This window comes from Billgrantia kenyensis, from assembly GCF_013697085.1.
Lineage (GTDB): Bacteria > Pseudomonadota > Gammaproteobacteria > Pseudomonadales > Halomonadaceae > Halomonas > Halomonas kenyensis.
This window is the reverse complement of record NZ_JACEFT010000013.1, coordinates 55,919-113,589: the sequence shown is the minus strand read 5'-3', so window position 1 is coordinate 113,589 and position 57,671 is coordinate 55,919. Positions and strand designations below refer to the sequence as shown.

The 57,671-nt window shown below is 63.9% G+C and carries 45 protein-coding genes (2 of these 45 running past the window's edge); 32 read left to right on the top strand and 13 right to left on the bottom strand.

The annotated features are described in order from the left end of the window. On the bottom strand, nucleotides 1-169 hold the 5' portion of the coding sequence (locus H1D44_RS12115) for an ROK family protein (RefSeq protein ID WP_181515112.1). 1,034 nt of this gene lie to the left of the window's left edge; the window shows 169 of its 1,203 coding nt (coding positions 1-169); the start codon lies at nucleotides 167-169; its stop codon lies off the left edge, out of view. A 310-nt stretch (nucleotides 170-479) separates the two neighbouring features. On the opposite strand from H1D44_RS12115, the gene H1D44_RS12110 reads away from it, so the two are divergent. From H1D44_RS12110 to H1D44_RS12075, 8 genes are all read left to right on the top strand, one after another. After that, nucleotides 480-1,250, top strand: coding sequence for an SDR family NAD(P)-dependent oxidoreductase (locus tag H1D44_RS12110; protein WP_181515111.1), 771 nt, complete (start codon nucleotides 480-482; stop codon nucleotides 1,248-1,250). Continuing rightward, nucleotides 1,250-2,779, top strand: coding sequence for a sugar ABC transporter ATP-binding protein (locus H1D44_RS12105; protein ID WP_181515110.1), 1,530 nt, complete (start codon nucleotides 1,250-1,252; stop codon nucleotides 2,777-2,779). Before H1D44_RS12110 ends, H1D44_RS12105 begins: the two co-directional genes overlap by 1 nt. Continuing rightward, nucleotides 2,760-3,773 carry an ABC transporter permease gene (locus H1D44_RS12100; protein WP_181515109.1) on the top strand — a complete coding sequence of 338 codons (1,014 nt, stop codon included), beginning with the start codon at nucleotides 2,760-2,762 and terminating at the stop codon, nucleotides 3,771-3,773. The genes H1D44_RS12105 and H1D44_RS12100 overlap by 20 nt, the downstream gene beginning before the upstream one ends. Before the next feature lie 71 nt (nucleotides 3,774-3,844). Further along, nucleotides 3,845-4,795, top strand: coding sequence for an ABC transporter substrate-binding protein (locus H1D44_RS12095; RefSeq protein WP_181515108.1), 951 nt, complete (start codon nucleotides 3,845-3,847; stop codon nucleotides 4,793-4,795). A gap of 64 nt (nucleotides 4,796-4,859) precedes the next feature. Continuing rightward, a complete protein-coding gene (locus H1D44_RS12090) occupies nucleotides 4,860-5,915 on the top strand; it encodes a sugar phosphate isomerase/epimerase family protein (RefSeq protein WP_181515107.1) in 1,056 nt (351 codons plus the stop codon). Nucleotides 5,916-5,926: 11 nt separating this feature from the next. Beyond that, entirely contained in the window at nucleotides 5,927-7,090 is a 1,164-nt protein-coding gene (locus H1D44_RS12085; protein WP_181515106.1) for a Gfo/Idh/MocA family protein, read from the top strand. Then, nucleotides 7,083-7,991 (top strand): aldose 1-epimerase, encoded by a 909-nt coding sequence (locus H1D44_RS12080; protein ID WP_181515105.1) that lies wholly within the window; start codon nucleotides 7,083-7,085, stop codon nucleotides 7,989-7,991. The genes H1D44_RS12085 and H1D44_RS12080 overlap by 8 nt, the downstream gene beginning before the upstream one ends. Before the next feature lie 67 nt (nucleotides 7,992-8,058). Then, nucleotides 8,059-8,946, top strand: a complete 888-nt coding sequence (locus tag H1D44_RS12075; RefSeq protein WP_181515104.1) for an SMP-30/gluconolactonase/LRE family protein — start codon at nucleotides 8,059-8,061, stop codon at nucleotides 8,944-8,946. On the opposite strand, the gene argE is transcribed toward H1D44_RS12075, so the two are convergent. Continuing rightward, entirely contained in the window at nucleotides 8,943-10,097 is a 1,155-nt protein-coding gene (gene argE / locus H1D44_RS12070) for an acetylornithine deacetylase (protein ID WP_181515103.1), read from the bottom strand. The two genes, H1D44_RS12075 and argE, sit on opposite strands and share 4 nt — an antisense overlap. A 320-nt stretch (nucleotides 10,098-10,417) precedes the next feature. Between argE and katG the strand changes: the two genes are divergently transcribed. From katG to H1D44_RS12040, 6 genes are all read left to right on the top strand, one after another. Continuing rightward, entirely contained in the window at nucleotides 10,418-12,643 is a 2,226-nt protein-coding gene (gene katG, locus H1D44_RS12065) for a catalase/peroxidase HPI (protein WP_181515102.1), read from the top strand. A gap of 179 nt (nucleotides 12,644-12,822) precedes the next feature. Then, entirely contained in the window at nucleotides 12,823-16,338 is a 3,516-nt protein-coding gene (gene hsdR / locus H1D44_RS12060; protein WP_181515101.1) for a type I restriction-modification system endonuclease, read from the top strand. A 201-nt stretch (nucleotides 16,339-16,539) separates the two neighbouring features. Beyond that, nucleotides 16,540-17,700, top strand: a complete 1,161-nt coding sequence (locus tag H1D44_RS12055; RefSeq protein WP_181515100.1) for a Fic family protein — start codon at nucleotides 16,540-16,542, stop codon at nucleotides 17,698-17,700. Continuing rightward, nucleotides 17,697-19,340, top strand: coding sequence for a class I SAM-dependent DNA methyltransferase (locus H1D44_RS12050; RefSeq protein ID WP_181515099.1), 1,644 nt, complete (start codon nucleotides 17,697-17,699; stop codon nucleotides 19,338-19,340). The genes H1D44_RS12055 and H1D44_RS12050 overlap by 4 nt, the downstream gene beginning before the upstream one ends. Beyond that, nucleotides 19,337-20,707, top strand: a complete 1,371-nt coding sequence (locus H1D44_RS12045) for a restriction endonuclease subunit S (RefSeq protein ID WP_181515098.1) — start codon at nucleotides 19,337-19,339, stop codon at nucleotides 20,705-20,707. Before H1D44_RS12050 ends, H1D44_RS12045 begins: the two co-directional genes overlap by 4 nt. A gap of 48 nt (nucleotides 20,708-20,755) precedes the next feature. Beyond that, nucleotides 20,756-22,456 carry a UvrD-helicase domain-containing protein gene (locus tag H1D44_RS12040; protein WP_181515097.1) on the top strand — a complete coding sequence of 567 codons (1,701 nt, stop codon included), beginning with the start codon at nucleotides 20,756-20,758 and terminating at the stop codon, nucleotides 22,454-22,456. Between the two features lie 260 nt (nucleotides 22,457-22,716). Here H1D44_RS12040 and H1D44_RS12035 read toward each other — a convergent pair whose 3' ends face one another. The 3 genes from H1D44_RS12035 to H1D44_RS12025 form a co-directional block, all read right to left on the bottom strand. Beyond that, nucleotides 22,717-23,595, bottom strand: coding sequence for an alpha/beta fold hydrolase (locus tag H1D44_RS12035; RefSeq protein ID WP_181515096.1), 879 nt, complete (start codon nucleotides 23,593-23,595; stop codon nucleotides 22,717-22,719). A 91-nt stretch (nucleotides 23,596-23,686) separates the two neighbouring features. Beyond that, nucleotides 23,687-26,983, bottom strand: coding sequence for an AAA family ATPase (locus H1D44_RS12030; protein ID WP_181515095.1), 3,297 nt, complete (start codon nucleotides 26,981-26,983; stop codon nucleotides 23,687-23,689). After that, the gene (locus H1D44_RS12025) at nucleotides 26,980-28,284 is read right to left on the bottom strand and encodes an exonuclease SbcCD subunit D (protein WP_220128066.1); all 1,305 of its coding nucleotides are present in this window, start codon (nucleotides 28,282-28,284) and stop codon (nucleotides 26,980-26,982) included. Before H1D44_RS12025 ends, H1D44_RS12030 begins: the two co-directional genes overlap by 4 nt. Before the next feature lie 136 nt (nucleotides 28,285-28,420). Between H1D44_RS12025 and nfi the strand changes: the two genes are divergently transcribed. The 7 genes from nfi to H1D44_RS11990 all read left to right on the top strand — a co-directional run bounded on the left by nfi (nucleotide 28,421) and on the right by H1D44_RS11990 (nucleotide 35,682). Then, nucleotides 28,421-29,116: a deoxyribonuclease V gene (gene nfi, locus H1D44_RS12020; RefSeq protein WP_181515094.1), complete on the top strand. Its 696-nt coding sequence runs from the start codon at nucleotides 28,421-28,423 to the stop codon at nucleotides 29,114-29,116. A gap of 62 nt (nucleotides 29,117-29,178) precedes the next feature. After that, a complete protein-coding gene (locus tag H1D44_RS12015; RefSeq protein WP_181515093.1) occupies nucleotides 29,179-29,739 on the top strand; it encodes a DUF1415 domain-containing protein in 561 nt (186 codons plus the stop codon). 139 nt (nucleotides 29,740-29,878) lie between these two features. Continuing rightward, nucleotides 29,879-32,011, top strand: coding sequence for a type VI secretion system Vgr family protein (locus H1D44_RS12010; RefSeq protein WP_181515092.1), 2,133 nt, complete (start codon nucleotides 29,879-29,881; stop codon nucleotides 32,009-32,011). Nucleotides 32,012-32,014: 3 nt separating this feature from the next. Continuing rightward, nucleotides 32,015-32,782: a DUF4123 domain-containing protein gene (locus tag H1D44_RS12005; RefSeq protein WP_181515091.1), complete on the top strand. Its 768-nt coding sequence runs from the start codon at nucleotides 32,015-32,017 to the stop codon at nucleotides 32,780-32,782. Beyond that, nucleotides 32,783-33,292, top strand: coding sequence for a DUF3304 domain-containing protein (locus H1D44_RS12000; RefSeq protein WP_181515090.1), 510 nt, complete (start codon nucleotides 32,783-32,785; stop codon nucleotides 33,290-33,292). Beyond that, a complete protein-coding gene (locus H1D44_RS11995; RefSeq protein ID WP_181515089.1) occupies nucleotides 33,293-33,805 on the top strand; it encodes a DUF3304 domain-containing protein in 513 nt (170 codons plus the stop codon). Then, nucleotides 33,802-35,682 (top strand): phospholipase effector Tle1 domain-containing protein, encoded by a 1,881-nt coding sequence (locus tag H1D44_RS11990; protein WP_181515088.1) that lies wholly within the window; start codon nucleotides 33,802-33,804, stop codon nucleotides 35,680-35,682. Before H1D44_RS11995 ends, H1D44_RS11990 begins: the two co-directional genes overlap by 4 nt. A 101-nt stretch (nucleotides 35,683-35,783) precedes the next feature. Here H1D44_RS11990 and H1D44_RS11985 read toward each other — a convergent pair whose 3' ends face one another. Then, on the bottom strand, nucleotides 35,784-36,671 hold the full coding sequence (locus tag H1D44_RS11985; protein ID WP_181515087.1) for an aldo/keto reductase: 888 nt from the start codon (nucleotides 36,669-36,671) through the stop codon (nucleotides 35,784-35,786). 148 nt (nucleotides 36,672-36,819) lie between these two features. Between H1D44_RS11985 and H1D44_RS11980 the strand changes: the two genes are divergently transcribed. Then, a complete protein-coding gene (locus tag H1D44_RS11980) occupies nucleotides 36,820-37,251 on the top strand; it encodes an OsmC family protein (RefSeq protein ID WP_181515086.1) in 432 nt (143 codons plus the stop codon). A 49-nt stretch (nucleotides 37,252-37,300) separates the two neighbouring features. On the opposite strand, the gene H1D44_RS11975 is transcribed toward H1D44_RS11980, so the two are convergent. Together H1D44_RS11975 and H1D44_RS11970 are read right to left on the bottom strand one after the other, a co-directional pair. Further along, complete coding sequence (locus tag H1D44_RS11975; protein ID WP_181515085.1) at nucleotides 37,301-37,972, bottom strand: gamma-glutamyl-gamma-aminobutyrate hydrolase family protein; 672 nt, start codon at nucleotides 37,970-37,972, stop codon at nucleotides 37,301-37,303. Then, entirely contained in the window at nucleotides 37,969-38,988 is a 1,020-nt protein-coding gene (locus tag H1D44_RS11970; protein ID WP_181515084.1) for an amidoligase family protein, read from the bottom strand. Before H1D44_RS11970 ends, H1D44_RS11975 begins: the two co-directional genes overlap by 4 nt. A gap of 129 nt (nucleotides 38,989-39,117) precedes the next feature. Between H1D44_RS11970 and H1D44_RS11965 the strand changes: the two genes are divergently transcribed. From H1D44_RS11965 to H1D44_RS11955, 3 genes are all read left to right on the top strand, one after another. Next, nucleotides 39,118-41,472 (top strand): mechanosensitive ion channel family protein, encoded by a 2,355-nt coding sequence (locus tag H1D44_RS11965; protein WP_238984475.1) that lies wholly within the window; start codon nucleotides 39,118-39,120, stop codon nucleotides 41,470-41,472. A 105-nt stretch (nucleotides 41,473-41,577) separates the two neighbouring features. Then, the gene (locus tag H1D44_RS11960; RefSeq protein WP_181515083.1) at nucleotides 41,578-43,074 is read left to right on the top strand and encodes a hypothetical protein; all 1,497 of its coding nucleotides are present in this window, start codon (nucleotides 41,578-41,580) and stop codon (nucleotides 43,072-43,074) included. A 162-nt stretch (nucleotides 43,075-43,236) separates the two neighbouring features. Then, nucleotides 43,237-43,932 carry a CBS domain-containing protein gene (locus H1D44_RS11955; RefSeq protein ID WP_181515082.1) on the top strand — a complete coding sequence of 232 codons (696 nt, stop codon included), beginning with the start codon at nucleotides 43,237-43,239 and terminating at the stop codon, nucleotides 43,930-43,932. 58 nt (nucleotides 43,933-43,990) lie between these two features. Here H1D44_RS11955 and H1D44_RS11950 read toward each other — a convergent pair whose 3' ends face one another. Next, a complete protein-coding gene (locus tag H1D44_RS11950) occupies nucleotides 43,991-45,127 on the bottom strand; it encodes an aminotransferase class V-fold PLP-dependent enzyme (RefSeq protein WP_181515081.1) in 1,137 nt (378 codons plus the stop codon). Between the two features lie 206 nt (nucleotides 45,128-45,333). Then, complete coding sequence (locus tag H1D44_RS11945; RefSeq protein ID WP_181515080.1) at nucleotides 45,334-45,936, bottom strand: class I SAM-dependent methyltransferase; 603 nt, start codon at nucleotides 45,934-45,936, stop codon at nucleotides 45,334-45,336. A gap of 276 nt (nucleotides 45,937-46,212) precedes the next feature. Here H1D44_RS11945 and H1D44_RS11940 point away from each other — a divergent pair, with 276 nt between their 5' ends. From H1D44_RS11940 to thiO, 5 genes are all read left to right on the top strand, one after another. After that, nucleotides 46,213-47,331 (top strand): ABC transporter ATP-binding protein, encoded by a 1,119-nt coding sequence (locus H1D44_RS11940; RefSeq protein WP_181515079.1) that lies wholly within the window; start codon nucleotides 46,213-46,215, stop codon nucleotides 47,329-47,331. A 61-nt stretch (nucleotides 47,332-47,392) separates the two neighbouring features. Then, nucleotides 47,393-48,454 (top strand): ABC transporter substrate-binding protein, encoded by a 1,062-nt coding sequence (locus tag H1D44_RS11935; RefSeq protein ID WP_181515078.1) that lies wholly within the window; start codon nucleotides 47,393-47,395, stop codon nucleotides 48,452-48,454. Nucleotides 48,455-48,553: 99 nt separating this feature from the next. Then, nucleotides 48,554-49,819, top strand: a complete 1,266-nt coding sequence (locus H1D44_RS11930; protein WP_181515077.1) for an ABC transporter permease — start codon at nucleotides 48,554-48,556, stop codon at nucleotides 49,817-49,819. 3 nt (nucleotides 49,820-49,822) lie between these two features. Then, nucleotides 49,823-50,647 (top strand): ABC transporter permease, encoded by an 825-nt coding sequence (locus H1D44_RS11925; protein WP_181515076.1) that lies wholly within the window; start codon nucleotides 49,823-49,825, stop codon nucleotides 50,645-50,647. Between the two features lie 107 nt (nucleotides 50,648-50,754). Beyond that, the gene (gene thiO / locus H1D44_RS11920) at nucleotides 50,755-51,873 is read left to right on the top strand and encodes a glycine oxidase ThiO (RefSeq protein WP_181515075.1); all 1,119 of its coding nucleotides are present in this window, start codon (nucleotides 50,755-50,757) and stop codon (nucleotides 51,871-51,873) included. Here thiO and pta read toward each other — a convergent pair. Next, complete coding sequence (pta, locus tag H1D44_RS11915; RefSeq protein WP_181515074.1) at nucleotides 51,870-54,044, bottom strand: phosphate acetyltransferase; 2,175 nt, start codon at nucleotides 54,042-54,044, stop codon at nucleotides 51,870-51,872. The two genes, thiO and pta, sit on opposite strands and share 4 nt — an antisense overlap. Then, nucleotides 54,041-55,219 carry an acetate/propionate family kinase gene (locus H1D44_RS11910; protein ID WP_181515073.1) on the bottom strand — a complete coding sequence of 393 codons (1,179 nt, stop codon included), beginning with the start codon at nucleotides 55,217-55,219 and terminating at the stop codon, nucleotides 54,041-54,043. The genes pta and H1D44_RS11910 overlap by 4 nt, the downstream gene beginning before the upstream one ends. Before the next feature lie 172 nt (nucleotides 55,220-55,391). Between H1D44_RS11910 and H1D44_RS11905 the strand changes: the two genes are divergently transcribed. Further along, nucleotides 55,392-56,312 carry an EamA family transporter gene (locus tag H1D44_RS11905; RefSeq protein ID WP_181515072.1) on the top strand — a complete coding sequence of 307 codons (921 nt, stop codon included), beginning with the start codon at nucleotides 55,392-55,394 and terminating at the stop codon, nucleotides 56,310-56,312. A gap of 123 nt (nucleotides 56,313-56,435) precedes the next feature. After that, the gene (locus H1D44_RS11900; protein WP_238984474.1) at nucleotides 56,436-57,095 is read left to right on the top strand and encodes a porin family protein; all 660 of its coding nucleotides are present in this window, start codon (nucleotides 56,436-56,438) and stop codon (nucleotides 57,093-57,095) included. Between the two features lie 70 nt (nucleotides 57,096-57,165). Here the strand turns inward: H1D44_RS11900 and H1D44_RS11895 are convergent, their stop codons facing one another. Continuing rightward, on the bottom strand, nucleotides 57,166-57,671 hold the 3' portion of the coding sequence (locus tag H1D44_RS11895; protein WP_181515071.1) for a PDDEXK family nuclease. 754 nt of this gene lie beyond the right edge of the window; 506 of the gene's 1,260 nt are visible here — the last part of the coding sequence; its start codon lies off the right edge, out of view; it ends in the stop codon at nucleotides 57,166-57,168.

The following is a 57,671-nucleotide window of genomic DNA, read 5'->3' as shown; positions in this document are numbered from 1 at the left end:
GCGATTGCACGCCTGCACCGACAGTGGCCTTGGTCAGCTGCGCCTGGGCGGCAATATCGGCGCGGGTCAGGCCCGGTGTGCGACGCACCATCTCCAGTATGGCGCTGCGGTTGAGCCGCTTGAGGAAGTGCAGGTCGCCCGCCTTGTGCTGCTGATTGCGATGGGACATGGATCTGGCCTTGCAAAACGCCCCGGGGGGCGACGAAAGGAAAGCGCAACTGGCTGTCGGACGCTCATCAGGCCCGTGGAACCGGCCCCTTGGGGCGGCTGAGTCGTGCGAGCCGGGGTGTTGGTTGATTCCAAGTTTAAACGAATGCCGTCGTGACAACCATCGGCAATTTTCCAGCTTATTTTCTGAGTTTATTAAGAACCTCATGAATTTCATGAAAAAACAAGATTGCAACTAAAGTTTTATTGCGTAGCCAGGGAGCGGCGACCACTCTTCAGTTAGTAAAAAGAACAAACAAAGTGGAGAGGGCATGAGCAACCATGCGGCACGTTACCCCAGTCTCGAGCAGCGGGTGGTCTTCATCACCGGTGGTGGCAGCGGCATCGGCGCGGCACTCACCCGGGCCTTCCATCGACAGGGCGCGCGCGTGGCCTTCGTCGACATCGACGACGTCGCTAGCCTGGCACTGGTGGAGGAGCTACAGACGGCGACCGGGCGGGCGCCTCACTACCACCGCTGCGACATCCGCGATGTGGCTGCGCTGCAGGACGTGATTGCGGCAGTGGGCAACACACTGGGACCCATTCATGTTCTGGTCAATAACGCCGCCAACGATGATCGCCACGACTGGAAGGAAGTCGATGTCGCCTACTGGGACGAGCGCATGGCGATCAACCTGCGGCCAATGTTCTTTGCCGCGCAGGCCGCGGCCCACCAGATGATCGAAGCCGGCGGTGGCGTGATCATCAACTTCAGCTCCATCAGCGTGAAAACCGCGATTCCCGACCTGTCGGCCTATGTCACGGCCAAGGCGGCGGTGCACGGGCTGACCCGCAGCCTGGCCCGCGACCTGGGCAGGCAGAACATCCGCGTCAACACGGTGGTGCCCGGCTGCATCATGACCCAGCGCCAGCTCGACCGGTGGATCGGTCCGGAAGACGAGGCGTGGATCCGCGAGCATCAGTGTCTCAAGGTGCGCCTGTCTCCCGACCACGTGGCGCCCATGGTGCTGTTCCTGGCCGCGGACGACAGCGCCCAGCTGACCGGCCACGAGTTCTCCGTCGACGCGGGGTGGGGCTGATGAGCGATCGCAACCCGCCGCTGCTGTCGGCGCGCCGGATCTGCCGTTCGTTCGGCCAGAACCAGGTGCTGTTCGACATCGATCTCGATCTGGTGCCCGGTGAGGTCCATGCGCTGCTGGGCGAGAACGGCGCCGGCAAGTCGACCCTGGTCAAGATCCTCTCGGGCTACCTGAGTGCCACCTCCGGCGACATCTACCTGGACGGCGAGGCGCGCCGCTACCGCAGCAGCGGTGAGGCGGAGGCCGACGGCATCGTGATGATCCACCAGGAGTTGGCCCTGGCCGAACAGCTCTCCGTGGAGGAAAACATCTTCCTGGGCCGCGAGCTGCGCCGTGGGCCCTTCCTCGACCGCCGCGCCATGCGTGAGCGCTGCCGCGCGGCGCTGGCCGAACTCGAAACCCGGGTCGACCCGCGGGCCCGGGTCAAGGACCTCAGCACCTCCGATCAGCAGATGGTAGAGATTGCCAAGGCGATCACCCGCGACGTGCGGGTGCTGATCATGGACGAGCCCACCGCGACCCTCACCGAGCATGAGGTAGAGGTGCTGTTTGAGCTGATCGCGCGGCTGCGCCAGCGCGGCGTGGCGATCCTGTATATCTCCCACAAGCTACGCGAGATCGAGCGCATCGCCGACCGGGTCACGGTGCTGCGCGACGGTCGGTTGATCGACAGCGCGCCGATGGCCGGGCGCAGCAAGGAGGAACTGGCGCGGCTGATGGTGGGGCGCGAGATCAGCGACATGTACCCCGAGCGTACCCGGCTGGCCAGCGATGCGGAGGTGGTGCTGGAGGCGCGCGACATGGTGGTGCCCGGTGCCGTGAAGCAGGCGAGCTTCACCCTGCGACGCGGCGAAGTGCTGGGCTTCGGCGGGGTGGTCGGCGCCGGGCGTACGGCCCTGATCGAAGCGGTGCTTGGGCTGCGCGCCCGCTCTCGCGGCGAGGTGCTGCGCAACGGCAAGCCGGTGGCATTGCGCCACCTGCGCGATGCGGTGCGTCAGCGCATCGCCTATCTCACCGAGGATCGCAAGGGCAAGGGCCTGGTGCTCAACATGGGGCTGCGCCCCAATTTCACGCTGCTCAACCTGCGCGCCTACTGTCGGCCGCTGATCGATCGCCGCCGTGAGGAGCAGGCCTTCCAGGAGGCCATCGAGCGCTTCGACATTCGCCTGCGCACCCAGGCGGCCACTGCCGCCGAACTCTCCGGCGGCAACCAGCAGAAGCTGCTGCTGGCCAAGGTGATGTCCATCGACCCCGAGATCGTGATCATCAACGAGCCGACCCGCGGCATCGACGTGGGCACCAAGCACCAGATCTATCACTTCGTGCGCGAGCTCACCGAGGCCGGCCGCTCGGTGATCCTGATCTCCTCGGAGATGGCCGAGCTGATCGGCCTCTCGCACCGGGTGGCGGTGATGTGTGCCGGGGTGCTGACCGGGGTGCTCGAGGGCGAGCAGATCAATGAACACGAAATCATGCAGTACGCATCCGGGATCAAGGGGGTAGGAGTCGATGAACCGCGTCGTGCCTGACAACAAGCCAGTCGCCCGGAGCCACGCCTCCGTCGACTTCAAGACCTGGGGTCCCTTCGTTGCCCTGCTGGCCCTGGCGCTGCTGGGTGTGTTGATCAACCCTGCTTTCCTGGGGCTGGACAATCTCTCCAACATGCTCACCCGCAGCGCCTTCATCGGCATCATCGCCATCGGTGCCACCTTCGTGATCACGGCAGGCGGGCTGGACCTGTCGGTGGGCTCGATGGCGGCCTTCATCGCCGGGGTGATGATCATCCTCATGAACAGTCTGGTCGAGCAGTTCGGGCCGGGCTTGACCACCATCCTGCTGGGCATCGGGGCCTCGCTGCTGCTGGGGCTGGGCGCCGGCTTCATCAACGGCATGGTGACCACCAAGGGCAAGATCGAGGCGTTCATCGTCACCCTCGGCACCATGGGCATCTACCGCTCGCTGGTGACTTACCTGGCCGACGGCGGGACCCTGTCGCTGGATTGGGGGGTGCGTGACGTCTATCGGCCGGTCTACTACGGCCACCTGATGGGCATTCCGATTCCGGTGCTGGTGTTCCTGCTGGTGGCGGTGGCCGGCTACATCCTGCTCAACCATACGCGCTTCGGTCGCTACTGCTTCGCCATAGGTTCCAACGAGAGGGTGGCCGAGTACAGCGCCATCCACGTCGATCGCATCAAGACCATGACCTACATGCTGCAGGGCGTGTGCGTGGCGCTGGCGACCATCATCTACGTACCGCGGTTGGGCTCGGCGTCGGGCGCCACCGGGGTGCTGTGGGAGCTCGAGGCGATCGCCGCGGTGATCATCGGCGGCACCGTGCTCAAGGGCGGGCACGGCCGCATCTGGGGCACGGTAGTGGGGGCGATCATGCTGACCATGATCGGCAACATCCTCAACCTGACCGATGCCATCTCCAACTATCTCAACGGTACGGTGCAGGGGATCATCATCATCGTCGCGGTGTACCTGCAGCGCGCATCGTGGAGGAAGTCGGCGCCATGAGGCGCTTTTGTCGCAGCACAACAACAAGTCGCAGCACAACAACAAGCACAAACCGCTAAAGGAGCATCAGCATGCCAACCAAGAGGACCCTAGCAGCTTTCGCTGCCGCTGCAGCGCTGGGGCTGCCCAGCTTTGCCGCCGCTCAGGAGTACACCATCGGCGTGTCGATACCCGCCGCCACCCATGGCTGGACCGGCGGGGTCAACTTCCATGCCCAGCAGGCCAAGGAGCGCCTCGAATCACTCTATCCAGAGGTCTCGATCACCATCACCACGGCAAGTGACCCGGGTGGACAGGCCAACGATCTCGAGGATCTCGTCTCGCAGCGCAACATCGATGCGCTGGTGGTGCTGCCCTTCGAGTCCGGGCCCTTGACCGATCCGGTGCGGCGGGTCAAGGATGCCGGGGTGTTCGTCACCGTGGTCGACCGCGGCCTCGAGCAGGAGGGCATCGAGGACCTTTACGTCGCCGGCAATAACCATGAAATGGGCCGGGTCTCCGGCGAGTACATTCGCGAGCAGCTCGACGGGCAGGGCGATATCGTGGTGCTGCGCGGGATTCCCACGGTGATCGACGAGGAGCGCGTACAGGGCTTTCAGGAGGCCATCGAAGGCTCCGACATCAATATCCTCGACATGCAGCACGCCAACTGGAACCGTGACGACGGCTTCGAGGTGATGCAGGACTACCTGGCACGCTTCGACCGCATCGATGCGGTATGGGCCCAGGACGACGATATCGCCATCGGCGTGATCGAAGCGGTACGCCAGGCGGGGCGCGAGGACGAGCTGTTCATTGTCGGCGGTGCCGGCATGAAGGACATCATCAGGCGCGTGATGGAGGGGGACGATCTGGTGCCGGTCGACGTGCTCTATCCGCCGGCGATGATTGCCACGGCCATGGACCTCACCGTGCAGCATTTCGTTTCCAACGGCCCGGTGGTCGGCCAGTACATCCTCGGCTCACCGTTGATCACCCAGGAGAACGCCGAGCAGTACTATTTCCCCGATTCACCGTTCTGATCGAGCCTGGCGGGCGCCCGGCGCCCGCCAGGGTCATCCATCGATCATCATCGGAGAGCCCATCATGAAAACAATCAAAGGGCCGGCGATCTTTCTCGCCCAGTTCGCCGGCGACGAAGCACCTTTCAATAGCCTGGACAGCATCGCGGCCTGGGCGGCGAACCTGGGCTACAAGGGGGTTCAGCTGCCCAGTTGGGACGCGCGTCTGATCGATCTGAAACGTGCTGCCGAAAGCCGCACCTACTGTGACGAGATCAAGGGCACCCTGGCCGAACACGGGCTGGCCCTGACCGAACTCTCCACCCACCTGCAGGGCCAACTGGTTGCCGTGCATCCGGCCTATGACGAGATGTTCGATGGCTTTGCCGTGCCCGAGGTGAGGGGCAATCCGCGGGCGCGCCAGGCCTGGGCGGTGGAGCAGCTGCAGTTTGCCGCACGCGCCTCACGCAATCTGGGCTTGACCGACCACGGCACCTTTTCCGGCGCCCTGGCCTGGCCCTATGTCTATCCGTGGCCGCAGCGTCCGGCCGGCCTGATCGACACCGCCTTCGACGAGCTGGCCAGGCGTTGGCGACCGATCCTCGATGCCTTCGACGAGGTCGGGGTCAACCTCTGCTACGAGATCCACCCCGGCGAGGACCTGCACGACGGCATCACTTTCGAGATGTTCCTCGAGCGGGTCGGCCATCACCCGCGCTGCCATATCCTCTACGATCCCAGCCACCTGATCCTGCAGCAGCTCGACTACCTGGGCTTTCTCGACGTCTACCGCGAGCATATCCAGATGTTTCACGTCAAGGACGCCGAGTTCAACCCCAGTCCCAAGCAGGGCGTCTACTCCGGCTACCAGTCGTGGACCGAACGGGCCGGACGCTTTCGCTCGCTGGGCGACGGCCAGGTCGACTTCAAGCACATCTTTTCGTGGATGGCGGCCAACGACTACCACGGCTGGGCGGTGCTGGAGTGGGAGTGCTGCCTCAAGCATCCCGAGGCGGGCGCGCGGGAAGGCGCCTCCTTCATTCGCGACCATATCATCGAAGTCACCGAGCGGGCCTTCGACGACTTCGCCGATGGCGGCGCCGACGAGGCGGCCAACCGTCGCCTGCTGGGCCTCGACTGAGGGAGAACGACATGAGTCAACATCACGACACGCCACGCCGGCTGCGCCTGGGCATGGTGGGTGGCGGCCAGGGTGCCTTCATCGGCGGTGTGCACCGCATCGCCGCCAGGCTCGACGATCACTATGCGCTGGTGGCCGGTGCCTTCGCCTCTGATCCGGAGCGCAGCCGTGCGGCCGCCGCCGAGCTGCACGTGGACGAAGCGCGCGCCTATCCCGACTACCGCGCCATGGCAGAGGCCGAGCGCCAGCGCGAGGATGGGATCGACGTGGTCGCCATCGTCACCCCCAACCATCTGCACTTCGACGTGGCGCGCACCTTTCTCGAGGCCGGCATCCATGTGATCTGCGACAAGCCGATGACCACCACCCTGGAGGATGCCCAGGCGCTGGCCGCACTGGTCGAGCGCAGCGGGCTGTTCTTCGGCCTGACCCACAACTACTCAGGCTATCCGCTGGTGCGTCAGGCCCGCGAGATGGTCGCCAGTGGTGAGCTGGGCGAGCTCAGGGTGGTGCAGGTGGAGTACCCCCAGGACTGGCTCTCCACCCGCCTGGAGGAGAGCGGCGTGAAGCAGGCCGAGTGGCGCACCGACCCCAGGCGCAGTGGGCCGGCCGGCTGCCTGGGCGACATCGGTACCCACGCCTATCACCTGGCGCGCTACGTCACCGGGCTCGAGCTCGAGTCGCTCGCGGCGGACATGCACACCTTCGTCGAGGGCCGCGCCCTGGACGACAACGTGCACATGATGTTGCGCTTCAAGGGAGGCGCCAGGGGCATGCTGTGGTCGAGCCAGGTGTCGCCGGGCAATGAAAACGGCCTCAAGCTGCGGGTCTACGGCAGCCGCGGTGGCCTGGAGTGGAGCCAGGAGACGCCCAACCGGCTGGTGCATTCGCCGCTCGGCGAGCCGTCACGCATTCTGACGCGCAACGGTCCTGGCCTGGGCGAGACGGCGCTGGCGGCGGCGCGCATACCGCCGGGGCATCCCGAAGGCTATCTCGAGGCCTTCGCCCAGCTCTATCGCGACTACGCCGGGCAGATACGCGCGCTTCAGGCCGGTCGCACGGACCATGGGCTTGGTGTGAACACGCCGGGGGTAATGGATGGCGTCGAGGGCCTCACGTTCATCACCCGTGCCCTGGAGTCTTCCGCGTCAGGGGGTGGCTGGGTGAATGTATGAGACGCTGACCCTCGATAATGGCCAGCTGAGCGTGGTGGTGGCACCCGAGCTCGGGGCCAGCCTGGTGCGCTTCGATGCCCTGACGCCGGCGGGGCCGGTGGCGCTGATGCGTCCCGGTGGCACCGGCGAGCGAGACCCCAATCGGCTCGCCATGTACCCGTTGGTGCCGTGGTCGAATCGAATCGCCGAGGGGGGCTTCGAGTGGCGTGGTCGGCACTATCCGCTGGCGGCCAACCTGCCGGGTGAGCCGCTGCCGATTCACGGTGACGGCTGGCAGCGGCCTTGGCAGGTGGAGGCGCAGCATGAATCCTCGCAGCATGAACCGGAGCTGCGCTTGAGCCTGCGCTCGTGGCAGCAGCCGCCGTTCGATTACCGGGCAGAGCTCACGTATCGGCTGGACAACGCCGCTCTCGAGGTGACGCTGACCGTGACGCACCTGGGTGAAGGGGCGGCGCCCTACGGGCTGGGCTTGCATCCCTGGTTTCCACGTACTGCCGATGTGCGGCTCGAGGCCGAGGCTGAGGGTGTCTGGGAGGTCGATGCCGATCAACTGCCCACCGCCTGGCGTCGCGTCTCACCCGGGGAGCCGTGGGATTTCGCGTGCGAAGCCGCGCTGCCCGAGCGCAGGATCGACAACCTCTTCACCGGCTGGATCGGCGAGGCCAGGCTGTGCTGGCCGCAGCGGGATATTAGCTTGAGCATTACCGCTAACGCTACGCGCTATCTGGTCTTCTCACCCGACGCGCAAGCGGATTTTTTTTGCTTCGAGCCGGTATCTCATGCTGTCAACGCCCACCGTTTCGACGAGTCGTCGGGCCACGGACTGGTCGTGTTGTATACGGGGCAGAGCCACACGCTGCACTGCCGTTTCCAAGGCCTCGTCGGTAACCGGTCAGCGTAGACGCAGAGCCACCCGAGCCCATTGTCGAACCTGTCTTGGCAAGGGAGCCGTAAGCGAGAGGGCAGTCATGCAGTACCATCGTATCGAAGTGGCGGTGAAGCTCGACATGAGCCTGGGCGAGAGCCCGGTGTGGTCGGTGGCGCGCCAGACGCTCTACTGGGCCGACATCAACTACGGCCATGTCTATGCCTGGCGCCCGCAGGAGGGCGGGGCGCCGACGCGTATCGAGCTGGACGAGAAGGTGGGCTGCGTGGCCCTCGACGAGGCTGGGCTGGTGGTGGCCGCCGCCTCGGGCATCCTGCGTCTGCCGGAAAACGGCGAACCCGAGCGGCTGGCCGCCAATCCAGAGTGGGAACGAGCGGGGCAGGGCAATCGCTTCAACGATGGCCGCTGCGACGCCGCTGGGCGCCTGTGGGTGGGCACCATCGACGCCGACGAGACGAGTCCCAGCGCGGCGCTCTACTGTCTCGACAAGGGTGAGCTCACGCAGCGCTTGTCCGGCATCGGCATCTCCAACGGCCTGGCCTTCAGCCCCGACCGGCGCTGGCTCTATCACACCGACTCGTTGACCCGGCGCATCCTGCGCTACCCCTTCGACGTCGTAAGCGGCGCCTTGGGGAAAGCAGAAACCTGGGTCGACCTGGAAATGCAGGGGCTGCCCGGGGTGCCCGACGGTGCCGCGGTGGACAGTGAAGGAGGCTACTGGAGCGCACTCTACGGCGGTGGTCGCATCGTGCGCTTCTCTCCCGCGGGGAAGCTGGTGGCGGAGCATGAGGTGCCTTGCCTGCACCCGACCATGGTGGCCTTCGGTGGTTCCGATCTGAGCACGCTGTATATCACCACGGCCACCCAGCACCTGGACGCCACGGGCAAGGCGCGCTGGCCGTTTGCTGGTAGCCTTTTGCAGCTGAAAACGGGTTTGAGGGGGCTGGCCGAGCCTGGTTTCAGTGCCTAACGGCTTGCCAGTCGTCGCCCCAAGGCCTGCATGAAGCGCGTGCCCGCCGCAAGCTGCTCGATCTCGATGTACTCGTCGGGCTGGTGCGCCTGGCGGATGCTACCCGGGCCGCAGATCACGGTGGGCAGTCCCACGCGCTGGAACTGCCCGGCCTCGGTGGCGTAGGCCACCGCGCCATGGGGCTGCTCGCCGAGCAGTTCGCGGCACAGGTCGAGGACCTCGGCATTGTTGTCATCGGCCAGCGCCGGGACCGTCTCGTTGAGCGGCTCGGTGACGATGCGGGTTTCCGGGGCCTTGCGTTGCATCTCGGCTTCGAGCTCGGCGGCAAAGGCATTCACTCGGCCGATCAGATCCTCGAAACGATCTTGTGGCAGGTGGCGGATCTCCCACTCGAAGGTACACTCCCGGGCCATGATGTTGATCGCGGTGCCGCCGGCGATCTTGCCCACGTGCAGGCTGGAGTGGGCGACGTTGAAGGCCTCGTCGATGCGCCCCTCGGCGCGCAGCTCATGCATCACGTCCTCGATCTTCGTGACCAGCCGTGCGGCCACGTGAATCGCCGAGACGCCCTGGTCGACCTGGCTGGAGTGAGAGGCGCGTCCCGTCACGGTGGTGCGCAGGTTGGTGGCGCCCTTGTGGGCCACCACCGGCTGCATCATCGTTGGCTCACCAACGATCACGGCCGAGGGAAGCGGGTGGTCGGCCATCAGCCGCTCGATCATGCGCGGCGCGCCGATGCAGCCGACTTCCTCGTCGTAGGAAAACGCCAGGTAGATCGGTGCGTGCAGTTCGAGCTTCGTCCATGCGGGAACCTCGGCCAGGGCGCAGGCGATAAAGCCCTTCATGTCACAGGTGCCGCGCCCGTAGAGCTTGCCGTCGCCCTTGTCGATCAGAGTGAACGGGTCGGTCGACCAGGGTTGGCCGGCCACCGGTACCACGTCGGTATGGCCGGACAGTACCACGCCGCCCACCGCTTCGGGGCCGATGCGAGCCAGCAGGTTGGCCTTCTTGCCATCGTCGCTCTCTACCCGCCAGTGCTTCACACCATGCCCGTCGAGATAACTCTCGACGAAGGCGATCAGGTCAAGGTTGGAATCGCGCGAAACGGTGGCAAAGCCCACCAGGCGCTCGAGCATCTCGGCGGCGGTCATGTCGTACTCCTCTTTGGTTCCCTCCAGCCTAACACGCCTGCCGGCAGTCGACAGGCCGCTCCTGCAGGTGCTTCGACAAGCCATTGAGAGAAGCTATGGCATCGGTGCGGAAAAATAAGTCTCCCGCTTCAGATTCTGCTGTTATACCTATTGTTACGCTGATGGCCTGCAGGGAAACACTTCGTATCTCGGTGCCAACATGGCGGCGAGGTGACTGGAACCGAACGACCGGTTCAGGCCGGAATGCCAAGAAGGCGACATCAGAACGACTGTCACTGCACAACGAAGCAACACGTACGTGTCATTGAATGGAGAGCGTCATGGACCAGAAAGTGGACAGCACCGCAGGCAAGTGCCCTGTCATGCATGGATCTCGCACCAAGCGAGGCGACACGGGGAATGCCGTTCAGGACTGGTGGCCCAATCAGTTGAATCTCGGCATTCTTCACCAGCACTCTCCCAGGTCCAACCCGCTGGGAGCGGAATTCAACTACGCCGAGGCGTTCAAGTCTCTCGACCTGGCGGCAGTGAAGAAAGACCTCGAAGCACTCATGACCGATTCCCAGGAGTGGTGGCCGGCCGACTACGGGCACTACGGTCCCTTCTTCATTCGCATGGCGTGGCACAGCGCCGGAACCTACCGCGTGGGAGATGGCCGCGGCGGTGCCGGCACCGGCTCCCAGCGCTTTGCGCCGATCAACAGCTGGCCCGACAACGGCAACCTCGACAAGGCGCGGCGCCTGCTGTGGCCAGTGAAGCAGAAATATGGCAACAAGCTCTCCTGGGCCGACCTCTACATCCTGGCCGGCAACGTTGCGCTGGAGTCCATGGGCTTCAAGACCTTCGGCTTCGCCGGCGGTCGCGAAGACATCTACCAGCCGGAAGAGGACATCTACTGGGGCGCCGAGGACGAGTGGTTGGCCGACAGCGGCCATTCCAACAGCCGCTATTCCGGCGAGCGCGAGCTGGAGAACCCGCTGGCCGCGGTGCAGATGGGCCTCATCTACGTCAATCCGGAAGGGCCGGACGGCAATCCGGACCCGCTGGCTTCGGGCAAGGACGTGCGCGAGACCTTCGCCCGCATGGCGATGAACGACTACGAAACCGTAGCGCTGACGGCCGGCGGCCACACCTTCGGCAAGACCCACGGTGCCGGTGACCCGGTCAACGTGGGCCCAGAGCCGGAGGCTGCGCCCATGGAGGAGATGGGCTTCGGCTGGAAGAGCAGCTACAAGAGCGGCAAGGGACGTGACACCATCACCAGCGGCCTGGAGGGCGCCTGGACGCCGACGCCCACCCAGTGGGACATGAGCTACTTCGACGTGCTGTTCGGCTACGAGTGGGAGCTGACCAAGAGCCCAGCCGGTGCCCAGCAGTGGGTACCCAAGAACCTGGCCGACAAGGACCAGGCGCCGGACGCGGAGGATGCCAGCCAGCGCGTGGGCATCATGATGTCCACTGCCGACATGGCGATGCGCGAGGATCCGGAATACCGCAAGATCTCAGAGCATTTCCACAAGAACCCGGATGAATTCGCCGATGCCTTTGCCCGTGCCTGGTTCAAGCTGACCCACCGCGACATGGGGCCGAAGGCGCGCTACCTCGGCCCGGAAGTGCCGGCCGAAGACCTGATTTGGCAGGATCCGGTGCCGGCGGTGGACCATGAGCTGGTCGATGCCCAGGATATCGCCGGCCTCAAGAGCAAGATTCTCGGTTCCGGCCTGAGCGTGTCCGAGCTGGTCTACACCGCCTGGTCATCGGCTTCCACCTTCCGCGGCTCCGACATGCGTGGCGGGGCCAATGGGGCGCGCATTCGCCTGGCCCCGCAGAAGGACTGGGAAGCCAACCAGCCGGAGCAGCTGGCCAAGGTGCTCAAGACCCTGGAGAGCATCCAGAACGACTTCAACGCGACCCAGTCCGGCAACAAGAAGGTTTCGCTGGCCGACCTGATCGTGCTGGGTGGCGCTGCAGCCATCGAGAAGGCCGCCAAGGCGGCTGGCCATGACATCGAAGTGCCGTTCACCCCGGGGCGTACCGACGCCAGCGACGAGCAGACCGACGCCGAGTCCTTCGAGTGGCTGCGCCCCGAGGCCGACGGCTTCCGTAACTATCGCCGCGCCCGCTTCACTGTCTCCGATGAGGAGATGCTGGTCGACAAGGCGCAGCTGCTGGGGCTCAGCGCACCGGAGATGAGCGTGCTGGTCGGCGGCCTGCGCGTGCTCGAGGCCAACTACGGCAATGCGCGCCACGGTGTGTTCACCGAACGCCCCGGGACGCTGACCAATGACTTCTTCGTCAACCTGGTCGACATGGGCACCGAGTGGAAGCCGGCCTCGGTAGATGCCGATGTCTTCGAAGGCCGCGACCGCAAGAGCGGCGAGCTGAAATGGACCGGCACCCGCGTCGATCTGGTGTTTGGCTCCAACTCGCAGCTGCGCGCCATCGCCGAGATCTACGCCCAGAGCGATGCCAAGGAGAAGTTCATCAACGACTTCGTTGCCGCCTGGAACAAGGTGATGAACGCGGACCGCTTTGATCTGGCGTGATGCTTGATCGATATGCGACGTGACAGAGGCGCCCCGGTAACGGGGCGTTTTTTTTATCCCGACCCATCGTGCTAGGGGAGCAGGCTTACTGGTCCCTAAGTCGATTTGATGGCAGTCTAGGCCAAGAGCCAGTCACAAGCTGCCGGTAGAGCGGCCTCTGGCATGGGATCGGGGGACACATGCAGGGACAGAACGACCGCAGCGACGGCGGTAATTTCGCTTTTCTGGCCGGGCACGACCCGGTCTTTCTTGAGCTTGCTTCGAGTGCCGAGCGCGCTTTCAGCCATGATCCCAACACCACCCTGATCAAGCTTCGACAGCTCGGCGAGGCCATGGCGCAAGACATCGCCGTTCGTCTTGGTATCGAGATGGAGGAGCGTGCGAGCCAGCGCGATCTGCTTTACCGCATAGATACCACGCTGGGACTCGATCCCACGGTGCGCGAGCTCTTTCATACCCTGCGTATCGAGGGTAACAAGGCGACTCATCAGTTTCGAACGCAGCACCGCGAGGCAATCCAGGGGCTCAAGATTGCGCGTAGTCTTGCCGTCTGGTTCCACCGCGCTTTCGCCGACCCCGACTTCAAGCCTGGCGCTTTCACGCCGCCAGCAGACCCCAGCGCAGAGTTACGTGAGCTTCAGGCCGAAATGGAGCGCCTGAAGGGCGAACTGGCCAGTGCTACCGAGCAGGCTGATGCTCAGCGCAAGTTAGCCCAGCTGGAAGCCCGGGAAAAGCAGGAGTACGCCGAGCTGGCCGAGGCCATGGATGAGGAAGCACGCGCCCTGGCCGAACAGTCACGAGCCCATCAGACCGAGCTCGAGCGACGCGAGCGGGAATTTCAGCGGCGTCTGGCTGAACAGGCCCGAGAGGGAGCCGAGAGCGAACCACCCAAGGCGATGCGTCGTCGCATCGGCCAGGCGAACCGGGCGCTCAACGTCCAGTTGGGGCTGGATGAAGAGCTGACTCGTCTACTGATCGACCAGCAGCTTCGGGAGGCCGGCTGGGAGGCCGACACGCAGGTGCTTTCCTGGAAGAAGGGCGTGCGCCCCGAGGCTGGCAGGTATCTGGCTATTGCCGAATGGGAGCTCCCCAATGGCCAGCGAGCCGATTATGTGCTGTTCCATGGCCTAGTCCCTATCGGCGTGGTGGAGGCCAAGAGACAGAACGTCGATGTGGCCGGCAAGCTAGGGCAAGCCGAGCGCTATTCGCGTGGCTTCACCGGGGCTTTCGCGCCGAAGGGGCAATTCCAACCCGCCTGGGAGCGGGAAGGGCGCACCATTGCATGGCCTGATGAGGGGGACGGTCACTTTTACGTACCCTTTATCTTTTCCTGTAATGGCCGGCCTTACCTGCCGCAGCTCGCCGAGAAATCCGGCATCTGGTTTCGCGATGTGCGTGAGGCGGGAAACCTGGCACGGGCGCTACCGCATTTTCATAGTCCCGAAGGCCTGCTCGACCGCCTGAAGCGAAGTCGCGCCCAGGCAGAGCAGCGGCTGCGCGAAGAGGGTTTTGGCTACCTGCGCCTGCGCGATTATCAGGAGCGGGCCATTCACGCCGTGGAAGGGGCTTTGCAAGAAGGAGAGCAGCGTGCCCTGCTCGCCATGGCCACCGGGACCGGCAAGACCCGTACCGTCATTGGTCTGATCTACCGTTTCCTGAAGACGGAACGCTTCCGTAGAATCCTGTTCCTGGTCGATCGCAACGCCCTGGGCAAGCAGGCGCTGGATGCCTTCGACGAGGCGCCACTGGAACAGAACCATACCCTGTCGCAGATCTACAACGTTGCCACGCTTGGCGACATGGCCGCCGAGGCCGAGACTCGCGTCCAAGTGGCTACCGTGCAAGCCATGTCACGCCGACTCTTCATGGCCGATGAGCCACCACCAGTGGACACCTTCGATTGTATCATCGTCGACGAGGCTCACCGCGGTTATACCCTGGATCAGGAAATGACCGAAGGCGAGCTGGCAACCCGGGACGCCGGCCAGTACCTCTCGCGATACCGGCAGGTTCTGGAGCACTTCGATGCCGTGCGCATCGGGCTCACCGCGACCCCGGCGAAGCATACCAGCGAGATCTTCGGTCGCCCGGTATTCACCTACTCCTATCGCGAGGCGGTGGCTGACGACTGGCTCATCGATCACGAGCCGCCCATCCGTTACGAGACGCTGCTCAGCCGCCACGGCATCCACTTTGCCAAGGGCGAAGCGGTGAGTGTCGTCGACGCGCGTACCGGCGAGGTGGAAAGTGCCGAACTCGAGGATGAGCTCGATTTCGAGGTCGAGGCCTTCAACCGTCGTGTGATCACCCCAGGCTTCAATGAGGTCATTTGCGCGCAGCTCGCCGAGGAGCTGGACCCCTTTGGCGAAGAGAAGTCACTCATTTTCTGTGCTACCGACCTGCATGCCGACATGGTCAAGCGTCTGCTGGACGAAGCCTTCCACGCCAAGTACGGCGACGCCTACAAGCAGGCAGCGGTGGCCAAGATCACCGGCAAGGCCGACAAGGTGGATGAGCTGATCCGTCGCTACAAGAACGACAAGTACCCCAACATTGCCATTACCGTAGACCTGCTCACCACCGGCATCGACGTGCCGCCCATCTGTCACCTGGTGTTCCTGCGTCGGGTGAAGTCGCGCATCCTCTACGAGCAGATGATCGGCCGCGCCACGCGCCGCTGCGACGAGATCGGCAAAACCGTCTTCTTCATCTATGACCCGGTGGATATCTACGCCGCGCTGGCAGCCGTCAACACCATGCAGCCGCTGGTGAAGGACCCCGGTATCACGCTGGAGCAACTCCACGATGAACTCATCGACCCTGAGCAGCTGGAGCGCGCCCTGGAGGTGCCTGGCGAACGGGAAGGGTTCAGCCACGCCGACGATCTGCTCGATCAGCTCAGCCAGAAGCTGATGAGGGTAATGCGCAAGGCCGGCAAGCGTGCCGAGAGCCGTGAGGACGTTCGCCAACTGCTGGAGCAGCTCGAAGAGAGCTGGGGCGTGGCGCCGCAGAAACTGCATAAGCACCTGCACGAACTCGGCCCCAAGCCCGCTGCCGACTTCCTGCGCCAACATGCCGGTCTGCTGGCCCAGGTAGTTGAGGTGAAGCAGCTGATCGGCAGTGAGCGCATGCCCTTGGTCTACGAAGGCAAGGACGAACTGCTCGAGCGTAGCCAGAGCTACGGCGTACACGAGAAACCCGCCGACTATCTAGAGAGCTTCGATGACTTCATCAAGAACCAGTTGAATGAATCCGTGGCGCTGAGTGTCGTGGTCAACCGCCCCCGAGACCTAACTCGCGAGACGCTCAAGGAAGTGCGCCTGCTGCTGGACGGCGCCGGCTACAGTGAAGCCGCTCTGGAAAGCGCTTGGCGCAACGCGACCAACCAGGAGATCGCGGCCAGCATCGTCGGTCACATCCGCCGTGCCGCCCTGGGCGAGGCGCTGATTCCCTTCGAGCAGCGGGTGCGCGAGGCCATGCAGCGCATCTATGCTCTGCATCGCTGGACGCCCAGCCAGCGCAAATGGCTCGACCGCCTGGCCAGGCAGCTCACTCATGAAGTGGTGCTCGACCGGGCCTTCATCAACCAGCGCTTCGCCGATCACGGTGGCCTGCAGCAGCTCGACGCCGTGCTCGGCAACCATCTCGATGAGGTGCTGGATGCCCTCAACGACTCGCTATGGGAAGCGAGCTGACGCGTCCATGCCATCGACATATCGCCGTGACATGTTTACGAAATGCGTTTTTTTCGACATGTTCCCGGAACATGTCGATGGCGTCGACATATCGGCAGGCAAGGAGAGCGCGAAAGTAAAATAGCGCAGGGTCTTATTTTATTTTCAGCTACAAATTAAAATAAGCCGCATCCTTATTTTAATCGACCCCCAGGTGAATCCATGGATCGCGGGCTGACAGGTCACTATGTAGACAGCATTGCTGGTGGGGTGCGCTGCCAGGCGTTCTTGCCTGATCCGCTTCCACCCCAGCCGCCCCTGACGCTGGATGGCAAGCTACAGCAGCGCATTAACCACGCCATGCTCTCTCTTGGACGCCTTGATGCCATCAGCACCCTGCTGCCTGAAGCCTCACTGTTTCTCTACAGCTATGTGCGCAAGGAAGCTGTCATGTCGTCGCAAATCGAGGGCACCCAGTCCTCTCTCAGCGACCTGATGCTCTACGAGATGGAGGGCATGCCGGGCGTGCCCATGGATGATGTGCAGGAAGTCTCCTGCTACGTGAATGCGCTGACGCTCGGCGTGCAGCGCATACGTGAGGGATATCCCATCAGCCATCGACTGATCATGGAGATGCACACCGCGCTTATGACCTCGGGGCGCGGTATACACCGGGGGCCGGGAGCGTTTCGCAGCAACCAGGTGTGGCTGGGGGGGCATCGCCCCGACGAGGCGGTTTTCGTTCCGCCGCCGCCTCAGCATCTTGCCGAATGCTGGGCGGCGCTCGAGCGCTTCATCAACGACATTCCCGAGGCGACGGACCCGCTGGTCAAGGCCGCCCTGACCCATGTGCAGTTCGAGACCATCCACCCCTTCATGGATGGCAATGGGCGCCTGGGGCGCCTGCTGATTCCGTTGATTCTGGTAGAGGCCGGCATTCTCAAGGAGCCACTGCTTTATCTCTCGGTATTCTTCAAGCAGCATCGGCAGACCTACTACGAGCGGCTACAGCAGGTACGAGTCACCGGCGACTGGGAGGCTTGGCTGCTTTTCTTCGTGGATGCCGTTGCCCATACGGCCACTCAGGCAGTGGCTACCGCCCAGCAGCTCAACCAGCTGCGGGAGCAGGACAAGGCCCGCCTGGCAGGGCTTGGTCGTCAGGCCGGCTCGGCAGGCCTCTTGCTGGATGCGTTATTCCAGCAGCCCATCGCCAACATCAGTCATTTATGTCAGCGCACGGGCCTGACACCCGCGACGGTCGGCAAGCTGCTCAACGCCTTAGAAAAAGAGCTCGGCATCGTCAATGAGCTTACAGGACAAAAGCGTAATCGAATCTACGCCTACCGTGCCTATATCGACATTCTCAATCAGGACCCCTCATGACCCAGAATGACATCGTCCAGAAGCTGTGGAACCTCTGCGACGTACTGCGTGACGACGGCATCAACTACTCCGACTACGTCACCGAACTGGTGCTGCTGCTCTTCCTCAAGATGGAGTACGAGAACACCCAGGCCGGACTGCTCAATGCCCATGCCCTGCCGGAGTGGGCGCGCTGGCCGCAGCTGACCAGCCGCTCGGGCCTGGAGCTGCTCAACTACTACAAGCAGATGCTGCTCGACCTCTCGAAGAGCGAAGACCGGCTGATTGCCGCCATCTATACGGACGCCCAGACCCGCCTGCGTGAGCCGCGCCACCTCGAACAGCTGATCCGAGACCTGGACCGCATCGACTGGTTCAGCGCCCAGCGTGACGGCCTGGGTGATCTCTACGAAGGGCTGCTGGAAAAGAACGCCAACGAGACCAAGTCCGGTGCCGGCCAGTACTTCACCCCCCGGGCGCTGATCAACGCCATGGTGCGTTGCATCCGTCCCCGGCATGGCGAGACGATACAGGACCCTGCCGCCGGTACGGCAGGCTTCCTGATTGCCGCCGACGCCTATATCAAGCAGCAGACCGACGAACTCTTTGATCTCGACGCCAAGGCCCAGGCCTTCCAGAAGCTCAAGGCCTTCGTCGGCATCGAACTGGTGCCGGGCACTCGGCGGCTGGCGCTGATGAACTGCTTGCTGCACGGCATGGAAGGCGACGACGAAGGCGTGGTGCACCTGGGCAATGCCTTGGGCGAGGCCGGCAAGGCGCTGCCCCGAGCCGATGTGGTACTCGCCAATCCGCCCTTCGGTACCGCCAAGGGTGGCGAGGCCAGCATTACCCGCGACGACCTCACCTTCCGCACCAGTAACAAGCAGCTCGCCTTCCTGCAGCATATCTACCGTGGGCTCAAGCCCGGCGGCCGCGCTGCCGTGGTGTTGCCCGACAACGTGCTGTTCGAGGCGGGGCAGGGCACCGAGATTCGTCGCGACCTGATGGAGAAGTGCCACCTGCACACCATCCTGCGCCTGCCCACCGGGATCTTCTACGCTCAGGGCGTGAAGACCAACGTGCTGTTCTTCACTCGCGGTACTGCCGAGAACCCGCATCAGGATGAAGGCTGTACCGACAGCGTATGGGTCTATGATCTGCGCACCAACATGCCGAGTTTCGGCAAGCGCACCCCCTTCACCGAGGCCCACCTCAAGCCCTTCGAGCAGTGCTACAACCCCATGGGCAGTGACGCCCTGGGCGAGCAGCTGGCAGCTCGAGAGGAGGGTGACTGGAGCTTCGGCGCCGAGGAGATAGAAGCCGACCGGGCTGCTGGCACCGATGATGCGAACGCTGGAGTGGACGACAAGCTGCAGACCTCTCGCTGGCGCAAGTTCAGCCGCGAGTGGATCCGCGACACCAAGGGCGACTCGCTGGATATCACCTGGCTCAAGGACGCCGATAGCCTGGCCGCCGAGAACCTGCCCGAGCCCGACGTGCTAGCCGCCGAGGCCATGAGCGAGCTGACCGAGGCGCTGCGCGAACTCGACGGGCTGATGGTCGCCCTCGGCAGCCAGGACGAAGCTGCCGCCCAAAAGCGGCTGCTGGCCGAGGTGCTGGGGCTGGAGGATGACGCCGGTAGTGATGAGGTGACGGCATGACGCTCAAGCTCTCGGTGCCTGTAGCATGGAAGATTGTTCCTTTGCACGAAGTAACAGAAGTGGTGATGGGACAGTCGCCGTCAGGAGAGTTCGTTAATCAGGCTGGTGATGGGGTTCCCTTCTTTCAAGGGAAGGCTGAGTTTGGCGAGCTGAATCCCAAGCCTAAGAAGTTTTGCACCCAGCCAAAGAAGATGGCGCTGCCTGGTGATGTTCTCTTGTCGGTCCGTGCACCTGTCGGACCAACAAATGTAGCCGACCAAGAAGTTTGTATTGGCCGAGGACTGTCGGCAGTGAGGGCTTCACTTGGGGTGGGCAGGAAATATTTGCTCTATTATTTCCGGGCTATTGAGCCTTGGATGAGTCAGCAAGGTACAGGCTCAACATTCAAGGCCGTATCAGGTGGATTTATCAAGGGGCTTCCTTTCGCCTTGCCACCGTTGGAAGAGCAAAAAGCCATCGCCGATAAGCTGGATGAGCTGCTGGCCCAGGTCAATCATTTGAAAGCCCGCCTGGATACCATCCCTGCCATTCTCAAGCGGTTTCGGCAGTCAGTGCTGGCGGCTGCGGTGAGTGGGAGGATGACAGAGCAATGGCGGAAAGAAAAGAGACTGCACCCTGCCATTGAGGTTGAGCTAGGTAGCTTGATTAATAAAGGGCCTCAGAATGGTATTTATAAGCCATCAAGTGCTTATGGCGAGGGAGTGAGAATAATTCGAATTGATGGCTTCTATGATGGGGAATTGGTCTCTTGGTCTGGGATGAAGCGCCTGGGGATTTCTTGCGAAGAGCTTGAAAAGTGGCGGGTCAATTCTGGAGATATTTTAATAAATCGGGTGAATAGTATTGAGTATTTGGGGAAGTGTGCTCTGGTGAGGCATGTTCCCGAAGATGCGGTATTCGAAAGTAATATTATGCGTTTTTCTGTTGATCCCGAAAAATCTATTCAAGAGTATGTAATGCGTTGTCTTAGTAGCAGGCCTGTGAAGCGTCAGCTCGTCGGTAAGGCTAAGCATGCGGTGAACCAAGCAAGCATCAATCAGAAGGACGTGAAGAGCTGTGTTATACCGCTTCCTCATATTGAAGAGCAGGCTGAAATCATCCGCCGCGTCAATCAACTTTTCGCCTTTGCCGACCAGATCGAGCAGCAGGTCAAGAACGCTCAGGCCCGCGTCAACAAGCTGACCCAGTCCATCCTCGCCAAGGCCTTTCGCGGCGAGCTGACCGCCGAATGGCGCGAGGCCCACCCCGAATTGATCAGCGGCGAGAATTCTGCCATGGCGTTGCTGGAGCGGATCAAGGCGGAGAAAGAGAAGCCCCCGGGCGTGCGAAGTGGCAGGAAGGATAAACAGACCTCTTTGCCGGTCTGATTTTTGGATCATTATTTTAATTATTTATTTGACGAAGGGTTTATTGCGATGAGTGCTCTGGAAAAGCAGATTATTAAATTGCTTGAGCTGCATGCGCCGGTCAAGGCAAGGAAATTGGCAACGATACTGGCCGATGAATTTGGCAAGCATGTGGATCGTAGCGACGTCAATACCGTCCTCTATCGTCTGCAAGGCGAAGGAGTCGCGCGCAAGAACCTTCTTCATCAGTGGTCGCTGGAGAGAAGCAGGGCGAAAGGCGGTGAAAAGCAAGTTTCGGAGGATGAACCGGCGTCAGAGGTGCCTGCCAAGCCGAGCATAGTTTTTACGCCGGAGCAGCAGGCCGTCATCGATCTGGATCCAAGCCAGCATCTGTTGATACGTGGCCAGGCGGGTAGCGGAAAGACCACCGTATTGGCTGCTCGGGCCGGCAAAATCGTATCAGCCACGAACAAGGGCTCACTGCTTTTTTTGACATACAATTCTGCCCTGTGCGCTTACGTCAAGAAAGCCTTTCGCGAGGCGGGCATGAAAGGCGACATCGATATCAAGACTTTTCATGAATGGTCCCGTGGTGCCGCCAAAGCGATGGGGTTTGAGTTTGCCGGTTGGGTAGACAGCAAGCGGCGTTCTGAGCAGCTGAAGGTGTTGCTGAAGGAGGCGGAAGCTGAGGTCGGCAAGCATCGTTTCTATGAGCTTGGCGATAATGCGGCCTTGATCGGCTGGTGGGGTGAGGAAATCGCCTGGCTTTTCGGTCAGCACATCACACGCCTGGATGAGTATCTGACAGTCGAGAGAACTGGACGAGGCACGTCAATCCGCGTGACTCAGGAAGACCGGCGTTTTGTCTGGTGTGTTTACGAGCTTTATCTAGAGTGGCTGGAGGAGACTCGCCAACAGGATTACGACAACCCTGCTGGCGTACTGCTTCATGCCATGCTGGAAAGTGGAGGAGAACTTCCCGAAGAGCTTCGATATGACCACCTGATGATCGATGAGGTTCAAGACTTCGACAAGAGCTGGCTATTGATAGCCGCGAAGATTCCTCGTGTTTCCCTCAGCATGGCTGGCGATCTTGCACAGAAGATCTACCGGCGCAGCTTTACCTGGTCTTCCGTCGGCATTCAGGTGGTTGGTGGTAGGTCACGGCGCCTTTCCGCGAGCCACCGCACTACTCGGCAGATCATGGATGTCGCAGAGCTGCTCTTGGCGGGTAATGATGTAGCCCTTAGCGAGGACTATCTGGAGCCGGTTCGCCCGGATAAAAATGGCGACAAGGTCAAATTGCTCATTTCTTCCAGCCCTCGGGAGGCTTATGAGAAAGGGTATGACTTCATCGCAGCGAACTACAAACGACTGCGCACCACGACGGTGGCGGTTGTCGTGCCGTTTGCGCGCCAGCTTTTCCCAGCTCAGAAGGCTCTGGAAAAACGGGGTATGAGCGTCAAGAAAGCCAAAGGGGCAAGTTTGGGAAGCTTCAACGGTGGCGTCGTCGTCACTACTTACCACCAGTTGAAGGGGCTCGAGTTCGATCACGTCGTGATCATGGGGCTACATGACACACAGTACCCTGGACGGCTGCTTGAAAATGTTGCCGAAGAAGATATGGCGCAAGAGTGCAGCCTGCTACGTCGTGTGCTTTATGTAGCCATGACGCGAGCCAGGCAAAGCGTGACCTTGGTAGGGGCATTGCCCTTCTGTCGTTTCTACGATGACGTTCCAGATGGCTTGCTGGACACTGTTGATGAGTGAAGGGTTTTGTATCCCATGGGCTTCATCGGTAGTGAAGGGCTGCCGGTGAACTCAGGGGGCAAACGGCAGCGTGCTCCAGAAGAGATCACTCAATAGTGAAACCGCAGATGCGCGATCGGCAGCGCTTTCTCCTGTACAAAAATTGGTACGCACAGAATCTTGTACCTGTGAAGGGCGCAATGCCACTCTGCCAGCCGGCGTGTTCACCCCTTTGCCGCGACAGCGTTCCTGGGGCCAGGCATTACCTGGCCCCTCAGTTGTCATGGCGGCGTGCCGATGACCCGTTCCAGCGCCTGGTTGAACTCCGCGGGTCGGGCCATGTGCAGGAAGTGGTCGGTGCCTTCCATGATCACGGCCTCGAATTCGGGCAGCAGCTGCTGGTTGGCTTCGATGTCGGTCGGCCACAGGTCTGCATTGATGGCGACAACCGGCACGGTAAGCTCCTCGAAGTGCTGCGCCGCTTCTCCATCGATGTGGCGTGTTCCCATGTCCTCAAAGGCGCTGAGGGCGACGTCTGGCACTGCGGCAGCCATGTCTCGAATGACCCAGTCGCGCAGAGTGGCATCGGTCTCCTCGATGAACATCGAAGCCACGAAATGGCGCGCTGCGTTGGCAAAGTCTTCCTGCATTGGCGCCAGCATCTGCTCGAGATCGGGCTGGCTCATTTGCGGTGCAACATGGTGGAAGGTATCGACGCCCACGATCCCGATGACGCGCTCTGGCATGAGTCGCGTCGCTTCCACGGCAACCGGTCCGCCCATGGAGTGTCCGATCAGCAGGGCCTGTTCCACGTCCAGGTCCTCCAGCACCGCCTTCACGTCCTCACCGAAGGCCGGCATGGTGAAGTCTTCCCGCTCCTGGCCGGAATGGCCGTGGCCGGCAAGGTCGATCGTCACTACCCGATGGTGCTGCGAGAAGTACGGCACCTGACCGCGCCAGTAGCGCCCATCGCAGCTCCAGCCGTGGATGAATACGAGAGTGGGCTCGCCGCTGCCGTGAACCTCGTAGGCAATCGGCACGCCGTCTGCCGATTCGGTCATCCGCGGCCAGTTCACCTCGTCTGCCAGCGTTTGGCCCGCCAGTGCGAGCAGCAGCGTCAGGCCCAGGTAACGCATGCCGTGCCACGCCAATGCCTTCATGAATGCTCCTCCACGAGTGGCTTCGTCGACACATGCAGCATAGTCGAGTCAGGCGCTGCGTATCGACGTACCTGTGGTGACGTACCTGTGGTTATACGCTTACCAGCTGAGCCCGGCTGGTGCCGTTGCCCAAGGGTTCCACCTGGATCTGTACCGGGATGCGTTCGTGCATTTCCTGTACGTGGGAGATCACCCCGACGCGGCGGCCGAGTGCCTGCAGCCCATCGAGCGCTTCCATGGCCAGCGCCAGCGACTGCGGGTCGAGGCTGCCGAAGCCTTCGTCGATGAACAGCGACTCGATGGTGAGCTCACCCGAGGCCATGGAGGCGAGCCCCAGGGCCAGGGCCAGCGAGACGAGAAAGGTCTCGCCGCCGGAGAGCGAGTGCACCGAGCGGCGCTCGTCGCCCATGTCGTGGTCTACCACCAGCAGGCCGAGCTCGCTGCCGCCGCGGGCCAGCCGATAGCGGCGGCTGAGGTTGGCCAGATGGGCGTTGGCGTGCTCCAGCAGCTGCTCCAGGTTGTAGGCCTGGGCGATGCGACGAAACACCTTGCCGTCGGCGGAGCCGATCAGTTCGTTGATGCGCCCCCAGCGCACCTGTTCGGCACAGGCGGATTCCAGCTCGGCCTGGCCCTGCTGCTGGCGCAGGCGCCGACGGTGGTCATCGCGCAGGGCGTGAACGGCGTCGTCACGCACCTGTTGCGCTGCCGCCAGCTCGGGCTGTAGCGCCGTTTGCTGGGCGTCCAGCGTTTCCCTGAGGCTGACGATTCGGGCTTCGACCGCTTCGCTCAGCAGTTCGGCCTCGCTGTCGGCCAGTGCCCGCTCGCGGCGGTGTTCGAGCAGGGCATGACGGCGCTCGGCAAGGCTGGCCTCGGTGCGCTGACGTGCCTCGTCGGCATCGGCAAGCTCACGCTCCTGGTGGGCGGCCTCGTCTTCGGATTGCGCCAACAGCCGCGCCAGGGTGGTGTCATCCAACTGCGGATGAGCGTGGCGCCACTCGGCCAGTCGAGCATCCAGCGTGACCCGTTCCTGACGGAGCCCTTCGATACGCTCGGCCTCGTGGCCGGCCTGCTGGGTGAGCCGGGCCTGCTCACGCTCGGCGCCGTGGCAGTGCTCGATGGCCTGGTCGCGCTCACGGCGGGCGGATTCCTGACTGGCTTCCAGCCGTTGCTGCCAGGCGTCGGCCGAGGCGTGTTCGCCGAGCAGGGCCTGGAGCCGCTCGGCAAGTGACTTTCGCTCCTGGCGCAGGGGCGGTAGGTGGGCGTCGAGCTGGGCCTGCGTTTCTTTCAGCGTGGCGCTGCGGGCTTCGTGCTGGGCGCGTTCGAGCTCGCCCTGGCGCAGGGCCTCTTCCAGCGGGCTCAGCTCCGCCTCGGCGCGGGCCAGCTCCTGGAGCGTACGCTCGGCCCGTTCACGCTCGGTGGCGCTAAGCTGGCGCTGGTGAGCGAGCCATGCCTCACGCTCCTCAGGCGCAACGTCGGCCAGCTCCGCGTGCAGGGGATGTCCGCTCAAGGCCTGCCGGGCCTGGGTCAGTCTCTCGTCTGCCTGCTGCAGCTCCTGCCGGCCGCGTGTGATCGACGCCAGCGCGGCGCGGTACTCGCCCTCGAGCTCGCTGCGTGCCAGTTGGGCCTGCTCGAAGGCCTGTCTGGCCTCGGCCAGCTGTGCGTCTTCCTGCTCCTGCTGGGCGGCGAGCTGGGCCGCTTCCGGGGTGGCTGGCGGCCGCTGGCGGAAGGGGTGGTCGTGGCCGCCGCAAACCGGGCAGGGCTCACCTTCCCGCAGCGTTTCGCGCAGCCGTGCCACGCTCTCGCTGCGAGCGGCGCGGCTGCGCTCGATGAAATCGCGCAGGGTGGCGTAGCGCTGCTCGCTGCCGTCGAGCCGCTCACGGGCGGCCTTGCCCTGAATGGTCAATTCGGTCTGACGCTTTTCATCTCCGGCCAGGCGCTCGCTCAACTGACGCTGGGCAAGCTCGGCCCGCAGCGACTCCTGCCAGCGGCTGGCCAGTTCATCCAGCTCCAGACTGCGGCGGGCGGCGTGGTCGTGGGTCAGCTGCGCTGCCTGGCGGGCGGCATCGAGCCGCTCATGGCTGCCCATCAGTTGGCGCAGGGTGGTCTGCCACTCGTCGCGCCGACGCTGCAGCTCGTGCAGCCTGACCGCGGTGGCCCGGTACTGCTCATCCAGAGTCTCTGCTTGTTGGCGGCAGTTGTGATGACGGGATTCGAGCTCGGCCAACTGACGCTCGAGAGAAGCCAGCGCCTGGGTGTGCTCGCGCGCCTCTCGCAGGTTCGGCTCGGCCTGCTGGCGAGTCTGGCTGGCGGCTTCCAGTTGGCGAGCGGCCTGATCCCGTGCCTGTTCGGCTTGGGTTTGCAGAACGCGAGCGCGCTCGAGTGCCGCCTGCGTCTGGCGGTGGGCCTGCTCCAAGGCGGCGATTTCACCCGGCAGCGCGGCCTGACGCAGCAGGTGATGGCGCTGGGGCGCAAGCAGGCGGCGGCAGTCGCGGTCGGCCCGGATCTCGGCCAGCGCCTGCCAGCGTGTCTCGGCCTCGCGCTGCTGGCGAATGCCATCGTGATAGGCCTGGCGCAGCCGCTCGTCGGCGCCATGCCACTGTCGCTGGGTGTCGAGCTCCCTGGCCTGTTGCTGCAGGCCAGCCAGAGCCTGTTCGGCGTTTTTGGCCTGGCGTTCCAGCTCACTGCGGGCCTCGGGCTCGGCGGGCAGGTCATCGGCGAGTTTCGCCTGCAGGGCATCGACGTGTCGCTTGGCCGCGATCGCCCGCCGGTAGGCGGCTTCGGAGATGCGCGAATACTCGGCGGTGCCGGTGAGCCGTTCCAGCAGGTCGCTGCGCTCGTTGTCATCGGCCTTGAGGAAGGCGGCGAACTCGCTCTGGGCCAGCAGCACGGCGCGGGTGAACTGATCGAAGGTCAGCCCCAGGCGTTCCGGCAGAAGCTCGGCGAACTCGCGCTTCTGGGCGGTGAGCAGGCGCTCGTCGTCGAGATCGGTGAGCGACTGTTCCACCGCCTGTAGACGACCGCTGGCCTTCTCGCGGGCACGGCGCACGGCCCAGCGCGCGCGGTAACGACGCCCGTCGCGACCGAGAAAGTCGACTTCGGCGTAGCCGCCGGCAGTGCCGCGGCGCAGCAGGGTGCGCGGGTCGGCGGTGCTCACCGTCTCGCCTTCCACGTCGGGCAGCGGTGCATCGCGACCGGGAGCCTGGCGCAGCCGTGGGGTGTTGCCGTAAAGGGCCAGGCACAGGGCGTCGAGCAGGGTGCTCTTGCCGGCGCCGGTGGGGCCGGTAATGGCGAACAGGCCGGCATCGCTGAGCGGTGGCGCGGTGAAGTCGAGCTCCAGCGGGCCGGGCAGGGAGGCGAGGTTGGCCAGGCGCAGGGCGAGAATCTTCATGGGCGACGCTCCTCGCTAAGCGGCTCTTCATGGGCGTCGAGCACGTCCTGCAGCAGCTGGTCGAAGTCGGCCAGCACGTCGTCGCCGGGTAGCTCGCCCCACTGTTTTTCCCAGGTCCGCTGAAAGAGCTTTCTCGGCCCCAATTGCTCCAGGTCGACTCGCTCCGGCATGCCATCGGCAGCCTGCTGAGGCAGGCGCCGCTCCAGGCGCAGCAGGCGCACGGCCTTGCCGTCGAGGGCCGCTTCCACCCGGGCGCGCAGGTCGGGCACCGGGGCGGTGAGCGAAACGCGCACTTCCAGCCAGGGCCACTGCTCTCGTTCAAGGGCAGGGGCGTGGGGCAGTGCCTCGAGTTCGCCCAGCACCTCGTCGAGATCGCCGGGGCCGACACGCTGCATGGCCACGGGGCGCGGCACGGCAATCGCTTCTACCTGAGCGAGGCTTTCCCCTTTCAGTACCGCCTCGACGACCTGATGGGGGTAATTCACCTCGCTGAAGTCCAGCGGCAGGGGGCTGCCGCTGTAGCGAATGCGATCCTCGCCCACCTGCTGGGCGCGGTGCAGGTGGCCCAGCGCCACATAGGCGATGTCGGCGGGAAAGAGCCCGGCGGAGATCGACTCTTCGCCGCCGATGACGATGGGCCTTTCGCTGGCCTCGGAAACGGCGGCACCGTGCAGGTGGGCGTGGCTCATGGCCACCAGCGCCTGGCCGGGCGCGCGCCGCTTGCGGGCGGCGTCGATCAACTGCTCGTGTACGTGGGAGATGCCGGCAACGTAGTCGTGGCGCGGTGCGCCGGTAGCCGGCTCGCCTTCGTCATTGCGAGCGATACCGTGGCCGGTCACTTCGGCGGGGCGCAGGAAGGGCAGCGCCAGGCACCAGGCGCGGGTGGCGCCGACGGCGTTGGTGAGCGGTACCAGCAGGCGTTCGGCGTCGAGGCTGCCATCGTCGAGCCAGCTCACCCGGCCCAGGGCGTGGGTGCGCAGCCGGCGCATCAGCGGCGCCGGTAGCTCGATGCGGTTGCCGCTGTCGTGGTTGCCGGCGATCAGCACGATATCCAGGTGCGGCAAACGCTCGTGGGCGCTGACGATGAAGTCGTAGAGCAGCTCTTGGGCGCGCAGTGAAGGATTGACCACATCGAAGATATCGCCAGCGACGAGCAGGGCATCTGCCTCGCGTTCGACGAGGGTATCGAGCAGCCAGTCGAGAAAGAGGCGGTGTTCGGCGTGGCGCTCCTGGCCGTGAAAGGTCTGGCCCAGGTGCCAGTCGGCGGTGTGGATCAGCTTGAGCACGGTATCCCTCGTCATCGGTCCTGCGCCGATGATACACGAACGCGCCCCGGCCTCGTCGCTGCCGACCGGCCTTGGGAAGTGTGTCGCGACCGCCTACACTGCCGAGCAGCTATGCAAGAAAGCCGTGGAAAAGCCTGGAATGGAAGCCGAGATGACGCCACTGCATGAATGGACCCCCACGCCGGAGAAGGCCATCGCGCTGCAGCGCGAGCTGGCCCCACGCATCGAGCGCGAGGACCGCCTGGCGCCGGTGCGCCATATTGCCGGGGTCGACATCGGCTTCGAGCAGAGCGGCGAGATCACCCGGGCGGCGGTGGTGGTGCTGGCCTGGCCCGGCGACCCCAGGGTCGGCTTCGAGGTGGTGGAGCAGGTGGTGCACCGCGAGCCCACCCGCATGCCCTATCTTCCCGGGCTGCTCTCCTTCCGGGAGATTCCCGCGGCGCTGGCGGCCTTCGACCAGCTCGCCACACGGCCCGAGCTGGTAATGGTCGACGGCCAGGGTATCGCCCATCCACGCCGTCTCGGCGTGGCTTCACACCTGGGACTTTGGCTCGACCTGCCCACCATCGGTGTGGCCAAGTCACGGCTGTGCGGGGTGCACGACGAGGTGCCGGAGGCGCGTGGCGAGTGGACGCCGCTGCGCCATCGCGGCGAGACGATCGGTGCCGTGCTGCGCAGCCGGGTAGGCGTCAAGCCGGTGTTCGTCTCGCTGGGGCACCGCATCAGCCTGGCGACGTCGCTCGACTGGGTGGTGCAGTGCCTGGGCCGCACCAAGCTGCCGGAGCCCACGCGGTTGGCCGATAGGCTCGCTTCGCGGCGCGGGCCCATGCCGCGACCGGCGGATTGAGCCCCGCTGCGTGCAGGCTCGGGTATACTGCCAGGCCATTGTTTTTTCCGACGAGGCCCATCATGCCCGACACTCTGACACCCGCCTGCGCTGCCACTCGTGACTGGGTCGAGGGCTTCGTCGTGGCCCACAACGTCTGCCCCTTCGCCCGCCGTGAGCTGGTGGCGGAGAGCATCCGCTTCGTCGAGGTTTCGGCCGCTCAGTGGGAGCCTGCGCTACAGGCGCTGGTGGTGGAGTGCCGCCGTCTCGACGCCTCGGCCGCCATCGAGACCACGCTGCTGGTGTTGCGTTCGGGGCTTGAGGATTTCGACGACTATCTCGACTTCCTCGCCGTGGCCGAGGCGCTGCTGGTCGAGCAGGGCTATGAAGGCACCTACCAGTTGGCCAGCTTCCATCCCGACTACTGTTTCGACGGCGCTGAGCAGGACGATCCGGCCAATTTCACCAACCGCTCGCCCTGGCCGATGCTGCACCTGCTGCGCGAGGCGGGGCTCGAACACGCCCTTACCCACTACCCGGACCCCGAGGCGATTCCCGAACGCAATATCGAACGGATGCGTCAGCTCGGCAGCGAACGTCTGGCCGCCGAGTTGGCGGCACTGCGACCCCCTCGTCGAGACTAGCTTTGTAAGCCGTTTCTTACGACCTTATCCGTGAAGCGCCACAGTCATCCCTGACCTGCGATTGGTATGCTTGCCGCGCGAGGAATTGTATTCCTCTAATTCAACGTCAAGCAGCAAGTTCCAGCCGCAGGGAGGCGACATGGTCAAGGCCACCGGATTGCAGTTCACTCTTTCCTTGTCCGGGGCGCAGGACCTGGCCGTTGTCGAATTCACCCATCGGGAACGGCTCTCCACTCCCTTCGAGCTCACGGTGTGCTTCGCCAGCCGCGACGGTCGCCTCTCCGCCACCGATATTCTCGATCGCCAGGCCAGCCTGACGATCTGGCAGGACGGCGAGGTGCTGCGCCGCGTTCATGGCGTGGTCAGCGAGTTCGCGCGCGGCGACCGCGGCCATCGTCACACCCTCTACCGGGTCGAGATCCGCCCCGCCCTGTGGCGCCTTGGCCTGCGCCACAACTCGCGCATCTTCCAGGAGGTCTCGCCGCTCACCGTGCTCAACACCCTGTGCGACGAGCGCGGCCTTACCGACGTCGCCTTCGCCGTCACCCGCGAACTGTCGGAAAGAGAGTTCCTCGTGCAGTACCGGGAAACCGATCTCGCCTTCGTCGAGCGCCTGGCCGCCGAAGAGGGCCTGTTCTACTTTCACGAGTTCTTCGAAACAGGCGAGGATGCCCCGAACGGCGCCCATCGCCTGGTCTTCGCCGACGCCCCCCAGACCCTGCCCCACCTGGGCGAGCGCACCTACCACGGCCGAGCGGGAGGCATGCCGCCCAAGCGCCACGTGCGTAAGCTCCAGCAGCTTGCCCGGGTCGCCCCAGCCTCGGTCACGCTCAAGGACTACTCGTTCAAGAACCCGGCCTATGCGCAGCTGCACGAACACGCAGCGGGTGATCTGGAAGCTCATGCGCAACGAGGCGACTACGAACACTACGACTACCCCGGGCGCTACAAGGCTGACGCCTCCGGCCAGGCCTTCACCCGCATCCGCCTCGAAGCGCTGCGCCAGAAGGCCAGCACCGCCGACGCCGAGAGCGACCTGCCCGAACTCGCCCCGGGCGTGCGCTTTGCACTCACCGACCACGACATCGATGAGCTCAACCGCGACTGGCAGGTCATCCAGGTCGTTCACCACGGCAAGCAGCCCCAGGCCTTGGAAGAGGACGGCTTCGTTCAGGGCAGCGAGCAAACCGATCAAGACGGCATGACCAAGTACCACAACGAACTGGTGCTGATGCCCGCCGACCAGGCCTGGCGCCCCAAGCCCAACCCCAAGCCCCGCGTCGACGGCCCGCAGATCGCCGTGGTGGTCGGCCCCGAAGGCGAAGAGATTTATTGCGACGAGCACGGCCGGGTCAAGGTCCAGTTCCCCTGGGACCGCTATGCAGAACCCGATACCGCCGGGGCTGAAGGCGAAGCCGCTGTAAAAGGTGCAAGTGCCTGGGTACGCGTGAGCCAGGGCTGGGCCGGCGGCGGCTACGGTAGCATGGCCATTCCGAGGATTGGACATGAGGTAGTGATCAGCCACTTGGAGGGCGACCCGGACCAGCCGCTGATCACCGGGCGGGTCTACAACGCCGTCAACACACCGCCCTACGTGCTGCCCGAGCACAAGACCCGCACCGTCATCCGCACTCAGAGTCACAAGGGCGAGGGCTTCCAGGAGCTGCGCTTCGAGGACGAAGCGGGCCAAGAGCAGATCTGGCTGCACGCCCAGAAAGACCTGGAGCTGTTGACCAACAACGACCGCACCGAAGAGATCGGCCACGACAGCTTCCTCACCGTGCACCACGATCGCATCGGCGAGATCCACGCCGACGAGCACCACACCGTGCGCGGTGAGCGCCATGAGCAAACCGTCGCCAACCAGCACCTTACGGTACAGGGCACCCTGCACCTCAAGGCCGGCCAGGCCTGGCTCAGCGAATGCGGGCGCGAACTGCACGTCAAGGCCGGTCACAAGGTGGTGCTCGAAGCCGGCAGCGAAATGACGCTCAACGCCGGCGGCAGCTTCCTCAAGCTCGACGGCGGCGGCGTCACCCTGGTCGGCCCCAAGGTCAAGATCAACGCCGGTGGCAGCCCCGGCTCCGGCTCAGGCCAGGCCGTCGAGACACCGCTGCTGCCGGGGCGGGCAATGGCTGAAACGCATCAGCGTATTGAGGGCATCACGCACGAGGCCCGGCTTACCACGCACCTCAAGTTGCCGGAGATCTGCGAAGAGTGCTGGCGGGAAGCGTTGGCCTCGGGGCAAACGATGGTTCAGGCAGGAAAATAGCGCATGGCTGAGGTCGCAACGATACCCGTCGACTGGCAACGGACCCCTTGGCCAGCGGAAGAGGCACCCAGACGCATCGCTCTGATCGAGTTGGGCCTTCTCGATCCGGCTGCGCGCACCGCACTGTTCGAGACACCAGGCATCACGGCCTGGCCTTTGCTGCAGGATGACCGGCAGCCGCATCTGGCCGCTGAAGGGCCATGCCTGTTCGAGGTGACGCTCGAGTCGGTGGCCGAACTGTCAGCACAGCAGGTGCTTGGCTGCGCTCTGCATGCCTGGATCGAGAGTCGCATGGCGACTCTGCGCCTGGCCAGCCAGTTGGCACCCGCCATGGTGGCCTATCCGGCCGGTGAGCCACCGGCACTGTTGAGATTCTATTTGCCCCGGGTCATCCGGCAATTGTATGCCGAGCCCCACGCCGATTGGCACCGCGCTCTCTTCGGTGGCATCGAGCAGTGGTGGTGGCCAGCAGATGATTCGAGCTGGCAGCCGCTAGGCGCCATGCCCGAGCAAGCGCCTCTGGAATCCCCTTGGCAGCTGACCTTGTCTGCCTCGCTTTACCAGGCGCTGCAAGGCGATCCGGAGGTACGCACCGCGACTCGCGTGCTCACCCAGCAGTACCCGGAGCTATTTGCCGACGTGTGCGCCTGTGCTCGCTCGCAGCGAGTGGAAGCCGCTCTCTCGGCCGCGACCGAGGCGGGCCTGGTTCAACGCGGCGAGCGCCTGGCTTATGTTTATCGCCGCTTGCTGGCCGAAAACCAGGAGCGATAAATGCTGGTGAGATGGATCTGGAACTGGCTGTTCACTCAAATCTGGTACGGCCTACCCAAGGGGGCACGCTGGGGGCTGGGCGCGCTGTTTGCCGGTTATTTCGTGTGGCTCTTTTTCCTGCCCGACCTGCATCCCATGCCTACGGATACCTCGATACGTGGGCATAGTCATATCGACCGCCCTGTTCATCGTTTCTGGGTCAATGATCGCTGGGGGGGAAATCTTGGTCCTTATGGAGGGGGAGGGACCGTGTGCTGTCAACGAATCAGCGGCGATACCGCCGAAATTGAGTGGATCCTTAGCATCACAGGGGAGCAGGAGCGACAGGGGATGGAAGTCGAGCGACATAGCGTCACCCTACCGATGCCGGAGCGCTCGCGGGAAGACCGCTACCTGCATGTGCACTTTCTGCCCGATCATGAGGTCAAGCTGGGCTGGAGCTCGGACTTGGTTTCACCTTACGCTCATTTGCCGAAGCGCCCGGACATGGCCCGCTATCAGGAGCGATAAATGCTGGTGAGATGGATCTGGAACTGGTTGTTCAACCAAATCTGGTACGGCCTGCCCAAGGGCGCGCGCTGGGGGTTGGGCGTGCTGTTTGCCGGTTATTTCGTGTGGCTGTTCTTTATGCCCAGCCTGCACCCCATACCCACGGATACCTCTATCGAAGGACGCAGCCATATTGATCGTTACATAAACCATTTTTGGGTTAACGGCCGAGGTGGGGGGAATGTTGGCCCCTATGGTGGGGGGGGAGTCGTTTGCTGCCAGCGTATCAGTGGCGATACCGCCGAGGTGGAGTGGATATATGGGCGAACCGTCGAGGAGTTCGAACGCGGCGATGAGCCCGAAAGACACCGCGTGACACTACCCATGCCGGAGCGCACGCGGGAAGACCGCTACCTGCACGTGCATTTTCTGCCCAATCACGAGGTCAAGCTGGGTTGGAGCCCGGACCTGATATCACCTTATGCCCATTTACCGAGGCGACTGGATCAAGTCGAAGAGGAAGCTGCCCCATGACCGAAGAGGAAATCCTGGCCAACTGCGAAGCACTGAGCGCTATCGCCGAGGATTCAACCGCCATGGGCGCCATGAGCTGCCACAGTAGACTGGAAATCGGCATTTTCTTCGATGGTATTGGGCGCAACCTGGATAAAGATTCGGTGGAAGGACGGCTCAGTAATGTCGCGCGCTTGCATGCTGTCTTTCCCGACGAAAACAGCGATCTATTGGGGCAGCGTTTCCGCAAACTCTACCTTCCTGGCCTGGGCACACCGCTGGAGAGCGAGGCGTCCGAGAGCCTGGCTGCGGTGGGGCGAATGGCGCCCGGTGAGGCACGTAGCACCATCGAGGGGCACCTGAGCGGTAGTGTCCGTCAGACCGTAGGGCGTGGGCTGTTGGAAGAGAGTGGGCGTGCCTGGTGGGAGACCTCTCGGCGTACCCTGGCCCAGCAGTTCAGCTCGCTCAAGGGCTGGGCGATGGCACCGCGTGATACTCTCGCACGCCTCGGCGTCGAATCCTGGGCGCCGATGCGTGATAGCCCCTTGATGGCGCACCTGTTAACGAGCGGTGCGCCCTCCCGACTGACCAAGGCGATGGGCGACTTCGAGCGCCTGGTGGCTCAGGCGAATTCAGCCGAAATGCCGCTGCGTACTATTCGTGTATCGGTGTTCGGCTTCGATTTCGGCGCGGCCCTGGCCAAAGCCTTTATCCGTGAATTGCTCGACAAGAAATGCGAACGCCAGGGCGATACCTACCGCTACCAGGATGCTGAAGTGGTAGTCGCCTTTGCCGGACTGTTCGACTGCGTGCATCGTACCCACCCGGATATGGGGCCGCTGGAAGCTCTGACGCCGGCCGTCACGGAGATCGATGACGGTGGCCCGCTGCATCCCGCCTGCCGCCGTGCCGTGCACCTGATCGCTGCCCAGGAGCGGCGGATCACCCGCCGCTGCCGCCCGCTTGGCGGGCAGCGGGCCAACTGGCGCGAGGAGCTGCTGCCGGGCATCAGTGAAGATGTCGGTGGTGGCCTCAAGCCCGGCGAGCAGAAGGTCAGCGCCGAACTGTCGCGCTATGCGTTGCACCGAATGTACCGTATGGCGCACCGGGCCGGTGTTCCGGTGCCCAGCCTGGAGCAGCTCTACCAACGCAACCCTGATGTGGCAGCTTATTTCATGGTCGATGACGAGATCGATGGACATACGCTGCCTTCGCTGGCGGCGGCCTACGCTGCAGCGACCCGCAAGTACCGGGAGCCAAGCGCCGAGAGCTTCCTCTTTCACGCCGAGCTGTACCTGTCCTGGCTGGCCAAGCGCTACCTGATCTACCGCGACACCAGGGCCGCGCTGGAGGCTCGTCTCGGCGCGTTGCCCAGCCGTACACCAAGCGGGGTGCTGGGCGTGCCTGCGGCCTCATTGACCCGGCCGGCCGAGTGGGAGGATATCGTTGCCACTGCCGAGGAGATCGAGCAGGCACTGGCGGAGCTGGAAGTCCAGTGGGGCTGGTTGAAGGAGGTCGACCGAGAGGCTCGGAACATCGCTAGTCAGCATCGGACAGGGAACAATGAGATTGGCGGCTATGCTCGGCGACACTTGGCAACGGAAGGCAATCTCGCCGAGCTGTGGATGGCCCGGGTCGGCAGCGAGTCGGCGCGAAACGAGCTCGAGGAGACCTTCACGCGAAATAGTGATGTCGCATACCTGTTCCGCTACGGCATTCATGACCGCCATGCCGATGACCAGGAACTGCAATTCCAGGCCGGGGGCGCGAATGCCAGCGTGGGTAGCCGGCATTACCGCTTCTTCGCCTGGCGTGGTGTAGACATGCCCGGCGAGGAGCCACCGGAGCGCCCCGCTCAGCACCCTAGGGAGAGAATGGAGCGCTGGACCATGCGTTGAAAGGGGCTCTCGCGTGACCGTAATGTCTCGCCTGAGTCGGAGCTTGGCCCAGCACGGCAAAGCCATGAAGCAGATACTGCCCAAGCTGAGGCAACAATCTTTCAGACGATATCCAGCGGTACCTTGCGCCCCGGCGCCGGAAACGCCGCGTCGAGCCGGGCCAGAGCCTCGTCGGTGAGTTCAACTCGGAGAGCGGCGGCATTCTGCTCGACGTGCTGCGGCTGCACTGCCTTGGGGATGGCGATGACGTCGCGGCGGCCGTTCAGCGGGCGAATGGCCCAGGCCAGCAGCAGCTGGGCGGGGGTGATGCCGAGCCCGTCGGCCACTTCTCTCACTACCGGATGGCCAAACAGGTCCTGGCGCAGCTGGCCGGCCTGAGCCAGCGGACAGTAGGCCATCAGCGGCATGCCGAGGCGCTGCATCTGTGGGCGCAGGGCATGTTCGATGCCGCGCGAGCCGAGGTGGTAGAGCACCTGATTCACCGCACACTTTTTGCCGCCAGGCAGTGCCACCAGCGAGTCGAGCTCGTCCACGTCGAAGTTGGAGATCCCGAAGCGGCGAATCTTGCCCTGCTCACGCAGGCGCTCGAAGGCTTCCAGCGTCTCTTCCAAGGGGATGCTGCCGGGCCAGTGCAGCAGGTAGAGGTCGAGATGGTCGGTGCCCAGCCGTTTCAGGCTGCGTTCGCAGGCAGCAATGGCACTGTCGCGCCCGGCGTTCCAGGGATAGACCTTGGAGACCAGGAAGGCCTGGTCTCGCCGACCGGCCAGGGCTTCGCCGACGACTTCCTCGGCGCCGCCATCGGCATACATCTCGGCGGTGTCGATCAGTGTGAGCCCAAGCTCAAGGCCCTGCTGCAGGGCGCGCACCTCGTCGCTTCGCGGTGCCAGCCCCTCGCCCATGTACCAGGTGCCCTGGCCGATGGCCGGCAGGTCAAGGACAGGTTCGCTATCGGGGGCGGCAAGTGCCACCCGAGGTGCTGATGGAGTCATGTCGTTACCATTTTGGAAAATGTTTTCATTATTTTGGTCCGCAAGAATGGCGAACACAAGTCGATGCGCTATGGTGAGGGAGTGGTGGCGCTCTTCGCGCCTCCCGCAACACTCAGGCCAGTTCTCATTTCGCAAGGAGTCGACCTACATGAGCATCAAGAAAACCGGTAGCGCTGTCTGGGAAGGTAGCCTCAAGGAGGGCAAGGGTCAGGTTTCGACCGAGAGCGGCGTGCTCAAGGAGGTGCCCTACAGCTTCGCCAAGCGCTTTGAAGGCGAGTCCGGCTCCAATCCCGAGGAGCTGATCGGTGCGGCCCACGCCAGCTGCTACTCCATGGCGCTCTCCATGATCATGGGTGAGGCGGGGCTGACTCCCGAGCGCATTGCTACTGAAGCGGCCGTCAGCCTGGAGCAGGACGACGGCGGCTTCAGTATCACCAGAATTCACCTGACCACCCGGGTGCGCAGCCCCGGGGCCGACGAGAGTGCCTTTCAGGACGCGGCCAACAAGGCCAAGGAGGGGTGCCCGGTCTCCAAGCTGTTGAAGGCCGAGATCACGCTGGACGCCTCATTGGAAAGTTGAGTCGTGCTTCGTGCTGCCTGCGGCCACCCAAGGGTGGCCGCTGTCATGTTCAGGGCATGCCGCGCCGCGCGGCATCGACCAGGGCGCGAACCAGCCGCTGCTGCGGGCGGTTGAAGATCAGCCACTCGGGATGCCACTGCACGCCGATCAGGAATTCGTGCTCGCTCGATTCGATGCCTTGCACCAGGCCGTCGCGGTCGCGGGCGACGATCTCGATGCCGCGCCCCGCTTCCTGTACGGCCTGGTGATGCAGGCTGTTGATTCGACACCAGTTTACCTTGAGGATGCGATGAAGCTGGGTACCGGTCACGATGTCCACCGTCTTGCGCGGCAGCACGGTGCGACGCCGCTTCAGGCCTTCATGGGTGGTATAGATGTCGGGGTCCAGGGTGCCACCCAGGTGAACGTTGAGCATCTGGGCGCCGCGACAGATGCCCAGCACCGGCTTGCCCTGAGGAATGAAACGTTCCATCAGCTCCAGTTCGAGCTCGTCGCGCTGAGGGTCGAGGCGCACGTCGAGCTGGACTTCGCCGCCGTAGAGATGGGCCTGGATGTCGTCGCCACCGCCGATGATCAACCCGTCGAGAGCCTCGGGCAGGGGGCGTGCAGGAGAGAGGCGTAGCGGTCGTCCGCCATGTCGCCACACGGCGAACCAATCGAACCACCAGGCAATGCGGCTCTTGTAATCCGACGTGGTAATACCGATCAAGGGGCGTGTCATGAGTGGGAGCCGGCCTCCTTGAGCCAGTTGCGGAACCTGCCGAACAGCCGGGTCATGACCGAACCTGAATTGAGCTTGATATAGCGGCTGGCGCGCTCCTGCAGCTCCTTGCGATCGGCAGCGAGCCGCTCCACTGCCACCCAGCGATTCCATTCCAGCACGGCGCCCCAGCCGCGCTGCGAGAGCTGGGCATTGGGCAGGCGATAGTGGAAGGTGGGCCGTGGCTTGACCAGCTTGTTATTGAAAAATTCGCTGGGGTAATCCGAGCGCAGGTAGGCAAACAGGGGGTAGAGGTCCAGTTCACGGTTGCGCGTCGGATTGAAGGTGATGTAGTCGGCGATCAGCGTATCCAGGTCTGGCACGTAATCCGGCGACAGCACGTGAAGGACATAGTGCTTGGGGAAGGGGTTGGCATGAGGCAGGACTTCCCGAGTGATGTCGATGTCGATTTCCTTGCGCAGCCAGGGTGCCATGAGCATGAAGGCACGTAGCTGGCTGAGGATATACTCGGACTCCAGGCTCGCCACTTCGGGGTTGAGATGCAGGCCGAACCCATACAGCAGGCTGGCATCGGTCCCTTTGGCGCCGTGAGCGTGCAAGGCCGTAAACAGAGGATCGAGCTGGTCCAGCTCGTGCCAGGGAACCGGTGGGCAGACGATTTCGGTGGGCACCAGGCCGGTCACCACATCGCCGATCAGTTCCCGTGTCTTGTGATGAAATTCCAGGCGCATCTGGTGGCGCTGACGCTCCCACTCGGTGTCCTTGTGGGGCATCTGCTCGAGCAAGGCGGCATCGGGGTGAGCGTACTGGGTATCGAGCTCGATGACGAACTCCCCCCAGCGCGTGTTGATGACTCTGAGCCGATGAGGGCTGACCTGCTTGAGGTCTCCCCCGAACAGGTCTCGTACCAGTTCGCCGGTCTGTTGGGGCGGCAGCCCGGCAAATTCGATCTCAACGCCAATCCGTCGGGGCCCGCCCTGTACATTCACTGGCTCAGGTGGAGATTGGGGCAGCATGTAGGCATCCTGTGCGACTCGAGAGTCTGATCGCCAGCCTAGCACAGAGCTGAGCAAAGCCGTCATGGGCCAAGCACTGAACTACGGTTGACACTAGGCCATGGCAGAAAGGACAAGGGAGTGCAGGCTATGCCAACAGGTGTTACCCGAACCGAACCCACCGGGACCATGCAAGGCTTGATTCGCTTCGGGCTGACGGTATTGATGCTGCTGCTGATGGGAGCCGGCGGCTCGCTGCATGCGCAATCGTTGGGCCTCGGCGGACTGGGCCAGGATGAAGCGGCAGAACAGACGCATGATGCAGTCGCATTCCAGGAATCGCTCAACGAGGTGATCGTCACCCTCGAGGATGAGGAGCGCCGCCGCGCACTGCTGGGCGAGCTGCGTGAAATTCAACAGGTCCACGGAGAGGGGGTTGCCGAAGACGGCACCACCCAGCGGCAGGGGCTGCTGGGGGCACTGGCGGAAACGCTGAGTGAACTGGGCGAGCAGGCCGAGGCTGGCGAATCGCCACTCGACGACTGGCAGTACCAGCTGGGTCAGGGTTGGGCGGAGCTCTCAGAGCTTATGGTCGATACCGGCACCGGTGAGCTGCTACGGTTCGGTATCGAAAGCGCCGTGCTGCTGGCCGTCTGGGCCGGGCTGCTGATCGTGCTGATCGCACTTGGCAGGTTGTTGTTCAAGCGACGCGAACTGCCTCTTGACCTGCCGCGGGAGCCCCGTGGCTGGCTCCTGGCACTGCACTTCCTCCGGCGCATGCTGCCTTGGGCGCTCGCCTTCGTGATGGTCATGGGGATCGTGCAGCTACTGGCTCCCAGCCCAGGGCGTTCCCTGGCCTTGATTGTCGCCTACCTGGCACTCTGCGGGCGTGCGTTGTCGGTGATCGTGGAGTGTGTGGTCTCGGTCTTCACCCGCGGGCACCGTTTTCCCGCGGTGCTGATTCTGCAGCGCAGGAGCCTGCGCCTGCTGTTCGTGATCGGTGCCTTGATCGCGTTGGGCGACGCGCTCAATTCCGAGCGGCTCTCGCTGATCGTGGGCGAAGACCTGGCTGCCCTGGGTTCGGTGCTGGCCAATATGCTGGCCGCGCTGCTCAGCATACGCTTCATCTTCAAGTACAAGCGCGCGATCAAGCACCTGATTCGCAACCGTTCCTGGCGAGTTCGTCGTGAAGGGGGCACTGGCGTCGAGCTGTCGCGCATCGTCGGCGAGCTGTGGCACGTGCCGGCCTTGCTGGTCGTGGTGGGCTCGCTGCTGGCCATCTTCATTACCGTGGGCGATGTGGGGGGAGCGCTGGCCCGTTCGATCGTGTCCGCGGCCTTGCTGGTGCTGACCCTGGTGATAACCGGACTGATCCAGCGCCATAACGAGCGCCGCCAGAAGCGTCGCCGCATCAGCGAGTACCGCCGCCGCCTCGAGCGCTTCGGCTATACGCTGTCGCATGTCGTGGCCTGGATCGTGTTTGCCGAGCTGTCGCTGCAGGTCTGGGGCGGTTCGCTGCTCGGTCTCGGCCGCGAGGGGGTGGCCGGGGTGCGTATCGGCCAGGCACTGCTGGCGCTGGGCTTCACGGTGCTGCTGGCCTGGCTGGCATGGATTTTCGCCGACACCGCCATCCAGCGGGCGCTGGTCTCTTCAGCCCGTTCGCGGGGACGCCGCGTCAATCAGGCGCGTGCCCAGACCATCACGCCGATGATTCGCAACGTGATCTTCGCCACCATCGTGATCATTGCCGCCATCGTCGGCCTGGCCAACCTGGGGGTGAACGTCACGCCGCTGCTGGCGGGTGCCGGTGTCATCGGCCTGGCCGTGGGCTTCGGCGCTCAGACGCTGGTTCAGGATCTGATCACCGGGATCTTCATCATCATCGAGGATTCGCTGGCGGTGGACGACTTCGTTCAGATCAATGGTCACATGGGCACCGTTGAGGGACTCACGCTGAGGACGGTGCGCCTGCGCGATCTTGATGGCATTCTGCATATCATCACCTTCAGCGCCATTCAGTCGATTCACAACATGTCGCGGCATTTCGGTATCGCGCTCATGCGTATCCGCATACCGCATACCATGAAGATCGACGATGCCATCACCCTGATGCAGGAGACCGCCCAGGAGCTGCGCCAGGACCCGATGATGCGTCACCACATCTGGTCGCCGCTGGAAATGCAGGGCGTCGACCGCTTCGATGAGGGCGCCGCCGTGCTGCGGATGCGCTTTCGCACCGCGCCGGTCATGCAGTGGGACGTGGCGAGGGCGTTCAATCTGCTTCTCAAGCAGCGCATGGAACAACAGGGCATCGACCTCGGCCTGCCGCGCCTGAGCGTGAGCATGGAGGGGCAGCCCGGTGATTCCCTGCAGGAGGTGGCGCCTGACGACAGTGATGGTTCGGTGGTCAGTCGCGATGCCAAGGGACGCTCGCCCGGCGAGGCTGGCATCGCCGATCCCGAGGGGGCGACCAACCCGCAGCGAGCCTCGCCGGATTCGTCGTGACCCGATCGTACCCGGTTCGACATGGCAAGCGGGCCGTTGTTGCTCGTAACATGAAGGGTAAACCGGCCTGCAACCCCGGCCGCTCAGATACGGAGCCGCGACGACGTGATCACCGTCGAACGCAAGGACAGCTTTCACCTCAAGATATCCCGCGTGCTGCAGGAGGAGACCTCCCACCGGCTGGACCTCTTTCTGTTCGTGCCGGGTGAGCTCGGGCTCAACGAGCATGTCATTTCCGAGGATGCCTTCTATCACAGTGCCATCCACGTCAAGCGAACCTACTACAGCGACAAGCATCATCTACCGTTGGTGCTCAGCCGGCTGGCCAGCCGGGGTGGGCTCGGCTCGGAGCAGTACCGCCTGAGCCTGAGCCTCTACGCTTATCAGTACGTGGTGGCTCTCGACCGAGCGACCCAGAGCCTGCTGGATGCCGCACGCAAGGTGAAGAAGGCCGGCGGTGAGCAGGGCGGCGAGGCCACGGAGGGGAACCCTGAGGTGCCCAAGAGCCAGGCCGACGCAGAAGGTCTTGACTCCTCCGAGTCGTCGACAGGCAGCCTTCACGATGGGCTCGAGGAGCTGTGTGAGCTGGCCCAGGGCATCCTACGCCGCCTGCGACGCAACAGGCCCAGCGAGGATGAGCTCTTCAAGTACTACGCCAACATCGATAATTTCCTCTCCTGGTTCACCGAGCAGCGACTGCTGGCACTGGTGGCTCATCTGCCTCGCGGGCGCGGCTACCGAGCTATCCGCGAGCGCCTGCTGGAGATCGCCCAAGCCGAGAGCGAGCATCGCAAGCAGGCGGAGTACAACGCCAGCCGGGTGGATCGCGACCCTACTCGGATGTCCAACAAGATGCGCCTGCTGCGCCGCCTCATCGAACATCCGGTTACCCTCAAGCAGAAGAGCCAGGAGCTGGGCGGGGGCGAGCAGAAGGCGGTGAAGGGGCTGGCCACCGGCGTGGTGATGATCTTCGTTTCCTTGGGGCTGCTACAGGCTCGCGACACCCTGGGCAACATCACCGTGCTGTTTGTGCTGGCCATGGCGGTACTCTATGCCATGCGTGAAGTGTTCAAGGACGACCTGCGCAATACGCTGTGGCGATGGCTGCGCAAGGGACGTCCCAAGTGGCGTCGTCAGTACTTCGATGTCAACAGCAATGCGCTGGTCGGACGCCAGCTCGAGTGGTTCGACTACAAGCGTTTCAGCAAGCTGGATGAGGAGATCAAGCGAGTGCGAAAGCGTAACGTGGCGCACCGTGAGGAGATGGTGCTGCATTATCGTTCCAGCTCTCGCATGTCGCCTACGCGCTTTCTCAGTGGCTATGAGAAGACCCGTGAGACCCTCTCCCTCGACCTGTCATTGCTCTCGCGCCTGATGGACAAGGGCAGTCATCATGTCTACCGGCTCAAGGATGGGCAGGTCTCGCGAGAGACCGTGGAGAAGCGCCACCTGCTCAACCTGGTGGTGCGAGAAGAGGTGGCCAATGCCGAGCCGATCCTGCAACGCTGGAAGATCGTCATGAGCCGCTCGCGGATCGTCGATGTCGTCAAGGTGCATCAGGAGGGCGGGAGTCGAGCAGCTGATGGGGGCGAAGCGGCGTGAAAGTTGGTTCCTGTAACGGCTTGTGCTTGTATTGTTGTTACAGATCAAGTGATGTGTCGGCCCGTTCTGTTAGCGTTTTACAGTAGCAAATTGTTACCTCGATGAAGTCAGACTAGATTGCTAGTAGGATCCCAACCGATCGCCCCGACGTGGAGTAGCCCCATGCATGCTGTCGATGTCATGACCCCCAAGGTCATCACCGTATCGCCCGACGCCGATGTCCGGGAAATTGCCCGCCTGTTGCTCGAGCACAATATCAGCGCGTTGCCAGTGGTGGATGCCAGCGGCAAGGTACTGGGTATCGTCAGCGAGGGCGACCTGATGCGCCGGGTGGAGAACGGCACGGAGCGTCGCAAGTCCTGGTGGCTGAAATCGATCTTTGCCGGCGCCAACAATGCCAGCGAGTACATCAAGAGCCATGCGCGCAAGGCGCATGAGATCATGACACCCAATCCCGTCACCATCACCGAGGATGAGCCGCTTCACCGCGTTGCCAAGCTGCTGGAAAAGCGCCATATCAAGCGGGTGCCGGTAGTACGCGACGACAAGCTGGTGGGTATCGTCAGCCGCGCCAATCTGCTGCGTGGGTTCTCGGCAAGCACCCCCGACGTGGCGACGCCGGTAACGGCGGACGACCGCGAAATCCGCGATGCCATTCTCAAGGAAGTCGAAGACAACACCGGGGTCTGGGTCGACCGTATCAACGTCATCGTCACCGACGGTGTGGTGCAGGTCTGGGGCCTGGTGGAAAGTCAGGAGGAGAAGTTGGCCGTTCAGGTTGCCGCCGAGAACACCCCGGGGGTCAAGTCCGTGGAGAACAACCTCGGCATGATGCCCCGCGGCGTCGGTCACTTATGAGGCATGCAGGCAAGCAGAAGGGGCGGCTCAGGCCGCCCCTTCTGCGTTTTGACGTAGCCTAGTCGGACGTCTGGCCAACCTTCTGCAGAGCCGCCTCGAGGTTCGCCAGACTGCGCTCCAGATGATGAAGTTTGTCCAGGCCGAACAGGCCGATACGGAAGGCTTGATAGGCATCGCCCTCATCGCACATCAGGGGAACGCCGCCAGCAACCTGGATACCTGCCTCGGCGAACCTGGCCACGATGCCGGGATCGGGGCTGTAGCAGACGACGACACCAGGCGCCTCGTAGCCGGGTGCCGCGACACTGCGATAGCCATAGCGAGTCATCAGCTCGCGCACGCCTTGGCCCAGGGCCCACTGCTCTTCGCGAACGCGCTCGAAACCGTACTCGGCGGTCTCTTTCATGATGTCGCGCAGCCGGGCAAGGCCATCGGTGGGCAGGGTGGCGTAATAGGCGTGGCCGCCGCTCTCGTAGGTTTCCATGATCCACAGCCACTTGCGAAGATCGCAGGCAAAGCTGGTGCTGACGGTCTGCTCGATGCGCTCGCGTGCCTGCTCGGAGAGCATCACCATGCCGCAGCAGGGCAGGCCACTCCATCCTTTCTGCGGGGCGCTGACCAGCACGTCGACGCCGATCTCGGCCATGTTCACCCATAGCGTCCCCGATGCGATGCAGTCGAGTACGAACAGCCCGCCGACCTCATGGGTTGCTGCCGCCACGCGGCGAAGATAGTCGTCGGGAAGCAACAGGCCGGCCGAGGTTTCGACATGGGGGGCGAACACCACGCCGGGCCGCTCTTCGCGTATGGTGCGCTCGACCTCTTCGATAGGGGCCGGGGCAAAGGGCGATTGGTTGTCCTGCGGGTCCAGGCGACGCGCCTTGAGCACTGTTGTCGAAGCAGGGATGGCGCCCATTTCCAGGATCTGCGACCAGCGATAGCTGAACTGGCCGTTACGGATCACCAGGCAGTGCTGGTTGGTAGCGAACTGGCGTGCCGCGGCCTCCATGCCGAAGGTGCCGCTACCGGGTACGATCACGGCGCTGTGGGCATGGTAGACACGCTTGAGTGTCGCCGAGACGTCACGCATCACCCCCTGGAAGCGCTGGGACATGTGATTGAGCGAACGGTCGGTGTATACCACCGAGTATTCGAGCAGGCCATCGGGGTCTACGTCGGGCAACAGGCCGGGCATTGGGCTTCTCCCTTGCGGTAGGTGACTAACTTGTCTTTGAACAGAAGAGAATAGGCCGATTCGAGGCGGCAACCAATACCCGCACGTCGGCTTGCCGCCAGTATTCGCTCTCGCGACAGCGCAAGCAGAGTGTCAAGAGTATTGGGTCAAGGTAAGGTCGCAAGGCCCGCCGGGGCGAATCGGCCTGGGGCGGGCCTCTATGCGCTCTATTTGTGACAAAAATAGACGCGTGCGGGAGGGATGTTGATGGGCTCGAAGGTGCTCTCGACGCGACTGAAGGTCTGGTGGAGATCGGAGGATACCTTGGGCGAGAACTGGTAGATCAGCATGCTCCCCTCGGGGGCAAGCGCCTTCTGGCTCTGTTGCAGAATGCGCTCGCGACAATCGGCCGGCATGGTACTGAACGGCAGCCCGGCCACCACGTAGTCGGCTGCCGGCAGACCCAGGCGTTCCAGCTCGGTCTCGATGTTTTCCGCGGAGCCGGCGATCACTTCGAGCCGAGGGTCGGTCATGGAGCGGTTCAGGTAGTCGACGAAATCCTCGTTCATCTCTATGACCACCAGCGTTGCATCGGGGTGCAGGCGACTCAAGATCTCGTGGGTGATGGTACCCACCCCTGGACCGTATTCGACGATCACTCGGGCTCGCTCCCAGTCGACTGGCTCGAGCAGGCGACGAATCAGGAAGGACGAGCTCGGTATGATCGAGCCCAGCATGCGAGGATGCTTGAAGAAGTTACGGGCGAATAGCGACAGTTGAGCCCGTCGCTCTGGGCCTGCGACGACCGAGGGTCGCTCTTGAACCGCCATGGGCATTCCTCCTTATCGTGTAGCTCACATGCCTCCACTCTAGGCTAGCCTGCGCCTGCGTGAAAGAGCGAGGTGCTCCAAGTCCGTGCGGCGCCGAGACTTGTTGAGCGTCAATCGCTCCGCTTGCCGGGTCTGCGTTGAAATATGGCTAAAGGAGTGCGTGGAATATACTTGACGATAGGCGGGGCGATGTTTAGCTTGGGAATATTGAAATTTCAGGTTAACGTCAGTAATTCTTGACGCTGCCTGCCTCATTTCCGTGCTGCGGGTAAGACGATGTCCAACAATTCCAGCGAATCGAATACCCACCCATCGCCGGCACTGATCACCTTCGAAGGTGTGCAGAAGTCCTATGACGGCGAAACACTGGTCGTAAAGGATCTCAACCTGACCATCCGCCAGGGCGAGTTCGTCACCCTTCTGGGACCTTCCGGTTCCGGCAAGACCACCTGCCTGATGATGCTGGCCGGTTTCGAAGTGCCCACCAGCGGCGACATCTTCCTGCGAGAGCAGCGGCTCAACAGCGTGCCACCGCACAAGCGCAACTTCGGCATGGTGTTCCAGAACTACGCCCTGTTCCCGCACATGACGGTAGAGGAGAACATCCGCTATCCGCTCAAGACGCGCAAGATGCCCACTGCCGAGGCCGACCGCAAGGTGGCGCGCATCCTCGACATGATTCAGCTGCGCGATTTCGCCAAGCGGCGTCCGACCCAGCTCTCCGGTGGCCAGCAGCAGCGTGTGGCCCTGGCCCGCTCGCTGGTCTTCGAGCCGCAACTGGTACTGATGGACGAGCCGCTGGGGGCGCTGGACAAGCAGTTGCGCGAGCAGATGCAGCTGGAGATCAAGCACCTGCACGAGCGACTTGGGCTGACCGTGGTCTTCGTCACTCACGACCAGAGTGAAGCGTTGACCATGTCGGACCGGGTAGCCGTGTTCAACGACGGCGTCATCCAGCAGATCGACACACCAAGCAATCTCTACGAGCACCCGAGCAATGCCTTCGTAGCGCAGTTCATCGGCGAGAACAATACCCTGGCCGGTCGCATCGAGACGGTGGAGGGGCGCCAGTGCCGGGTGAGCTTCGGCGATGGCTTTCGTACCGGCGCGCTGATCGGTCCCGGCCTCGCCGTGGGGGATGCCACGCGTCTGTCGATTCGGCCCGAGCGCGTCAAGCTCAACGGTGCCAGTCAGGCGCTGCCCAATCGGCTGCAGGCTCGTGTCAAGGAGTTCATCTACCTCGGCGACCATCTCAGGGTGCGCTGCGAGTTGGCCGGCAATGACGACTTCATTGCTCGCGTTCCGGTGGACGATTTCGAGAGCAGCATGCAGCCGGGCGACGTGATCGAGCTCGGCTGGCGTGACGAGGACGTGCGCGCCCTCGACGCCTCCTGAACCCAAGCAGTCTTCGACCGCAACACCAACAACAAGGCCTTCCTGGCCGGGAGAATAGAGAATGACACAACATCGCTTCCCGCTGTCCCGTCTTGGCCGCGGCATTGCCGTAGGCAGCCTGATGACCCTCGGTCTGGGGGTCGCCGCCAGCGCCCAGGCGTTGACCGTGATCTCCTTCGGTGGCGCCTCTGGCGAGGCGATGGAAAAGGCCTACTACGGACCTTTCAGTGATGAGACCGGCATCAGGGTGACGCCGGGAGATTATAACGGCGAGCTATCACGTATCCGGGCGATGGTGGAAACCGGGAACGTCAGTTGGGACGTGGTGGAGATGGAGTCGCCGGAGCTGGTGCGCGGCTGTTTCGAGGGGTTGTTCGAACCCATCGACTGGCAGCGCCTCGGGCTTGGCAACGTTTTGATCGACGCGGCCTTCGACGAGTGTGGCGTGGGCACCTTCGTTTGGTCCACGGTGCTGGCCTATGACGCCGATGCCCTGGACAACCCGCCGAGCTCCTGGGCTGATTTCTGGGACGTGGAGCAGTTCCCCGGCACCCGCGGGCTTCGTCGGGGCGCCAAGTACACCCTGGAGTTCGCACTGATGGCGGACGGCGTGCCGGCTGAAGAGGTCTACGACGTGCTGCGCACGGACGAGGGGGTCGAGCGCGCCTTCGCCAAGCTCGACGAGATCAAGCCGCACATTCAGTGGTGGGAGGCGGGCGCTCAGCCGCCGCAGTGGCTGGTGGCAGGCGACGTGGTCATGACGTCTTCCTACAACGGGCGGATCGCTGCCGCCCAGGAGGAGGGCACCAACCTCGAGATCGTCTGGAACGAGAGCATCTACGATCTCGACTACTGGGCCATCGTCGCCGGCAGCGATTATGTCGATGAAGCCTACGCCTTCATTGAGTTTGCCAGCCAGCCCGAGAACCAGGCGGCCTACTCCAGTGAGATACCCTACGGCCCGGTGCACCCCGCCGCCATCGAACAGCTGGACGAGGATCAGGCGCGGCGCATGCCGACCCATGACGAAAACATGGAGGGGGCGCTCGCTATCGATACCGGCTTCTGGGTCGACCACGGCGAAGAGCTGGAGCAGCGTTTCAGCGCCTGGGCAGCGCGCTGATCGCCAAGGCGGCAGCGGGCATCCGCCGCTGTCGCCACCGTTTACTCTGGCGAGCCTGGCGAACCCGGGCTCGCCACGCTTGATCCCCGGGGGAAGGCGATGTCCGTGAATACGACGGCAACCCTGTCGCCGGCGAAGCCGGCCGGCAATCTCAAGGCGCAGCTGCGGCGTGCCGAACGCATGCGCAAGCTCAAGGCCATCGGCCTGGTGGCTCCCCTGGCGCTGTTTCTGATCGTCGTGTTCGTGGTGCCCATCGGCAACATGCTGTGGCGTAGCGTCGACAACACTGAGCTGGAGTCGGTCATGCCGCTTACCGCGGAAGGCTTACGTCAGTGGGACGGTAGCGGATTGCCTGACAATGCGACCATGGCAGCGTTTGGCGCCGAGCTGCGCGACTCCCGCCAGGGGGGCGGGCTGGGTCGGATCGGGCGCCGCCTCAACTATGAGGACACCCGCTACCGCAGCCTGCTGATGACCACGCTGCGTGGCCTGCCAGCGGTGGAAGCCGTCGATGACGCCACCGACTGGGCGGAGATTCTGAGCGATATCGACCCCGCCTGGGGCGAGACCGAGACCTGGCTTGGCATCCAGCGGGCCGCTCCCGCGGTGACGGATCGCTACCTGCTGGCGTCGCTCGACCTGGAGCGCGGCAGTGACAACGAGTTCAAGCGTGTTGCCGAGCGCGATCGCCTGTACGTTTCGGTGTTCCAGCGCACCATGGTGATCGCCGGCGGCGTGACGCTGATCTGCCTGGCACTCGGCTTCCCGCTGGCCTATCTGCTGGCCACGCTGCCGGCCAGGACCAGCAACCTGCTGATGATCCTGGTGCTGCTGCCGTTCTGGACCTCGCTGTTGGTGCGAACCGCCGCCTGGATCATCCTGCTGCAGTCCAACGGCCTGATCAATCAGAGCCTCATCGGTACCGGGCTGATCGAATCGCCGCTTCAGCTGGTATTCAACCGAATAGGCGTGTTCTTTGCCATGGTCCATATCCTGCTGCCGTTCATGGTGCTGCCCCTGTACAGCGTGATGAAGGGGATCTCGCCGAGCTACCAACGCGCTGCGGTCTCCCTCGGTGCCCATCCCTTCGCCGCCTTCTGGCAGGTCTACGTTCCGCAGACCGTTTCCGGGGTGGCGGCGGGCACCATCCTGGTGTTCATCATGGCGCTGGGCTACTACATCACCCCGGCGCTGGTAGGGGGGCCGGCCGACCAGATGGTGAGCTACTACGTGGCCTACTACACCAACACCACCAACAACTGGGGCATGGCTGCGGCGCTGGGTAGCTTGCTGCTGGTGGTCACGCTACTGCTCTACCTGGTTTACCACCGCCTGGTGAACCGCAAGCAGCTGATCAGGAGTTGAGTCATGTCACTGCCTCCCTACGCCTCGCCGGTGGAGAAGATCTGGTTCTGGGTCTTCCGCATCTTCTGCGGCCTGGTTCTGCTGTTCTTGATCGCTCCGGTGCTGGTGATCATTCCGCTGTCATTCAGCAGTGGTTCCTTCCTGACCTATCCCCTGCCGGGCTTCTCGCTGCGCTGGTACGAGGCGATCTTCACCTCGTCGTCGTGGATGGGGGCGCTAAGGAACAGCCTGATCGTGGCGCCGATGGCCACGCTGCTGGCGATGATCCTGGGCACGCTGGCGGCGGTGGGGCTCAACCGCGCCGAATTCCCCGGCAAGGGGCTGATCCTGGCGCTGCTGATCTCGCCGATGGTGGTGCCGCTGGTCATCGTGGCCGTGGGCATGTACTTCTTCTTCGCCCAGATCGGCCTGCTCAATTCCTTTGCCGGCCTGATCCTGGCGCATACCGTGCTGGGCGTGCCCTTCGTGGTGATCACGGTCAATGCCACCCTGCAGGGCTTCGATTTCAACCAGGTGCGCGCCGGGGCCAGCCTGGGCGCCAACCCGGTGCGGGTCTTCTTCACCATCATCCTGCCGCAAATCGTGCCCGGCGTGGTCTCTGGCGGGCTGTTCGCCTTCGCCACCTCCTTCGATGAGGTGGTAGTGGCGCTGTTCATTGCCAGCCCCACCGAGCGCACCCTGCCGATCCAGATGTTCTCCGGCATTCGCGAGAACATCAGCCCGGCGATTGCGGCCATGGCGACCCTCCTGATCCTGATCTCGACGCTGCTTTTGGTTACCATGGAGCTGCTGCGTCGGCGCAGCGAGAGGTTGAAGAGTGGAATGTGAGGCCGCCCAACCCCGGAATCCGGCATGACTGCGCCCCGCCTAGACGGGGCGCAGTCATGTATGGTGCCTGAATGCCCGCGAATCGGACATCTATTGCGGAGCCCTGAGTGAACGACTTCATCATCATCGGCGGTGGCGTGATCGGCATGCTAACCGCCAGCCAGCTGGCCGAGGCCGGCCATGGCGTGACCCTGGTAGAGCGCGGTCGCTGCGGCGAGGAGGCCTCCTGGGCGGGCGGTGGCATCGTCTCGCCGCTTTACCCCTGGCGCTACAGCGAACCCGTCTCCCGGCTGGCCCGCGGCGCCGAGGTGGCCTACCAGGCCCTGAGCGAAAGCCTGCTGGCCAACACCGGCATCGATATCGAGTATCGCCGCAAGGGGCTGCTCTACCTGCGTGTGGACGACGGCGAGCGCGCCTTTGCCTGGGCCCAGCGCCAGGGCTGGCCGCTGGAGCGAGTCGATGCCGGCTTCATCTACCGCCAGGAGCCCTGGCTGGCCGAGGGGCTCGGCGAAGGCCTATGGATGCCAACCCTGGGCAGCGTGCGCAACCCGCGGCTGTGCCGGGCGCTGCGCACCCGCCTGAATGCCCTGCCTAACGTGACACTGCTGGAGCATGCTGCGGTTCAGCGGCTGAGCGTCGTGCAGGGCCGCGTCCGTGGGGTCGAGACGACTCGCGGCCGCCTCGCCGCCGACCGGGTCATTCTCTGTGGTGGCGCCTGGAGCGGCGTGCTGCTGGCCGAGCACGACGTGGCGATGCCGGTGCGGCCGGTAAAGGGGCAGATGATGCTGTTCGTCACCCCGCCCATGCCGGGCGGGCGACAGCTGCTCGAACGGGTGGTGCTGGCCGATGGCCGCTACCTGATTCCGCGCGGCGATGGCCGGGTGCTGGTCGGCTCGACCCTGGAGCAGGCCGACTTCGACAAGAGCACCACCGAGGAGGCGCGCGAGTCGCTGTGGCACAGCGCCGTGGCGATGCTGCCGGCGCTGGCCGAGTGCCGGGTCGAGCACCACTGGGCCGGACTGCGCCCGGCGGCCCCGGACGGCATCCCCTTCATCGGCGCCGTGCCCGGCATCGAGGGGCTCTTCGTCAATGCCGGGCACTTCCGCAACGGCCTGGTACTGGCGCCGGCGGCGACCCGGCTACTGGTCGACCTGCTGCTCGAGCGGGAGCCGGCCATCGATCCCACGCTCTATCGCCCGGCACGGCGTCTCGGGCGTGCAGGCTAACCACGCTGGGCAGCCTGGATGGCTGTCAGTGCAATGGTGTAGACGATGTCATCCACCAGCGCCCCCCGCGAGAGGTCGTTGACCGGCTTGTTGAGGCCCTGCAGCATCGGCCCCACGCTGACTACCCGCGCACTGCGCTGCACCGCCTTGTAGGTGGTGTTGCCGGTGTTGAGATCAGGGAACACGAACACCGTGGCACGCCCCGCCACCGGCGAGTCGGGCGCCTTCTGGCGCCCCACGCTCTCGATGGCGGCGGCGTCGTACTGCAGAGGGCCGTCGATCAGCAGGTCCGGTGCTTGCTCGCGGGCCAGGCGCGTGGCCTGGCGCACCTTATCGACATCGGCACCGCTGCCGGACTCGCCGGTGGAGTAGCTGATCATCGCCACCCGCGGCTCGATGCCGAAAGCCTGGGCCGATCGGGCGCTCTGGATGGCGATCTCGGCCAGCGCCTCGGCGTCGGGATCGGGGTTCACCGCGCAGTCGCCGTAGACCACCACCTGCTCCGGCAGCAGCATGAAGAAGATCGATGACACCTGGCGGTAGTCGGCGGCGGTCTTGATCAGCTGGAAGGCTGGCCGCACGGTGTTGGCGGTGGTATGAACGGCGCCGGAGACCAGGCCGTCGACTTCGTCGAGCTGTAGCATCATGGTGCCCAGCACCACATTGTCCTGAAGCTGGTCCTCCGCCGTCAGTTCGTTCACCTTACCCCGGCGGCGCTCCACCATGGGCGCCACATAGCGGCTGCGAATGTGCTCGGGGTCGAGAATCTCGAGTCCTTCCGGCAGCTCGATGCCACGATTGCGGGCGACCTCTTCCACCTCTTCGCGGCGGGCCAGCAGCACGCAGTTGGCGATGCCGCGGCGCTGGCAGATGGCAGCGGCCTCCACGGTGCGCGGCTCGCTGCCCTCGGGCAGGATGATGCGCCGGTTGGCACGTTGAGCCAGCTTCACCAGTTGATAGCGGAACGCCGAGGGCGACAGCCGGCGGGTGAAGCCCCGACTGAGGTGATCCTTGAGCCACTGCAGATCGAGGTGGCCGGCCACGAAGCGGGTCACCTGCTCGGCGCGCTCCTGATCGTCCATGGGTATGTCGTTGCCCATCCGCCCCAGGTTCTTGGCCGTGGTGAAGCTGTCGGTGTCTACCGCCAGTACCGGCATGCCGGTCTTCAGCGCCGGGCGGCACATCTCGATCATGTTGTCGTTGGGCATGAAGCCGTTGGTCAGCAATACGCCGGCCATGGGCACGCCGTTCATGGTGGCCAGCGCCGAGGCCAGCACGATGTCGTCGCGATCCCCCGAGGTAACGATCAGGCTTCCGGGACGGAACGCATGCAGGGCATTGGCTGCGCTGCGGGCGCACAGACTGGTGGAGAGTACCCGGCGATTGGCGGCCTCGCCCTCGTTGAGAAATTGAGCGCCGAGTGCTCGTGCCACGTCGACTACCCGAGGGGCAATCAATGCCGGGTTGTAGGGCACCACGCCGATCAAGTGAAAGCGGTCGGTGGCGAGTGCCGGCGAATGGCGGCGCAGTTCGGCAAGAAACGCATCGTCGAGCAAGACGCTGCTGGTGCCGGGGGCCAGCGTCGGCTCCTCGCCGCCGGCCAGGTTCTGCATGCGCATCAGGATGCAGCCCAGGGTGCGGGTGGAGCCAACGCCGCCGAAGGCCCGGGCGTGCATGTCGAGCTGCTCGGCAAGGGCCTCAGGAGCGGCGGCATCCCCGCTGCCAACCAGTATGGCACGCGCATTCAGCGCATGGGCCAGCTGCGTGTTGAGCTGGGTGGCATAGGTGCCGTGGGCGGTGGGCACCACCCCCTCGACCACGATCAGGTCAGGCGTGGTGCCGTTGTGTTCGGCCACAGCTGCATCGTACAGCTCGATTACCTGCTCCATCAGCACGTCCAGGCGGTCCTGACGCAGCAGGCGTTCCATGTCGGCCTGGGCGATGGGAGCGGGCGGGCGCAGTCCCAGGGTGCTGCTCACCAGGGCGGTGGAGCGATCGGGCCCGGGGCCGTTCAGCTCGTCCTGGCGGAACGGCTTGAGAAAACCGGTCTTGAGGCCGAGAGTGTCGAGGGCCTGCATCAGCCCCAGGCTGGCCGATGTCAGGCCGACCCCGACACCGGTGGGTACCATGAGCAATACCTGAGTATGCGGTCGTGCGTCCTGTGCTCTCATTCAGCGGCCTCTTCCAAACGCTGGCGGGTTTCGGTGGCGATCTGCCCCTCCTCATCGGTAGGAATGATCCACAGCTGGCGGCCGCCGGTGTCGATGCGGCCCTCTCGTCCACGGATCGTTTCGCTGTTGGCAGTGGGGTCGAGCTGCAGGTCGAAGTGCGGCAGCAGGGCAATCACTCGCTCGCGGACTTGGGCGGAGTTTTCGCCAATGCCGCCAGTGAAGACCAGGCCGTCGAGCCGTGGCAGGGCGCAAGAGAGCGCCGCCAGGGATTTGGCGATGCGGTAGCAGAAAACCTCGATGGCAAGCGCAGCCCCCGCATGCCCCTCAGCCTCGGCTGCCTCCAGCTCACGCATGTCATTGGTCAACCCCGATAGTCCCAGCAGGCCGCTGCCACGGTTGAGAACCTCATCGATACGCTCGATGGTCCAGCTGAGCTGGCGCGATAGATGTGCATGCAGGCCTGGGTCGACGTCACCGCTGCGTGTGCCCATCACCACTCCTTCTAGGGGGGTCAGGCCCATGCTGGTATCGAGACTCTTGCCCTGCCAGACGGCGCAGGTGGAGCAGCCGTTGCCCAGGTGGGCGGTGAGCCAGCCGCCTCCCTCCAGGCCGCTCAGCGCGTCGGCTCGCCGGCTGACATAGGCGTGGCTGGTGCCGTGAAAGCCATAGCGGCGGATGGAGTGGTCGCGGTAGAGCGCTTCAGGCAGGGCGTAGCGGTAGGCCCGCGGCGGCAGGCTCTGGTGGAAGGCGGTATCGAACACCGCCACCTGTGGCAGGTCGGGAAACAGGCGCCGAGTGGCCGTGACCCCAGCCAGATTGGCCGGATTATGCAGTGGGGCGAGGGCGGAGGTGCGCTCGATGGCTGTGACCACAGCGTCGTCTATCAGCGCAGCGCGGGTAAAGTGCTCACCGCCATGCACGATGCGATGACCGACCGCCACCGGCAGGCGCCCCTCGAGACGCTCGAGGATGGCTTCCAGTGCTGTGGCATGGTCGGCGCTGCCCAGCGGCTGTTCGAAAGGCTCACCCAGGCTGTTGCTGCCCTTGAGCCGTGCGTCACTGCTGCCCAGTCGCTCGGCCAGCCCCGCCAGCCGTGGCCGATCGGGATCCACGGGAATGAGTGCGTACTTGATCGATGAGGAGCCGCAATTGATCACCAGTACCGATGTGTCCATCAGTTCTCCGCGTGGCAGACAGTAGGGGGCAGCATAGACATAAGACCTAAGTCTATCATCATGACGATGCCAATAGTGGGTTACTGCCGGTTGCACCAGGTGACTCGATTCCGGCTTTGGGTCGAGGGGGGAAGGCTGGCATGCTAGGCGCTTCGCTGTCTGGACTCTCGCCATGCCCGCATCATTGAACGCACCTCTCCTGCTGCCCCGCCATCTCGCCATTGCCATCTTGGTCGCCGTCGCGACGCTGTTCGCCAGCAATCACGTTGCTGCACGCCTGGCTTTCGACGAGGGCACCGGCTTGTTGCTGGCCGTGCTGGTACGCTCGGCAACGGCGCTAGCCGTGCTGGTCGTGCTGTTTCTCTGGCAGCGCAAGCGCTTCTCCTTTCCGGCCAGGGCCGGGCGTTGGCAGCTACTGGCCGGCCTGATGGTGGCCATCCAGAGCCTGTGTCTCTATGCGGCGGTGGCGCGAATTCCCGTGGTCGTGGCGCTGCTGCTGATGAATACCTTCCCCATCCAGTTGGCACTGCTGACCTGGGCCTTGGGTGGGCCGCGTCCGACGCTGCGTGCCGCACTGATCATGGCGGCGATTCTGGTCGGTCTGGTAGTCGTGCTCGATATTCCCGCCTGGCTGGCGACACCTGAAACGCTTGGCCCGGAGTGGTTGCCGGGAGTCGGCTTTGGCCTGGGTGCGGCGGCGGCCTTTTCCGTGGCGCTGTGGACCACCGAGCACCACCTCAGCGAGGTAGGCAGTACCTTGCGCAGCTTGCTGACCATGCTTACGGTGCTGGTGCTGATGATAGTTGCCGGCATGCTGCAGCTGGTACCAGGGGGAATGGCACTGCCGGCCAGCCCCATGGGTTGGAAAGCCCTGGCCGCGCTGGCGCTGTTCTACAGCGTGGCGTTTTCGGTGCTCTTCATCAGCGTGCCGCGCCTGGAGATGGCGCGCAACGCGCCGGTGATGAATGTCGAGCCCGTGGCCTCGCTGCTGCTGGGCTATCTGGTCCTCGGTCAGCTGCTTTCCGGCACTCAACTGCTCGGGGGAGCGATCGTGCTGGCTGGCATCGTGACGCTCAGCCTCTCGCCTCGTTGAAATCCCAGCTGGCTGTTACAAGCCGAAACCAACTCTCGATGGGATCGGCTTGATGTCCCCAAACCCCTGTACCACACTGGGAGCCGGTGTATGGAAACACTGTTTCTTAATGGAGGTGCAGATATGAAACTGCTAGCCGTTCCCGCTACCATCGTGATGGCCGGAGCCTTTGTTACCACGGCTCAGGCGCAGCAGACTCAGACCCAGCCTCAGGCCCAGCCGCAGCCTCAGGCCCAGTCGCAGCCTCAGACTCAACAGCAGACGCAGGGTCAGACTCAGCAACAGGCTCAGGGCCAGACCCAGCAGCGCACCCAGGCCCAGGGGCAGGCTCAGCCCCGTACCCAGGCTCAGGCCCAGGCGCCGATGTATCCCCAAGGTTATATTGGCGCCGATGCCATGTACTGGGACTTCAGGCAGGATGACGGGCCTTCGGGCGATTCCGCTGGCCTGCGTCTGCGCGGCGGCGCCCAGTTCAATGACTATTTCGGTGTGGAAGCGCATCTGGGCACTGGCGGCTCGGATGGTCCGGTCGAGCTGGATTACCTGATCGGGGCCTACGGGAAAGGGATCCTGCCGCTCTCCGAGGAGTTCCGCCTTTATGGTCTGGCCGGTATCACTGAAGTCGATTTCGACGACGGCCGTGAGGATGGCGTGTCCTATGGTGCCGGTGCGGAGTTCGATATCGCACCGAACTTTGCCGTCGGCGCTGACTACATGCGTTACCTGGATCGCTCAGAGCACACCTTCGATGCGGCAAGCGTCGGTCTGCGCTTCCGTTTCTAAGCCCTGCCGCAGGCAGCAAACGCAAAGCGCCCCTGGCCGTGGCCGGGGGCGCTTCGTTCAGCCCGGGCTGCTACAAGCCTGGGCTGTCGGGCCACTTGCCCTGCTCCTTCCATTTGGCCAGCAGCGTGGGGAGACGTCTCAACTCCGCCGTTTCCACGACTTCTACCCTCAGGCCCTGCAAGCGCTGCAGCTCGGTGAGCCGTCGGCGCGACTTGTCGAACTCGCCGCAGGCCAGCAGTACACGCGTCGCCGAAAGCCCTGCGGAATGGTTGAGCATGCCGTGCAGGCGCTTCAGGCCCTGTTCGATACAGGCTTCAGCGCCGGGGCGAGCAATCAGACTCTCGACAAACAGCAGCTGATTGCGCTCCACCGCCAGGCAATCGGTTACCACCGGGTCGGCATTGTGCTGCCCGCGCAGGTCGAGCAGATGCGCTGCGGCACTGAGCTGGCTCAGTCCCGCCTCCCTGGCGCTGAGCCAGGTGTACTCGGTCAGCCAGCCGCCGCCCACGTAAAAAGCCCCCTGAGGTGAGGTGAGCGAGAGCTGCCGCGGCGTATCGCTTTTCCACTCCAGCATGC

What these genes read in the sequence shown, in the direction of transcription:
- H1D44_RS12110 (WP_181515111.1), top strand. Translation starts at nt 480, where the DNA reads ATGAGCAACCATGCGGCACGTTACCCCAGTCTCGAGCAGCGGGTGGTC.
- H1D44_RS12105 (WP_181515110.1), top strand. Translation starts at nt 1,250, where the DNA reads ATGAGCGATCGCAACCCGCCGCTGCTGTCGGCGCGCCGGATCTGCCGT.
- H1D44_RS12100 (WP_181515109.1), top strand. Translation starts at nt 2,760, where the DNA reads ATGAACCGCGTCGTGCCTGACAACAAGCCAGTCGCCCGGAGCCACGCC.
- H1D44_RS12095 (WP_181515108.1), top strand. Translation starts at nt 3,845, where the DNA reads ATGCCAACCAAGAGGACCCTAGCAGCTTTCGCTGCCGCTGCAGCGCTG.
- H1D44_RS12090 (WP_181515107.1), top strand. Translation starts at nt 4,860, where the DNA reads ATGAAAACAATCAAAGGGCCGGCGATCTTTCTCGCCCAGTTCGCCGGC.
- H1D44_RS12085 (WP_181515106.1), top strand. Translation starts at nt 5,927, where the DNA reads ATGAGTCAACATCACGACACGCCACGCCGGCTGCGCCTGGGCATGGTG.
- H1D44_RS12080 (WP_181515105.1), top strand. Translation starts at nt 7,083, where the DNA reads ATGTATGAGACGCTGACCCTCGATAATGGCCAGCTGAGCGTGGTGGTG.
- H1D44_RS12075 (WP_181515104.1), top strand. Translation starts at nt 8,059, where the DNA reads ATGCAGTACCATCGTATCGAAGTGGCGGTGAAGCTCGACATGAGCCTG.
- argE (WP_181515103.1), bottom strand. Translation starts at nt 10,097, where the DNA reads ATGACCGCCGCCGAGATGCTCGAGCGCCTGGTGGGCTTTGCCACCGTT.
- katG (WP_181515102.1), top strand. Translation starts at nt 10,418, where the DNA reads ATGGACCAGAAAGTGGACAGCACCGCAGGCAAGTGCCCTGTCATGCAT.
- hsdR (WP_181515101.1), top strand. Translation starts at nt 12,823, where the DNA reads ATGCAGGGACAGAACGACCGCAGCGACGGCGGTAATTTCGCTTTTCTG.
- H1D44_RS12055 (WP_181515100.1), top strand. Translation starts at nt 16,540, where the DNA reads ATGGATCGCGGGCTGACAGGTCACTATGTAGACAGCATTGCTGGTGGG.
- H1D44_RS12050 (WP_181515099.1), top strand. Translation starts at nt 17,697, where the DNA reads ATGACCCAGAATGACATCGTCCAGAAGCTGTGGAACCTCTGCGACGTA.
- H1D44_RS12045 (WP_181515098.1), top strand. Translation starts at nt 19,337, where the DNA reads ATGACGCTCAAGCTCTCGGTGCCTGTAGCATGGAAGATTGTTCCTTTG.
- H1D44_RS12040 (WP_181515097.1), top strand. Translation starts at nt 20,756, where the DNA reads ATGAGTGCTCTGGAAAAGCAGATTATTAAATTGCTTGAGCTGCATGCG.
- H1D44_RS12035 (WP_181515096.1), bottom strand. Translation starts at nt 23,595, where the DNA reads ATGAAGGCATTGGCGTGGCACGGCATGCGTTACCTGGGCCTGACGCTG.
- H1D44_RS12030 (WP_181515095.1), bottom strand. Translation starts at nt 26,983, where the DNA reads ATGAAGATTCTCGCCCTGCGCCTGGCCAACCTCGCCTCCCTGCCCGGC.
- H1D44_RS12025 (WP_220128066.1), bottom strand. Translation starts at nt 28,284, where the DNA reads ATGACGAGGGATACCGTGCTCAAGCTGATCCACACCGCCGACTGGCAC.
- nfi (WP_181515094.1), top strand. Translation starts at nt 28,421, where the DNA reads ATGACGCCACTGCATGAATGGACCCCCACGCCGGAGAAGGCCATCGCG.
- H1D44_RS12015 (WP_181515093.1), top strand. Translation starts at nt 29,179, where the DNA reads ATGCCCGACACTCTGACACCCGCCTGCGCTGCCACTCGTGACTGGGTC.
- H1D44_RS12010 (WP_181515092.1), top strand. Translation starts at nt 29,879, where the DNA reads ATGGTCAAGGCCACCGGATTGCAGTTCACTCTTTCCTTGTCCGGGGCG.
- H1D44_RS12005 (WP_181515091.1), top strand. Translation starts at nt 32,015, where the DNA reads ATGGCTGAGGTCGCAACGATACCCGTCGACTGGCAACGGACCCCTTGG.
- H1D44_RS12000 (WP_181515090.1), top strand. Translation starts at nt 32,783, where the DNA reads ATGCTGGTGAGATGGATCTGGAACTGGCTGTTCACTCAAATCTGGTAC.
- H1D44_RS11995 (WP_181515089.1), top strand. Translation starts at nt 33,293, where the DNA reads ATGCTGGTGAGATGGATCTGGAACTGGTTGTTCAACCAAATCTGGTAC.
- H1D44_RS11990 (WP_181515088.1), top strand. Translation starts at nt 33,802, where the DNA reads ATGACCGAAGAGGAAATCCTGGCCAACTGCGAAGCACTGAGCGCTATC.
- H1D44_RS11985 (WP_181515087.1), bottom strand. Translation starts at nt 36,671, where the DNA reads ATGACTCCATCAGCACCTCGGGTGGCACTTGCCGCCCCCGATAGCGAA.
- H1D44_RS11980 (WP_181515086.1), top strand. Translation starts at nt 36,820, where the DNA reads ATGAGCATCAAGAAAACCGGTAGCGCTGTCTGGGAAGGTAGCCTCAAG.
- H1D44_RS11975 (WP_181515085.1), bottom strand. Translation starts at nt 37,972, where the DNA reads ATGACACGCCCCTTGATCGGTATTACCACGTCGGATTACAAGAGCCGC.
- H1D44_RS11970 (WP_181515084.1), bottom strand. Translation starts at nt 38,988, where the DNA reads ATGCTGCCCCAATCTCCACCTGAGCCAGTGAATGTACAGGGCGGGCCC.
- H1D44_RS11965 (WP_238984475.1), top strand. Translation starts at nt 39,118, where the DNA reads ATGCCAACAGGTGTTACCCGAACCGAACCCACCGGGACCATGCAAGGC.
- H1D44_RS11955 (WP_181515082.1), top strand. Translation starts at nt 43,237, where the DNA reads ATGCATGCTGTCGATGTCATGACCCCCAAGGTCATCACCGTATCGCCC.
- H1D44_RS11950 (WP_181515081.1), bottom strand. Translation starts at nt 45,127, where the DNA reads ATGCCCGGCCTGTTGCCCGACGTAGACCCCGATGGCCTGCTCGAATAC.
- H1D44_RS11945 (WP_181515080.1), bottom strand. Translation starts at nt 45,936, where the DNA reads ATGGCGGTTCAAGAGCGACCCTCGGTCGTCGCAGGCCCAGAGCGACGG.
- H1D44_RS11940 (WP_181515079.1), top strand. Translation starts at nt 46,213, where the DNA reads ATGTCCAACAATTCCAGCGAATCGAATACCCACCCATCGCCGGCACTG.
- H1D44_RS11935 (WP_181515078.1), top strand. Translation starts at nt 47,393, where the DNA reads ATGACACAACATCGCTTCCCGCTGTCCCGTCTTGGCCGCGGCATTGCC.
- H1D44_RS11930 (WP_181515077.1), top strand. Translation starts at nt 48,554, where the DNA reads ATGTCCGTGAATACGACGGCAACCCTGTCGCCGGCGAAGCCGGCCGGC.
- H1D44_RS11925 (WP_181515076.1), top strand. Translation starts at nt 49,823, where the DNA reads ATGTCACTGCCTCCCTACGCCTCGCCGGTGGAGAAGATCTGGTTCTGG.
- pta (WP_181515074.1), bottom strand. Translation starts at nt 54,044, where the DNA reads ATGAGAGCACAGGACGCACGACCGCATACTCAGGTATTGCTCATGGTA.
- H1D44_RS11910 (WP_181515073.1), bottom strand. Translation starts at nt 55,219, where the DNA reads ATGGACACATCGGTACTGGTGATCAATTGCGGCTCCTCATCGATCAAG.
- H1D44_RS11905 (WP_181515072.1), top strand. Translation starts at nt 55,392, where the DNA reads ATGCCCGCATCATTGAACGCACCTCTCCTGCTGCCCCGCCATCTCGCC.
- H1D44_RS11900 (WP_238984474.1), top strand. Translation starts at nt 56,436, where the DNA reads ATGAAACTGCTAGCCGTTCCCGCTACCATCGTGATGGCCGGAGCCTTT.